Raw genomic sequence first — 57,671 nt, 5'->3', positions numbered from 1 at the left:
CAGAAATCCTAATTCTCTTTTTGCCAATCCATCTTGTTTTGTTACTTCTGAAATATCTTGATAAAGAATCGAACTAGCTTTACTTAGAAACTCGTTTGAATTTCTTAATAACTCATTTAAATTGTGGTAATTACTGATTAGCTTCTGTTTTCCATTCAATTTGTTTTCAGCATTTGTTATAGCTTTTGATAGTTCGTCATATTTGTTAGATTTCTCGTCTACTTCTTTTCGTTCTTTTATCCATTGATCTAGTTGTTCTTTAATCTTTTGATTATCTGATTGAGCTTCTTTTAACGCTTGACTTAATTGTTCGTTGTCAGATTTCAACCCGTCATAATCATGTGGTTTAACTTCTTTGACCACTTCTTTTTCAATTACTTTCGGAGGCTGACTAGCTTTAAATTCTAAGTCCTCATTTTGTTGTTTAAGCGTTTGGATTCTTTTTTCTTTAAGTGAAATCTGCGTTTCTTTTTGCTTTAATTCTTTTTTCAGTTCTTGTAATTCTCTTACAGTCATTTCATCAGGTGCTTTACTTTCTCCTTTAGAAGTGATGTGTTCTTTTTCTCTTTCTTCTTCTGGAATAGTGGATATAAGGTATAATGCTGTATTGCCTAAATTGGGCAACGCTGCACTATTTGAAAACTCAGCCGCCACTCTCATAGACCTTTTAGCGAAAGTATGTTCAATACCGATCGATTCAATCCATTTCATAAATTCTCCATGGACCAAATCATTTTCTTTAACATGATTCAGCCGCCTTCCGATTTCCCATATAGATTGCCCAGCGATTTGTTTATGATGATTAATTTCAAGTTCGATCTGTTTTAAATCACTTGATAAAGACAGTTCGTTCATTCATCTCCCTCCTTATACTTTTTCTTTCTGTACGGTTTTCCGAACTTTTACTTCAAAAAAATATTTTGCTATCTCGTTATCTGGAATTTCTAATACTTTAGCTAATTCTAAAATATCTTTCTGACCAAAAGATACTCTGTTATTCAATTTCATGCTTAATGAAGTTTTGCTAAAACTCAATTGGTCGGAAACGTTTTGTTGAGAATCGAACTTTTCTTTAATTCTGCCTTCTAACTTAGAATAATCAAAAGTTATATTATCTTTCATAAAACATCCTCCTTTCTTAATTCGGATAACCGAACTTGATTACAAAATCATCTTATCACTAGCAAATTAGCAAGTCAAGCGATTATTTCGGTTTTCTGAACTTTTTTTAAAATATACTTATAATTAATTTAAATATCTTGTTTTTATTCCTTGTTTTTTTATATAGAATAATGTATATTTAATTTAGAAAGGAGTTCGGTTTTATGAACAGTTTTTCAAATAGATTAAAAATAGCATTAAATGAAAATAATATTAAACCAATTGATTTATCTAAGAAAACAGGGATTGGAAAGTCTTCTATTAGTGATTGGTTGTCTGGAAGATATGAAGCTAAACAAGATAAAGTATTCATATTAGCTGAGGCTCTTAATGTAGATGAAGCTTGGTTGATGGGACTTGATGTTCCTATGAGAAAAAAAGATAATATTATAGATTTATACAATCAATTAGAAGTTCCAAGACAGAAAAAAGTATACAACTATGCAGAAGCTCAATTGGAAGAACAAAATAAAGTTGTTGAGTTACCAAATAGAAAAGCACCTCTATTAGGAGACGTTGCAGCTAATCCAACAGAATTGACTTATGGCGACCCAGTATATGATGAGGAAGTCACTAGCAATGTTCCTAGCGGTGCAGATGGTGCTTTGACAATTCAAGGAGATTCAATGGAAGATTTATTTAAAAATGGAGATATTTGCTTTTTCCATAGACAACCAGATGTTGAGAACGGCGAAATTGCTATCGTGGAAATTGATGGTACTGGCGTTACATGTAAGAAGGTTATTAAAGAGAATGGCTCTGTTATCCTTAGATCGTTAAACGATAAGTATAAAGATAGAAAAATCGAAAAAGAGAGTGTACGGATTATCGGTAAAGTGTTAGTATAAAAATAATACTAAAAACTTAGGAGTGATACTGTGGACGATATATTTTTAGCGATTCTTTTAGTTGCTTTGATCTATTCAATTTATAGTTTTATAAAGAGTAAAAATAAAAAGAACGGACTAATATCAGCTGTTATAGCCGTGGTTGCTTTCGCTGCTTTCGGTGTAACTTACGATAGCACAGAAGAAGAAGCAAGCGAGAATACGGAAGCTTCAGAAGAAAAACCAGTTGAAAAAGATGTTAAAGAGGAAATAGTGGAAGAACCAAAAGAAGACGTTGTTGAAGAGGAAAAGATTATAGAGAATGATGATACAAACGATGATGATTTAAGTAAAATAAATGAAGAGATTGCTATTTCTCTTGAACAAAACCAAGGTTGGGCTTTAGGAACTATAGATAGTGATGGAAACGAAATAGAAAATGGCGAACCTAATAATGAATATGGACCATGGTTATATGTTCAATCTATTACTTATACTGGTGACGATGTTGAAGTACAAGTAACTGCTGACTTTAAAACTTTAACTAAATCGGAAAAAGATATGATCGCTTCAAGCAGTCAAGGAATCGTTCAATCTTATGCTAACGTCGATAATCGACCTAGAATCTACGTATATAATGGAGAAATTCCTCTAGGCGGATCTAAGATGTTATCTGAAAACGAATATAAATGGGAATAAAAAAGACACACCGCATCATAGAGTTGGCGCTCTAGCGGTGTGTTCCAGAAAGTAGAATACGCACTGAACACAGCTAATTAAATCTGTGGTCTTTTGCGTACCTATAAGAGTATTTTATCATAATAAAGGAGAATTATCTATGTGGATTGAGCAATTACCGAATGGTAAATATAAATATGTAGAACGTTATGAAGACCCTTTGACGGGAAAAGTAAAAAAAGTGTCGCTTACGCATATTAAAAAGAATAATCGTGTGGAAAAAGAAATGTTTATGAAGCTCCAGGATAAGATTGAAAAAAAGTTAGACTTAAAAGATGTAGATAGCAAAATAACGCTAAGAGAGCTTTCTGATAAGTGGTTAAAAGTTTATAGCGAGAATGCAAAATTGTCCTCTGTGTCCCGTACTAAAGGAAGTCTTAACACGCTTAATGAAGTACTCGGGGATGTACAAGTAAGCAAAATAAAAGCAAGCCATATTAATAATTACTTTTTAAATAAAATGAACGCAAGGGAACTTGTTTATAGTAGCGCCAGTCAATTAAAATCAAACGTCTCACGAGTTTTAAAGCACGGACAAACTTATCATGGGTTATACACTGAAAACATCATCAAAGCCATAGAAATCCCTAAAATCAATATTACAGAAAAGGATGAGTATAATTATTTAGAACGGAATGAGTTGAATAAGATAGTTGAAACATTTACTCAATCGAATGACCTAGAATTAAAGCGCATGGTCGTATTTCAAGCTTCTACAGGAATGAGATACGGAGAAATGGCTTCTCTGGACTACAAGACGGATATTGACTTCTCAGATCAATCTATTTCGATTAATAAGACTTATGACTTTAGAAATAAAATCTTTACCAGTCCTAAATCTGGGGATGATCGGATAATTTATTTTAATAAAGATATTGCTAAGCTTTTGAGAGAACAGATTTATTATACTCAACTACTAACTATGAGCAGAGGATTACCCAAAGAAAACACACAACTTTTTAAGACTCCATTCGGTAATGTGATCCAACACAGAAAAGTAAATAGCAAACTCAAAAAGGTGGAATTAGACAAACGAGTGAGGACTCATACGCTGCGGCATACTTTTGTTAGTTTGGCAGTAGAAAAAGGCATCAGCAAAGATTTGATCGCTAAACAAGTAGGACATTCAGACACTAAAATGATCGAGGTAATTTACAGCCATTTTACAAAAGGCATGCAAAAACAACAAAAAGAGGCAATGCTAGATTTCAAAATCATCTAACTTTTGCCCCCTTTTTTGCCCCTTACGCTATTTTATCATCCTGTATTGAGTGACAAAATCACTTAGCATACTCTACACTACGCGTTTCTCGGATGACCGTTACTTTAATATGTCCAGGATAGTCCATATCTTCTTCAATTTGTTGACGTACACTGCGTGCCAGTTTTGCCGCCATACTGTCATCAAGTTGATCCGGTCTCACAATAATTCGAACCTCTCGACCTGCTTGAATTGCATAACTTTCTTTAACGCCTTCAAATCCATTAGAAATTCTTTCAAGATTTTCTAGTCGTTGTAAATAGTTTTCAAGTGATTCGCTTCTAGCGCCTGGTCTAGCTGCAGATATTGAATCTGCGGCCTCTACCAATACCGCAATAATCGAACTTGCTTCTACATCACCATGGTGTGAAGCAATAGCATTGATGACCGTCTCATTTTCTTGATACTTCATAGCAAGTTGAGCACCAATTTCAACATGAGATCCTTCGACTTCGCTATCTAATGCTTTTCCAATATCATGTAACAGTCCAGCTCTTTTAGCAAGCTGTATGTCTTCGCCTAACTCTGCTGCCATTACACCAGCAACTTTTGCGACTTCTATTGAATGGTTCAAGACATTTTGACCATAGCTTGTTCTGAAATATAAGCGTCCAACTATTTTAATCAAGTCAGGATGTATTGAGTGGATTCCTAAGTCAAATATAGCTTCTTCCCCAATTTCTCGGATTCGCTCATCCATTTCTTTACGAGACTTTTCAACAGCCTCTTCAATGCGTCCTGGATGAATACGTCCATCAGAAATCAGCTTCTCAAGTGCCATTTTTGCTATTTCTCGACGAATAGGATCAAATCCACTTAAAACGACTGCTTCAGGTGTATCGTCAATAATTAAATCCATTCCTGTTAAACTTTCTAGCGTGCGTATATTCCGACCCTCTCGACCAATAATGCGACCTTTCATGTCATCATTTGGTAGATTGATTACGCTAACAGTTGTTTCAGTTACTTTGTCAGCTGCAGAACGTTGGATGGCTTGAGTTATCAAGTTTTTTGCTCTACGATCCGCTTCTAATTTAGCTTTGTCTTCATATTGTTTTACCATAACAGCTAGCTCACGAGATAAGTCTTTTTCAGTTTGAGTTAATATGATTGATTTTGCTTCTTCCTGAGATAACGCTGCAATCGACTGTAATTTTTCTTGTTGTTTCACGATCAATTCTTCAGCTTCATTCTCTAGATCTTCTAGATTCTTTTGTCTAGTGCTCAATCGTTCTTCTCTGCTTTGTAAAGAACTTTCTCTTTTATCCATTGTGTTAGCTTTACGCTCCAGATTATCTTCTCTCTGGTCTAAACGATTTTCCTGACGTGCTACTTCAGAGCGTCTTTCTTTCAACTCCCATTCTATTTCCGTACGGTAAGAATGGATTTCCTCTTTTGCCTCCAACAACGCTTCTTTTTTCAAGGTTTCAGCTTCTTTATTTGCATCTTCTACAATGTTATCAGCTGTTTTTCTTGAATCAGCTAGTCTTTTTTCGAAGCTTCTTTTATTAAAATATGCTCCTGCAACTATTCCGATTATTAAAGTAACGATAGCGAAGGCTACTGAGTAAAATAGAGTAGTCATTTGGTCACCTCCGTATCATTATTTAGTTTTACATTTTATTCATGTATAAAAAAGTCAGGTACTATTTATGTTAAACGGGTTTTCGTTTAAAAAACAATCACCAATCTAAATTTTTATTTATTTTAACATAATTGTGTAACAGACATACTAATTTTAAAGGTCTTCGGTCAATGTGTCAATACAGTTTAAAAAAAGAGAAATAATTTAAAAGGTTTTTATTAAAAAAAGTTAAAATTGTCCTTGTTTAGTAAATTAAATAATTTGCTTATGAACTCTTCAAATTCATATTTTAGTTATTTTTTATCAGTATAGATAAAAAAAGCATGTTCTAAATAGCTGAACAGCCTTTAGAACATGCTTAAAATAGTTGATTAAATCAAATGTCCAATGCTTCTGGTTCAGAACTTTTAGCATCAGTTTTTTCATCAATAGAATCGTCTGCTTTTTTTGATTTGCCTTTTTCACTTGCTTTATTCAAATCGTTAACAAATTTAATATCTTCTTCGCTGCCAACTTCATAAGCAACTCGAACTTTTTTTTCGATCTCTTTTAATAGATCAGGATGCTCTACTAAATATTGTTTAGAATTTTCCCGTCCTTGACCAATACGCTCATCACCATAGGAGTACCAGGCACCCGCTTTATCAATAATTTCAACTTCGGCTCCCATATCTACAAGTTCTCCTACTTGAGAAATTCCTTCTCCATACATAATATCCACAAGTGCTACTTTAAATGGAGGAGCAACTTTATTTTTAACAACTTTTATCTTGGTTTTGTTCCCAGTCATATCTTTACCTGATTTGATAGATTCTCCACGACGAACTTCTAATCTCACAGTTGAATAAAATTTCAATGCACGCCCACCAGGAGTAGTCTCTGGACTACCAAACATAACACCTACTTTTTCACGAATCTGATTGATAAATAGAGCAATCGTTTTAGTCTTATTGATTGAACCCGATAGCTTACGAAGTGCTTGAGACATTAAGCGCGCTTGAAGTCCAACGTGAGATGCGCCCATTTCACCGTCAATCTCAGCACGTGGCACTAAAGCAGCAACAGAGTCAATGACTACCATATCTACTGCTCCACTTGAAACTAAAGCATCTGCAATCTCCAGAGCTTGTTCTCCAGTATCTGGCTGCGATAGTAGTAATTCATCAATATTTACACCTAAAGCACTAGCATATTTAGGATCTAGGGCATGTTCAGCATCAATAAAAGCAGCAATTCCGCCGTTAGCTTGCACTGACGCTATGGCATGTAAAGCTACTGTCGTTTTACCGGAACTTTCTGGTCCGTATACTTCAATTATACGTCCACGTGGATACCCACCAACACCTAAAGCAACATCAAGAGCTAACGATCCGCTTGAAATTGTTTTAACTTGAGTATCAACTTTTTCTCCCATTTTCATAATAGAGCCTTTACCAAAGTTCTTTTCAATTTTGCTGAGTGCCATTTCTAATGCTTTTTTACGATCATCTGTCATTAATTAGTTCTCCTCCTATTGATTCAGGACAAATTTTTATATTGGTTATTAACTACTTTATATAGCATTCTTTTAAAGTGAACTTGAGAGATATCTTGCAAATTAAATTAGTACGAAAAAAATAAAGAATCTGTAACTGTTTTAAATAATAATCCTGTATTCTCTCTGCTACTCTTATATTTTACTGTTTTTCCAAATAAAACGCAATAGTAAATCGAACATTTATTCGCAATATCGATTATCATTACTTATACTTGTTTTATTATTTATCTTCATCAGAATAAACTAATTTATCAACTGGAAGCTTCAATAAAACTCGTCTAACCAAATCTAATGCGTTTTGAACTGCCAATTTTCGATTTTTATTATGCTTATATGCAAAATGATAATATTTAGCGAAAGATTCATTGCCTTTTTGAGCAATTCCAATCCATACTGTACCGGGTATATTACCTTCTAAAGCACTAGGTCCAGCAGCTCCAGTTAATGAGACAGCTATATCTGCTTCAAACATATCTCTGACCTTCTCTGCCATTTCAATTGCGCATTCTGGACTCACTACTCCGTATCTATCAATAACTTTTTGAGACACGCCTAATGATTTATGCTTATGATCAGCACTATAAGTGACAATTCCACCATCGAAAATAGACCCGGCAGCTAAATCACTTGAAATGCTACTTAAGAATGCCCCCCCTGTTAAACTTTCAGCAGCCGTTATTGTTTTTTCTTGTTCAATTAATATATCTTTAATAACATCAGATAATCTTTTTTCTCCATGACCAAACACAAATTCTTCTACTTCTTTATTTATAGCTTTCTCTACTTTATCAATCATTTTTTCACACTCTTCTTCTGATTGACCTTTTGCCGTAATACGAATCGTCAGTTCCCCAGCTTCTGCATATATTGCAATTGTCGGATTTTTCTGATCTTTGATTATTTTTTCTATTTTTAACGCCAATTGAGCTTCAGTTAATCCAAAAAGACGGATAATTCTCGAAACTAATTTCTGTTCATCCAGCACATTGTCAACTATCACTTGAGTTAAATGATTTTCCACCATTGGCTCTAATTCATCTGGTGGTCCAGGAAGCAATATATATGAATGGTCTCCTTTTTTAAAGAACATACCAACAGCTAGTCCCGTATCGTTAGGTAAAGGTGTGGCTCCCATCAACATCAATGCTTGTAGCTGATTATTCTCTGGCATTTCAAAATCAGAATTTTTATGATACGTAATAATTTTATTTTGAGTTTCTTCATGTAAAACTAACTCTACATCAAGATGTTCTGACAATACTTTTTTTGTAATATCATCTTCGGTTGGACCTAACCCTCCCGAAAATATAATCATATCAGATCTTGACTCGGCTGTTTCTATCACCTCTATTAACCGTTCAGCATTATCCCCCACAGTTACATGATGATAAACATCTATACTGAGCAATGCTAGCTTTTTTGCTATATACGCTGCGTTTGTATTAATCACTTGTCCGAGTAACAATTCTGTTCCTATTGATATAATTTCAGCTCTCACTATTTAACCTCCTACTTTATATATACTTACAATCTATTGAACAATTCATTTTAAATTTACAGTATAATCATTTTAACATATGAATTTCTTTACTACTGTGATTTTGATTATAAAAAAACAGGTAGCTCAATTGAGTTACCTGCTTTGTATCATTATCAACTACTAAATGTTCCTTTGAAAAAATGCCTAGCGTTATAAAAATAGTCAACTCCAGAATAGATCGTAAAGATAAGACTAATATAAAGAAGAATCGTTGCAACGGGAACCCCAGTTAAATTGAAAGGGAAATTGTCGATCAGCAACAATATAATTGCAAACATTTGTGCATTGGTTTTGACTTTTCCGGGCCAAGATGCAGCCAGAACTGTTCCACCCTGTTCTACTAAAAGCAATCTTAAGCCTGTGACGGCCAATTCTCTACATACGATAACAGCAATGACCCAAGCTGGAGCAAGTTCTAACTGAATTAGTAAAATGAAAGCTGTCATTACTAGCATTTTGTCAGCAAGTGGATCTGCAAACTTACCGAAATTGGAAACGATATTCATTTTCCGGGCCAAGTATCCATCTAACCAGTCTGTAATACTTGCTAGTGAAAATATAATTGCAGCTAAGAATAAATGCATTTCAACAGTTGATCCAAGTAATTCAATAGTACCGAGATCATAAGGAAGCAACACCAGTATGATAAAAATCGGAATCATAACAATTCTTAATAAAGTTAATTTGTTAGGTAAATTCATTATTTCCTCCTACGCATTCAAATGAAAAACCAGAGATCTGTCATCACTACAACCTCTGGTCTTTAACATAGTAGAACAGCGATTTCTTTCAATTACTCAAATTCAAATATCAGTTCTTGTCTTACAGCATTTGCTGATTCTTCTGCGTAAGAAACACCTTGGTCATTTAATCGAACTGAAGTTACTGCTGCATTACCAATGACTACTGTAACATTAGAAATATCTTGACCAAATTCTGAAGAAAGTGAATTACCATCCGCTAGCAAGGACTCGTCGATAAGTGTACCATCTACTGTTACACTTACCCAGGATTCTCCGCCTTCAGCGGTTAATGTAAGTTGTTGTTCTGCAGGTTTAGTACCACTTACCGTAAAGTTCGTTGTTCCACCAGTGCTAGAACTTTGAGTAACATTAAATTCCTCTTCAGCAGGTTCTTCTTCTTGAGGTTCTTCCTCAGTTGACTCTTCTTCTTGGTTTTCTTCTTCAGTCGCCTGTTCTGAATCAGTACCCTCATCGGTTTCACTGTCTAGGTCCACATCATCGTTACTACCGACTTCTACATCTTGATCTTCAGTAATTCCATCCTGAATTACCGGTGTATCACTATTATCATCGGCTCCTTTGAAGACTGCCCAGTAAAAGACTACTGCAATGGCCAATACTAAAAGAATAATCAGAATGGTTGGTAAACTGTCTTGTATCGTATCAACAATACTACTGCTTTTGGGTTTAGTCCTCGTTTGAGTTGTCCTAACTTTTTCAGAATATTCTTCATTTTTAGCTTTCGGGATATCAGAATGATTTTTTAAAAGCTGTTCTCCATCCAAACCTACAGTATCAGCATACTGTTTAATAAATGCTCTTGCATAGAAATTTCCAGGTAGTACTTCAAGATTACCTTCCTCAACAGCGATTAAATATCTTTTCTGAATTTTTGTCATTTGTTGTAAATCATCAAGTGTATAACCTTTGGCTTTTCTAGCTTCTTTAAGCTTTTCGCCTACTTCATTCAATCTTTGTCACCTGCCCTAAAGTATTTCTTTATAACGGATACTCGATTAGTCTTGCTTGAATTTAATCTTTTATTGTTTTCATATATTTGCACTCTAGATATTGATTACATCGTTACCGAATTAATTAATACTAGTAGAAATAAAACATTGGGTAACGTATCATTTCTAAAAGTATACCATATGAAAAACTTTGAGTATAGGGTGATTATTCTTACAAAACATGATAAATCTTAAGATTTTATTAGGATAGAGAAGGAGTATATTTCATTAATCAGGATAGATTATTTAAGTTTTGGAGTCACTCGAAATTCTGACATGTTTTCACTATTGATATATTGCATTGCAACTTTTTTGATATCTTCTAATTCTATTGATTCCATAAGATGAATAATATCAAAAACTGTTACATCTTCAAATTGAACATCATTAAACTGGTGAGCAATAAATTCTAATGAATTAAAAGATTGAAGAGACTCTCCAATACTTCTTTTTTTTACGATCTCAAAATGTTTTTCATTTAAATCAGGACTTTCTGAAGCTTTTAAAAGTAAATTTTTTAAAATGCTAATCAATTGATCAGGCTCTTTGGTATCTCCACCTACACTTAAATGATCTATCTCTCTTTCAAACGTATACTCATAATTGAAGCTATCATCTATAAGCCCTTCATCATACAACTTCAGATAAGTCGAAGAGGTTTCTCCAAATAACAGTTTTAGTAAAAATTCTACGCTTATTAGTTGTCTTAATGCAGCAGCACCTTTCAATTTATTTTTTTTACCTTTTATTCCAACTAATACTTTTGGTTTATTTACAGGTAATTTAATTTCCCCTGATGGAATCACTTTAGTATTCTCTTCACTTGGGTACCTTCTTTTAATTTCTTTAGCTTCTTCAAACTGTTTTAGATTCTGATTTTTCCTGATCCATTCAATAGTTTGTTCTATTTCAAAATTACCCGTTACAAACAGCTGCATATTACTGGGATGATAAAAAGTATGATAATTTTCATATAGAAGTTCTGCAGTAATATCTTCTATACTTTCAATTGTTCCTGCAATGTCAATACTGGCTGGATGATTTGGATACAGATTTTCTAACAAGCCAAACAATACTCGCCATTCAGGAAGATCATCATACATTTGAATTTCCTGTCTAATAATACCTTTTTCTTTATTAACTGACTTATTAGTAAAATAAGGTTTCTGTACAAAATCAAGTAACGTTTCTAAGTTTTCTTTGAAATGACTTGTACTTGAAAATAAATAAGCAGTTTTTGTAAAACTAGTAAAAGCATTAGCAGAAGCACCTAATTTTGAAAAATCATCAAATACATCGCCATGTTTTTTTTCAAACATTTTGTGTTCAAGAAAGTGAGCAATTCCATCAGGCATTTTCTTGAAGTCAGTTTCTCCTATAGGAATAAATTGCTGATCGATAGATCCAAAGTTTGTACTGAAAAGTGCATAAGTTTTATAAAAATCAATTTTAGGTAGAAGAATAACAGTAAGTCCATTCGGCAAAATTTCTTTATAGATCGTTTCGTTCAGTTGTGCATACTCGATTTTTTCCAACTCAATCTTCCTTCCCAATTAATAAAAATTCAGCTCTTAACTGTACCCTTTTTGCCGTATCCATAATTTCTGCTTTTGTTACAGACTCGATTTTTTTTATCCATTCTTCAATTCTTATTTGCGGCTCTCTTGTTATCTTGCTAGCATAGGCTCTTTCAATCATACTATTTGCACTGTCTTCAGATTGATATAAAGAATTTTTCAGCAACTCTTTTGTTTGCTGCACAGATTCGTCATTAAAGTCTCCTTGCCTTAATGCATTTAATTCTTTTAAAATAATTTCCCCTACATGTGTTGCTTCTTTTTGATCAATTCCAGAATAAACAAACATAGATCCAGTAAATGTATCGATCCCACTTGAAATAGTATAAGCTAAACTTTCCTTCTCTCTTACATTCATAAAGAGTTTAGAATGAGGATAGCCTCCAAATAGCCCGTTAAATATCTGTCCAGCATAATAATTATTTTGATGATAAAAAATATTCGTATTGAACGCTAAATTATACCTAGCTTGTGTTAGGTCTTGTTTTTCTACCTTTCTTTTAACTTCAGTACTTTCTTTTAATTCATAAAAAGCTTTTTGTGGAAAAATCTCTCGATCATTAAATTTGAACAACTTAAACGTATCGATAATATTCTCTTCAACAATATCACCTAGCACAAAAATATCAATCTCATTTTCTGATAGCATCTTTTCATACGTCTTATAAAGACCTTCTGGAGTTATCGATTCCAGGTCTTTCTCTCTACCGAAAGACGGAATTCTTTGCTCTTCTGTATCAAAGTATAGCTCATTTAACGCAATAGTCGAGTAGTCTTGTTTATCATCATATATTGCTTCATATTCATCTCTTAAATTTTCTATTTCTCTCTTAAAAGTCTCATTATGAAAAGCTCCGTGATAAACGTTTGGATAGTAAAGTATATTTTCTAAAAAAGCAATTGCTTTTTTTAATATGCCTTCTTCCTTTAAATATTTATCATTTACAACAGTCAAACCTACTGAAACAATATGATACTGACCTTTTTTTGAAACGCTGGTAGACAAACGTGCCCCATATAGTTCAGAAAGTGTATTTCTAAAATCAGTCTGAGTAGGATAATGGCGACTGTTAGTATTGATCAGATTAGAAATCAATGTCCTTTTAGTAATTTGATCCGCTTTTAGCATTTCTTTAAATTTAATAGTTATAGTAACTGTCTTGAATTTTTCTGATGGCATTACATGCAATTGCACACCACTCGCTAAATCAGTTTGCATAATTTCACTCCTGCATATTTTCTAATATTTATTATAATTAACATTTTAAAGAATAAAATAAAGAGGCTAGAACTGCATCGCTCTAGCCTCTGATCATTTAAATATGATTTTCTAGAAAAGTAATCCTTTTAGTTGGTCTGCTTTATCTAAATGTTCCCATGGTAAATCAATGTCAGTACGTCCAAAGTGACCATAAGCAGCTGTTTGTCTATAGATTGGTCTTTGAAGATTCAGCATTTTGATAATACCAGCTGGTCTAAGATCAAAAACTTGACGAATAGCTTCTATAATTTTTTCATCAGCAATTTTACTAGTATTAAATGTGTCAACCGCAATTGAAACAGGTTGGGCCACACCAATAGCATATGCAAGCTGTACTTCTACTTTATCTGCAATACCAGCAGCAACAAGATTTTTAGCAATATAGCGTGCTGCATAACTTGCTGAACGATCCACTTTAGTAGCATCTTTTCCAGAAAATGCTCCACCACCATGTCTCGCATATCCACCATACGTATCTACAATAATCTTACGACCTGTTAGTCCAGCATCTCCTTGAGGTCCTCCAACCACAAATCTACCTGTTGGATTAATGTAATACTTAGTATCTGCATCTAACCATTTAGAAGGAATTACTTCTTCAATAACATGTTTAATCACATCATTTTTCAATGTATCATAATCGACTTTTGGAGAGTGTTGTGTACTGACTACAATAGTATCAATACGTTTAGGTTTATCTTGATCATCGTATTCAACAGTAACTTGAGCTTTTGCATCGGGTCTTAAATATTTTAAAATCTTTTCTTTTCTGACCTGTGCGATTCTTCTAGTCAATTTATGACTTAATGAAATAGGTAAAGGCATTAATTCCGGCGTTTCGTTTGAAGCGAATCCAAACATTAACCCTTGATCTCCAGCGCCAATTTTATCTAATTCATCACTTCCAACAGATGCTTTAGATTCAGCAGAATCATCTACACCTATTGAAATATCTGGTGACTGGTCATCAATAGATACTAGTACTGCACAAGTCTCAGCATCAAATCCATATTTAGCACGAGTATATCCAATCTCTTTAATTGTATCTCTAGCAATTTTTTGCATATCAACATAGGTATTTGTTCTGATCTCACCTGCTATCAAAACAAGTCCTGTGGTTACCATAGTCTCACACGCAACACGAGCATCAGGATCTTTTTCCAATATTGCATCTAAAACTGCATCACTTATTTGATCAGCAATTTTATCAGGATGTCCTTCAGAAACGGATTCCGAAGTAAATAATTTTCTTTCTACCATTTGTTGTATTCCCCCTGTTTCAGTATCGGTTACAAGGCTTCCGACCTGGTCTGTGGCCGTCCTATCGGGAATTCATTGTAAACCTATACTAGTTTACCACATAATTTTGAAACATTCATTCTCATTTTTAGAATGTTTCAAATAGTCTACTGGAATTATGGTATGATTAGGCAAAAGACCATAAAAGGATGAAAGAAATTGAAACTAAATTTATTAACTTTTACTAAAAACCCCATGTTTTTATACTTTATTTTTCCAAGTTTTTATTTATTATTTGGAACGATTTACGCAATTCCATTTTCAACTTTAAATATTATTTCTTTTTTTCTTCTCTACTTATTTGTTTTATTAAATCAAGTGGTTGAAACTAATTTCAGAAATTATTTTATATTAAAAAAGAAACTTTCAATAAGAAACGTTTGGATTTTAGAAGTATTTATTATATTGAGTCTGTTGTATTTCATAACAATACATTCTTTTGTATCAGGATTATTATTGCTTTGTTACGTTATTATGGTTCAAGGTAAATACTTATTCATTCATTATGACCTAGATTTATTAGCAATTTCTTTGATAACGCTATTTAAAAGCTTGTTATTAAATACTTTTGGATTTTATATTCATACAGGATTTATTTCTATTGCTATAATTCCCTACTTACTTCCACTAATCATACCGATATTTTTATACGAGTATTATACCTGGAATAAAGTAATTACTAATAATCTAAAATATCTTATAGCTTTTTTTGCATATTTAATAATAATTACTTTAACTTGGACTATTTTTTCGTGGTGGAGCTTACTTTTATTCCTATCTACATTTTTTCTTCCATTATTTATCTTAAATAACAGAAGACGTTCCACTTTATATTTCAGCACAATCTTTACAATGAACTACTTGACTCTATTCTTGATTTTCAACTTAATCAGCCTATAATTTTATTAATCGAAAAATACTACTATTTAGTGCTGGTAAGATTTTTCAGCACTATTTTCCGCTCTAACTTGTTGGATATCAACCTCAGTTTCTTGGTTCTATAATATATGACGTTGGTGAGAAATCACTGGCGTCTTTTTTTGTCTCAGAAAATAGAAAACAAGTGAGTTCTCCTGTAGAATAATAGTCGACGAAACCAAATATCCATAGGAGGAACTCACTTGCCTACATCAAATGATATGCAAAATGTACTAGATATTCAAGACAAAAATATGATTTTCGAAGATAATTGCGTGTCTTACGGCATACATAAACAAAAGAAATGTAAATTTATAGACTGCACTCTGACTTATATTCCTACGAAATGTAAAAAATGTCAGGAACCAAATAGAAACTTCTCCATCTATAAAAATGGGCCCCAGACTTCTAGAATCACTTTACCAATGTCTGACATTTATCCGACCTATCTCAGAGTGAAAAAGCAGCGGTTCAAGTGTACGTCTTGTGAAGCAACATTTACTGCGGAAACACCGATTGTAAAAGAGGCGTGTTTTATCTCTAATTTTATCAAAGCAGAAATACTGGCGAAGTCAGCTGATGCTCGTTCGATCAAGAGCTTGGCAGAAGAGACGAATGTCTCTTCCACAACGATTCAAAGAATCATCAATGAACAGGTGAAGTATTATCGACCTTACTATCATTCATTGCCGGAGAACTTGTCTTTTGATGAGTTTAAGTATGGAAATGGGCAAATGGCTTTTGAGTATATTGATGTCGTAACAGGAACGATACTAGATATTTTAGAAAGCAAAGATACTCGTACAATCAAAGATCACTTCTGTTCTCGATACAGCCAAAACCAGAGAAATCAGGTCAAAACGATTACGACAGACATGAATGCCAGTTACGTCAGCTTCATCCCTGAATTGTTTCCGAACGCTGATATCATTATTGATCGATTTCATATCGTTCAGCTCGTGAACCGAGCGATGAACAAAACACGCGTAAAAGTCATGAATCGACTTCGAACGTCCAATGGAGAAGACCAAAAGAAGTATAGACGACTAAAACGCTTCTGGAAGAAACTACTGAAGAAAGAGTCCGAGTTGTCTTATACTACGTATCAATACTTTCCCATGTTCGGACAGCGTCTGGAATCAGCAATCGTTTCTGAGATGTTGGCGTACGATCCAGAACTAAAAGCAACTTATACAATGTATCAAGCTATTCTTAAAGCCGTCGAACACAATGACTCAAAAGAGTTAAGAACTGTTTTAGATCAACCAGCTTCTCCTGAACTATCTGGATACATGAAAACTAGTTTAAAGACGTTGAGCGCTCATTTTCTTTATATCCAAAATACCTTCTATTATCCTTATAACAATGGAAAGATAGAGGGAATCAATAACAAAATCAAGGTATTAAACAGAGTAGCCTATGGCTATGGGAACTTTATTCACTATAAAAATCGCATTATCCTGCACTTCAATTTAAAACCAATCAGAAATAAAATCAAAATGATAGAAAAAGAAAGAGAACATACAGCAGCGTAAGCTCGTTGTACATCCTCTTCCAAAATCTATTATTGTTTGACTTTATTCTCTACCAACGTTGTTTCCTAGGTGCAGTCAAGTCATAACTCTTATTAATTTATATCTGTATCAAGTTGACACCTATTAAGTTACCTTTTTACATACTAAATAAACCTAGCGGTTATGCTTTTTTTTTACAAGCTAGGCATGTATACTATTAATATAAAGATTAGCTATGTGGGGACTTAGCATAATCATATAACTCATTTTTATTAACTAAATAATGAGTAACTTTTAACAGCTTGTTCATGCAAGCTATTACAGCAACTTTATCTCTTTTGGAGTAAGGTTGTTTTTTTAATTTATAATAGTAATCAACAATATGGTTGGGTGCAGTTTTTTGAGTTTTTAACATATTTCGAATAGTAAAAAATAATATCTTTCTAGCGCGGGCATTCCCACGTTTATTTATTCGGTCTTTCTTTCTCATCGTTCCAGATTGATGAGTGCGTATATCAATTCCAACATAAGCGTTCAACTGATTTGAAGTAGAAAATCGTCTGATATCCCCTAATTCAGAAATAATTAACGCGGCCGTTAGAGGGCCTATCCCAGGAATACTAACTAATACTGAAAATTCATTAAGCTTTTTTGACTGTTCAATCATTTTTTTAGATAATCGTTCTTTTGTATCAAATAACTGTTGTATCTGCTTAATTCTGTATTGAACTTTAGTTACTAAAAAATGATCTTTATCTACTGCTGGATAAGATACATCTGCTAAATGAATTAGTTGATCTGCTTTCAGTAGAGCTTCTTCTTTTGAGATATTTTTTTTAGTGCTTGCGAGAATTATATTTTTTATCCTTGTTTTACTTAACTCTTTAATATATGCAGGATGAGGAAAACGCTCAATAATATTTAATGCATATTTAGATAGGTTACTAGAATACAGCGTCTCTATCTCTGGAAAACACTGTTGGAGAACGGCGTGAAGTTGTACTCTTTGTTTTATTAGATTAGCGTGAACCTCATCATACAAAATAGATACTTCATGTATCTCTGAATAGATTGAGGTCTGATGATTCTTTTTTTCACGATCAAAACGATAATGTGACTGTGCTAATTTATGTGCATCTACTTTATCTGTTTTATTGCCACGCAAACCATCGGTTTGTTTTTTAGCTAATAATGGGTTTAGGATACAATACGAAATCCGCTCAGTCTTAAAAAAAGACTCAATCTGTTTAGAATAAACACCTGTAGCTTCAAAAACTACTTCAGTAGTTTCTTTACAAAGCTGGCTTTTAAGTTGGTTAAACCCTTCTTGATTGTGCTTAATTTCCCATTCTGCAACACACAATTCTTCTTCATAAATAACAACATAACTTTTTCCTTTACTTACATCTAAAGCCATGACTCTCATTTATTTTCGCTCCTTTCTATATTAAATTGAAGTACTCCACTATGCCTTAACGATTCCACTTTCCTATAGACGATCTCAAAGGACCAACATACTTCAAACTAATTCAATCAAGGATAGTGAAGGGGCCAGTTTGACATGCAGACTCATGGTCTTCTAACGTTGACGGCCTCATCTTCACCTCTACTATATAAAAAAATAGTAGTGCATATCCACCGTCGTGGATATTACACTACTAATCTTAGTATGTTTGACATAGAACCTAAAATTATTGAATTAAGTAAATAAAAAGAAGCTGATAACTTCAGCTTCTTTCTTTTCTATCTATGTTCTTAGAGGGAATCACTATTTAAAAACTACTTTATTTGTTCTTTCAAATGTCTAAATATGCACCCTGTTCTACTAATTTTTGTTGTACTTCTTTTATATCTATATCTCTAACGGATACATTATTAGCAGCTGATAATGCAGCTGCTATCCCTAATGCATGCCCTACAGCTCCTACAGTTGGTGTTGTACGAATAGCTGATTGAGCTTCAAAAGTAGCCGAAACTGCTCGACCAGATACAATTAAATTGTCTATTTCATTTGTCACTGAAATGCTATAAGGAATGTTATACGTGTCTCCCCATTGTGGTTTATTACTTTCAGTACCTTCGCCATCTGGACTATGAATATCTACAGGATATCCACAATGAGCAATCGTATCCTTAAATTTTTTCTTTTCTAGCAAATCTTTTAGTGTTAATGTGTAGACTCCTTTAATTTGTCTTGAGCTTCTAATTCCAACTGTTGGACCAGTTGAGATCGTCATGCTATTCTCAAATCCAGGAATATACTTTTTCAAGAACTGTTCTAATTCTCTACACTGTTTTCTTCCAATAAACTCTGCTTCACTATAGTCCCACGGATCAGTTGGATCTAAATCAATAATCCGTGTGGTATTCATTATCACTTCACCTTTATTGTTTGTCTCGAAAAATAAAATATCTTCTCTAGGAATCGAAATTTCTCCCCGTTTTTTTGCTTCATCAAACAATTTAGTAAATCCAGCAATGGAGAGTCTATCACCCTTGTCTAAAATAGACATATCTGTATATCTTGGAAATTCTTCAGGATGATTTCTTGCATATTCTTTAACTTTTTCAATATCCACATTAATGACACGCATCGTTAAGGTCATTGGTTGATTTTTAGAGTCACTATCTCTTCCTTTTTTCAAAGGTATGCCTGCTGAAGCTGCTACAATCGCATCTCCTGTAGCATCAACAAAAACTTTTGCATCTAACTCTAGTAGTTGTCCTTTACAATACACTTTTATAGATTGTATATTTTTATCTTTCTTCACTGCTTCTACAAACTGGGCGTGATAAAGAGGTTTTCCTCCACTTTCAACAAGCATAAGCTCTAATTCATGCTTCATAGCTTCCGCATCAAAAGGAGTTACTGTGTACGTAAATCCTGTTGTATCAAAGATATGACCAGGGGATTTCTTCTGTTCTTTTAACCTTGTGATTAATTCATCTGCGATACCTTGAACAACTTGTTTATCTCCCGCATGAAAAGTCATCATTGGTCCTACTCCATTAGAAGTTAATGATCCTCCAAAAAAAGCACCATTTTCAATAACTAACGTTTTTGCTCCAGAGCGTGCTGCTGCTATACCAGTAATACTTCCTGAAAATCCTCCACCTAATACAATTACATCAAACATTTTTACACGTCCTTTTTAAAAATTTATACTCTTAACTCAAATACTTCTTTAGCTATTTCAGCATCCAATTCTCCCTTTGATTCTAAGAAAACAAGGTCTAGTATAGTAGGAAAATACGGAAATTCTGTTAATTCCTTCGCAAAAGCATGACAAGCAATCTCTGAACACTGCTTAATATATTTCTTTTTTCTGTTTCCAAAAAGTGTAGGAATCTCAATAGGCTTCAACTGCTTTTCCACTGGAGAATGAATGTTATATTCTAAAAAATGGTGAAATTCATGTGCGAGATGAACATCTTCGATATCTGATTGCTCTACCTTATTTGAACATCTATTTGATTGATTCCAAGCTGCTGTTAATGCTTCCAAAGACTTTGTGTATAACACTACTTCATTTTTATTTTTCTTCTTAACAAACTCAGCTCTGAGTTGAAAGTTCATGATCATATTCGCTTTATCACTATACGATAGAGTAATGTCAAACTCTTTATATAAACTTTTTATTTTTTTATCTTTAAATGGCTTTGCAGCATTCTTCCCTATATTTATAGCATTTTCTATATAGTAGTCATATTGACTTCGTGGAATTTTTTCAAACAAGAGATCTCTTCTTAATTCTGCTAAAGCTAGAATTTGGTCTTCCATTTTTCCCCCATCTCTCCTCTTATTTGTAACATACTGCCAAAATAGGAATATCCTCATTTACCATATCTAATTCCAGATCTGCCAATGAAAGGATTTGTTCTTTCGATTGTAGCCCAGTTAAATCTAACATTTTCTCTTTAAAGAAAAGATAGACTTTAGGTGGGGTAGCATTTGCATCAGAATAAATCGTGTGCTCATCAATAAACTCTTCAAAAATCTCTAAAGATTGCTTATTGAACTCTTGAAAATATCCATTTTGTGCCTTTAATCTAACAATTCCTTCTCTATCTAGTACTGCAATAGCCGAATTTTTGCTTTTCATTAATCCGAATAATTTTTTCTTCTCTTGTTTGCTTTCAAAAACATGCCACCGATTAGCAGAAGCTAACTTCCTTACCACTCCATTCTCATGTCCTAATGAGTCAGTGACAACTTTCTCCATTGCCTCTACAGACATTTCCTTAGAAGTTAAATCCTTTGTTCGAAGCTCTGTTGAACCTGTAGCAATCGCACGTAAAATATTTTTCTGAGCATCTACTTCAATTGAAATATCCACTGTTTCTTCGTTTGCACCAGATTTGACAATTTTATCAAAGATATCTGCTCGAATTTGTTTGATATCTTGTTCTGTAGGGTTAATAACTGAACGCTCCATTTGTTCACGAACCATCGCTAGTGCTACACCAATTGTTGAAATATACGGCGCATTCTTAGCGATTTGGAATTTCATATCAAGAAACTCTGCTAACGCAGGAGTCACAACTGAGGCACTTCCACCACCCCCTACTAATACGGAGAAGTCTTTATTCAAATCATACTCTTGGATTAATGCGTCTACAATCCGTTGAACTTTTTTCAATGCAACATTCATTACTTCTCTTGCTGCGTCTTTTGCTGTCACTCCTAAATGGTTTCCTAAAGCCTCCCAAGCCTTCTTATTCGCTTGTTCATTTCCATGAGCATAATCTTCTTCCGGGACATAGCCTAAAAGATTTGCAGCACCTGCTAGTGTATAGGCATACTGTGTATGGCCAGCATTCTCCACTACCACATAATGATTTGAATCGTCTGATAGAGGAGAAATATATTCAATAGAAAGGTCTCCTTCCATTTCAGTATCAGATGCAAAACATTCATATGCTTTGTCCGCAATGTGGGCACTCCTTGGGCCAACATCGGTGATCTTTCCTTCTTCCACAATGACCATGCTTCCACCAGCAATACCTAGTGTACGAACATCCAATGAAGTCACATAGGTTTTATGTCCTCCGACTTCCGCATTTTTTAGCATGACACTTCCGTTTTTAATAACAGAAATATCTATACTGGTTCCTCCGACTTCAAAAAATATTCCATCTGAGATTTTCTCATACATTAAAGCACCAGCTACACCTGCGGCTAAGCCTGATAACATAGTCAATATTGGTCTTTTACGTACTTCATTTACATTCATTACTCCTCCATCGCAACGCATAATCATGAGCGAGGAATCAATTCCAGAGGATTTGACAGATTGATCAGTCATTTCAGCAGTTTCCAGCATCTTAGGAATTAAACTTGCATTTACTACCGCCGTTCTTGTTCGCATTTTCAGCCCATATAGCTCACTGATCTCATAGCCACCTGTAGCATATAACCCCCTCTCATGAGCTTTTTTTACAATTGATCTCTCTTTTGTTGGATCTTCTATGCTATAAGATTCAGTAGCAACAATTACTTCTGATTCTTTTTTTATTAACTCGTCCAATCCTTCTTCCATTCGTTTTTCTGACAACTCATTGGAATCACAAAAATAATGTTCTGTTCTTAAGTATCTATTATCTGCCAGCTCAATATTTCCAGGATTAGTATCTTTTATCGCTCCTCTTTTATCTATACCTGTTGATAAAGCAAAGACTCCAACTTTAGCAACATCTCCTTCTAGTAAAGCATTTGTTGCTTGTGTTGTCCCATGCGAAATGAAGGTAACGTCTTCTGGCTTAATGTTATTTTCTTTCATTAACTCTTTCAAAATAATAACAATCCCTTTAGATACACCTTCTTTTGCATTATGTGTAGTAGGAATCTTTAATTTACCTATAATCTCATACGAATCATTATCAATGGCTACAGCATCCGTATAAGTTCCTCCTACATCAATTCCAATTCTTACTTTTGACATCTTAAACATCCCTTTTTTAATCTAATATACTAGGAAAGCTCCAACAATCATTGATATAAAGACAGTGACAATCATCCATATAATCGTCTTTCTTAAAATAATATTTACATCAACCTTTGTAAAATCTGCTACCCAAACGTTATGAGAATTAGTCGGATCAGATACAGCTTGCAGGTTGGATAGATTTCGTAATGCTACCATTGCTCCTAATGGACTTAAGCCAGAGGAAACCAACAATGCAGCTATTCCGCTTCCAAGCCCAAAAACATTTAATGGACCACGATAGATAGCTAATGGAGAAAGAATAGTAAATAACAAAACATATCCCATTATCCCCGATGGAATAATCATTTCAATAAACGGTGAGAGAACAGCTGAAACTTCGGGAGACATGACAGCGTTTAATAACATTCCAATTCCAATCATTAAGGCCACTGCGCCAGCAACTTCTTGAATACCTTCCACAAATGAACTAGAAACGATTTGTAACGGTCTCTTAGGAGTAGTAAGCAGCAACGTAACAATTATCCCAATAATAATTGCTGCTACAACATCCATTGAAAAAATAAAGGCTAATAGAACTGGAAAAACAGGACTAATTAGGGCAATAGTACGAACGTTGTTATCATTTTTATTTGAGAAATCATTATTCATTGCCCATGTTTTTCTTACACTCCCTTGCCATCTGATAGATAGAACAATCATTACTATTCCAATAACAATAAGAGGAAATGCACTTACCCAAGTATATCTAGCAATCTCATTTATAGGTAAACCTAAGACATCTATATATACCGCCCAATTAGAAACATTAAACAAGACTCCAACTCCATTGGATAATAAGAGAACTAACGCCGCTGTATATGGTGCAACTCCAGTTGTTAACATGATTGGAATCATTATTGTACCAATCAAAATTACCATTCCTAATCCACTGGAAGCTGAAATAACAACAGATCCTACTGCAAAAAAGATTAGCGCAATAAGTATAGGTTTATCACCAGCTGTTTCTGCAGCTTTTCTAATAATTCCTTTTGTTACACCTACTTTATTTAATACCTGTCCAAAAATCGAACCAAAAATAACACCTGCAATTGCAGTAGATAACCTCATGGATCCTTCACCTAAGATTGTTCCCACAATAGAAACCTCTTCAAGATCATTACTCATGATAGGAACACCTGCTATTAATCCAAATAATATAGCCATAATTGGTAAAGCAATAATAGTTGGAAGTTTTCTTTGCATCATAAGTACAACAAAGAAAATAAATGTTGCTAATATCCCAATTGCTTGGAAAATAATAACTGTTGACATTCTTTTCACTCCTAATAAATTATTTAATTCACCTAGATTGTAGCACTAACAGAATACGCTTTCAACTATTTTTTTCATATTTATTGTAAATATTGAAATTTTTTTTCAAACAATAGTAAAATATCGCCCTGTGTTGGAAGTGAAAAAAAGAGGAATTTAGTGTATTATTAAAATAATAAGCCTTCACTGTGAAAGGAAGTTTCAAATGAATTTATATCAACAGAATATTTTTACAAGAATCACCTCTAACCGGCCAAACTTAACAGCAGCAGAAAATGAAATTGCAAATTATATACTTGAATATCCAAAAGATGCTTCGGAAAGTACAATTACTTCTTTATCAAAAAAAATCGGTGTTTCAGAAGCTAGTATTAATCGTTTTTGTAAAAAAATTGGATTTAACGGATTCAACGATTTTAAAATAGCAGTCGCTCAAGACAGTTATTACAGAAAGATGCAAGACAAAAAACGAGCAGCTTCTTCAATTAATTTTTCAGAAACTTTAAGCTTTGACTATACTGAATTAATTAATATTACGAGTGAAAACGTTGAAGAAAATTTACTAAAAGAATTAGCCAATGAAATGACTACAGCTACTAATATCTATTTAATTGCTTTTTCTGAAGCTCATACTGTAGCTATTCATATGCATTATCAATTATTAATGCTGAGTATTCCTTCTATGGTTATTAATGATATGAGCTTGTTAAAGCTTATCGTTAACAAAAGTAATAAAAATGATCTCTTCTTTATCATCGCTGAAACCGGAAATACAAAGGAACTAAACAAATTAATTGAACAAGCAAAACAAAACGAACCAAAAATTTATATATTGACTAGTTATGAAAATACTAATCTTACAAAACTAGCTACTGACTCAATTATCATTCCGAATCGTTTATCAATAAACCAATCCTCATTAATATCAAGTTATATCTCATATATATTTGTAGCTGATTTGATCATAGGAACGATTATTAAATCCGATGTAAAATACGTTAGAGAAAAACTTGAAAACGAAGGTATAATTACACGTTCAGACTACTATCCATATGAATATTAATGTATTAGCTTCATAAATATAAGTTCATAGAAAACTAGTTAAATGATTTCGTTTTTACAAGAGTTGATTTAACTAGTTTTATGAAATAACCTGTTTGCCAAAGTGAAGTGAATAAAATAATCAAGCAAATAAGCTTGTTACAACGATACAAGAACGCAACAGGTATTACTCTAGAACAGTATGGACTTTACCGTTTGCTTCTAAGATAAAAGAGGATATGTTTGATAAACTCGACACCATTTTAGAAGATCACCAGCACTTTAAAAAAGTTCGTCCAGTGTTATTTTAGGAATATGAAGAATATTTAGGGTTTTAAATAAGAAATAATGAGTCATCTTTTTGCAGTTATTTTTTAAACTTAATTCTAAAAATCTAACAGATTGTGAAGTGAACTATGACTAAAAGAAAAGTAACTTTCTTGTTACTTCTAGCTTATTCAGTTCCATTTGCATTTTTAGCAATGAATGGAGACTTAAGATCACATACAATGATGTATTATGGCTTCATGACTGTTTCTCTTATTCTTCTTAGTTTGATTACTGCTAAAAAAAGCAATGTACGAATCATTGTTTTTGGAAACATTTTAAGCTTTCTATCCTCTTATATTTTTATTCTCCTGACTGATATCTTACAAGATCAGTGGTATTTTGCACCTTTTTCAGCAGTAGGTTTACTAATCTTTTTAACGATACTGAGTCTTCTTTTACAGTTCATTATTGCACTATTGGCTCGAAATTTCATGAATGTTTGATAACCTACTCTTACTATCCCTTTGACTGATTGATTGCTAATCTGGTTTATGAACGATATTACAAATGAAAGGACATTAAAATCAATGGAATATCCGTTACATCTGATGGCTGAAGTAAAGGAAAAGAATAAATTTCATCAGTTAGAAGGATTTTTGTCTGGAAAGGGGCCGACGAATGCACCTTTGATGCTGGTTGGAGAAGCACCAGGCAAAACAGAAATCATTACGAAAGTACCTTTCAGTGGACAAGCTGGTAAGGAATTAGACAATGAACTTGCGAAAGTAAGTCTTTCACGAGAAGATCTCTACATCACAAGCGTTGTGAGAAGTAGACCATATCGCATTAAAAAGCGAATAAATAAGAAGACCGGATATATTGAAGAAAGTCGACCGAATCGAACTCCTACTAAAGCTGAAGTAAAAGCATTTGCTCCTTTAATTGATTTTGAAATCCAGACAATTCAACCAAATATTATTGCTCCTATGGGAAATGTAGCTTTAAAACGTTTGTTGGGTAATCAATATACTGTTTCAAACTATCATGGGCAAATTCTTACACAGCCAATTTATCAAATTTCAGAAGATCGATCTATATACGAAAAAACAGACGAGAGTTATACGATTTTCCCAATTTATCATCCTGCAGCTATTCTTTATAACCGCTCTTTAAAAGAGGTAATTACAGAAGACTGGTATGCTTTGTTTCAACTTGTTAAAGAATACAATTAGGTAACGTTTCATTTTTCAAGTTGCATGAATGATAACAAGTTGATTAATGAATGGGATATATAAAATCAGATTCTAAAATGTAGTTTATCAATTATTTAAAAATAGGACTTACAAAAATATCATACATATATGAATGGAGGAATTTGGATGGGTGTTAAAATTAGGCGTAAAACTGGATTCATAGGAACAGCAACTAAGCTATCGATTAAAGTAGATGGAGAAAAAGTAGATAAAATTATTCCAAATGAATCGAAAGAAATTAAGTTACCAAAAAATAGGGCCACGATTCAAATTAAACATTTTGGAATGAAAAGCAATAAATTAGAAGTCAAAGATGGGCAACAGTTGGAAATCACAATAAAAGAATGGGCAAAATATGCTATGTTTCTACCGGTTATTTTGTCACCGCTAGTTGAGTCATTTATTGATTCATCATACAGATTACTTCCTACTATTCTTACATTTTCAATTTTTATAGCTATATTGAATATTGCGGACGAATAGAGCCACGTATGTGGAAAAAAGAGCCAACGAATGCATAACATAGAGCCACCTGTTGCGGGCGAAAAAGCCACTCCAATACTATAGCTAAATAAAAGAAACCTTCTGTATAATAATATTGCATGCCTAAGGGCATGACACTATATACAGGAGGTTTTTTAATGATTCAATACCGAAAGATTCTTGAATTATATTTCACTGATGTCTCCCAAAGGACCATTAGTACCAGTGTAGGAAGTTCGAGAAATACAATTTCAGATATCGTTAAACGGGCTGAGAAGCTCGGGTTAGAACGGTTAACTGATAATATGAACAATCACTGGCTTGAAGAATTTCTTTTTCCTGAGAAACAAGCGATTGAGAAAGGGTTCTTTCCACCTGACTGGGAAAAGATTCATAAGGAATTACAAAAGAAAAACGTAACATTAAAATTACTCCATATGGAGTATGACCAGCAGGCACGTGACGGCGGTAAAATTCCTTATGCTTACCGAACTTTTGCAGAAAATTATGGTAAGTATGCAAAGAAATACAAAGCAACAATGCCTATTCGAAGGAAACCAGGTGAAATTTTAGAGATCGATTGGGCTGGGTCAACGCTCTCTATTAATGATCGTTCAAACGGCGGAAATTTAACGGTCTATGTATTTGTGGCGACCTTTCCTTACAGTCAGTATAGTTATGTCGAAGGATTTTTGGATATGAAATCGGCCAACTGGTTAACAGGTCATATTCATGCGTTTGAATATTTTGGAGGGGTTCCTGACTCACTAGTTCCTGATAATTTAAAAACAGGGGTCTCTAAAGCTTTGCGTGGAGAACCAATTCTCAACGAAGCTTACCGTGAACTAGCAGATTACTATCAAACTGTTATCGTTCCCGGAAGAGTTCGGAGTCCAAAAGACAAAGCTAGTGTTGAAGGAACTGTTGGGTTCATTTCCAGACAAATCATAGCTGCTTTACGTCACTATCAATGTTTTGATCTTCGTGACTTGAATCAGCAAATCTTGAGTAAACTAAATGAACTCAATCAAGAAGCATTCCAAAAACGGCCGGGTTCAAGAAAAAAAGCGTTTGACGAAGAAGAGAAGTCCTACCTTCACCCCTTACGTCAAACACGCTTTAAGTTGTCGGAATGGAGAAGCGCAAAAGTTCAACCTAATTACCACATTCAAATCGAACGCATGTATTACTCCGTCCCCTACGAGTATATCCAGAGTGACGTTGATATTCGTCTCTCAAAGGATTTAATTGAAGTATACTTCAAAGACACTCGAATTGCATCCCACATGAGATTGTATGGAGAAATCGGTCAGTTTTCAACATTAACAGACCACATGCCAGATAATCATCGTCTTTATTTGGAACATACACCTGCAAATAGTCGAGAATGGGCAAAAACCATCGGCTCAAATATGGAAGAGTTTGTGGCCATTTTACTTAAGAATGGCTCTGAAAAAAAGGCATTGAATCAGTTAATGAGTTTACGTAGTCTGGAAAAAAGACATTCAAAAGAAAATATGGATCTCGCTGCTCAAAACCTACTGATCGCTTCTTCTAACCCTACGGTTAGTGTCTATAAAACAATACTTGCAAGAAATAAAAAACGTGAACACGCAAAAGATGATGGCTCACTATCGAAAATGGTTACGAATGAAAACTTTGGATTTGTACGTGGTGCAAATTACTTTGGAGGGAACCCCAAATGACAAATGAAGAAACGTTACGTAAGTTAACAGACATGAAAATGAGTGCAATGGCCGATTCGTATAAAGAGCAGATGAACAATCACGATTATCAGGATATGACGTTCGAAGAACGCTTTAATCTACTTGTAGATCATGAGTATTCTCGTCGTCAGACAAGCAAACTACAGCGATTGATTAATCAAGCCCAGTTCAATGAACCGTCCGCAGCAATTGAAGATATTGAATATCATCCTGACCGGCATTTGGATAAACACCTTATTCTCGAATTGGCCGCAGGGAACTATATTCAAAAACATTTAAATATCATATTAATGGGAGCATCTGGAAACGGTAAGACTTGGCTATCAAATGCCTTCGGCGTTCAAGCCTGTAGACAACAGTATAAAGTGAAATATGTTCGCCTACCAGAATTATTAGATGAGTTCATTTCAGCAAGAAATGAAGCAGACGGTAGCTTTCGCCGGTTGATAAAGAAGTATAAAAAAGTTGACTTACTCATCATTGATGAATGGCTACTAACCACCTTACCCGAGGAACATACCCTAACATTATTTGAGATTATCGAATCTCGGCTGAAGACATCTTCAACCATCTTCTGTTCACAGACAGCACCTGAAGGATGGTATGAGAAACTTGGGGAAGCGCTAGTAGCTGACGCAATTCTTGACCGTATCGTACATGATTCTTACACTGTTTTGATTGATGGTGAAGTTTCTATGCGTGAAAGACATGGACTGAAGGGTGTAAGATAATAGAGCAAGTCAGTAACCATAATTGAAAAACTCTAGATAAATGGAATCCGGCCACTGACAATTACATGTCAGTGGCCTTTTCTCCTCCGCATTAAGTGGATTTATTTCCCGCACTGACTGGCTCTAAACTCCGCATACGCGGCTCAATCTGTCCGCAATATTCATATATACTGTACACTAGATATTTATCACCTTAAACTATTACCAGCCTTACCAGACGAAATGTTGGTTGAAAATTAAAGATGCAAGCAACTGTATTCGTTTAAAAAAGTTTGAGTGAGATATTTAAACCTTTTATGGTGTAAAAATAGACTTCTATTAAAAAATCAACATGAAAGAATAAAACCTAATTTTTAAAAAGAGACTGGAAAATCTCCCAGCCTCTTTTTTGTCTTTCAAGTTATCTACTGTTCTTTTTTTACAATTTTTTCTTTATCAAAGATGTATAAAATTCAAGCCAAGTATTCCCTAAGCTTTCTTCCGAATACTTTGCTGCCGCTTGATTTGCTTTTTTTACATACTTTTTTAGTAATAACGGATTATCAGTACAATTATTTAATTTTTTATTCAAGCTGGATTTTATAATGAAGTTAGTCACCTGAGCTAACATACAAAAAACGCCATGTGAATTTCATGTTATATTGAAGTTACCACTAACTCTCAATAGACAGGATGAATTCACATGACGCACTCTAACGATAACACATTAGCACGTAAAGGAAAACACTTATCATACGCAGAGAGGGTTCAAATAGCTGTGTTGAAGCAGGAAGACTACTCCAATCGTCGCATTGCTGATGTCATCGGGCGAGTTCCTCAGACCATCAATAATGAAATCCAGCGCGGAACCGTTACTCAACTAAGACGTCAAAAGCAAAACGGTAAGATCTACGATTATTATGACGATGTATATGATGCTGATGCTGCTCAAGCTGACTATGATAAACAGCGATTGAACTGTGGCCGGCGGCCAAAATGGGCCGATACAGATGCGTTCATTGAATGGGCTGATGAGAAAATGCTGGATGATAAATGGTCCCCTGATACTGTGGTTGGTTTTGCTAAAAGACATGAATTGTTCGATGCTTCAATTATCCCTTGTACAACCACGCTTTATGGCTGGATAGATAGAGGAATTATGAGAACGAAAAACATTGATTTGCTGGAAAAGTTATCTCGGAAACCAAAGGTTTCTGCTCAAAAGAAACGGCCAAATAAACGCGTTCTCGGCCCATCGATTGATCGTCGACCAAAAGAAATCGATACCCGTGAATCGTTTGGTCACTGGGAAATTGATACAGTAGTAGGTAATAAAGAAAAGACCGATGCTGTACTGCTCACTTTGGCTGAACGACAGACCCGATTTGAAGTCATCTTAAAAGTAAATGGAAAAGATCAGGAATCGGTTAATCAGGCGATTCGTGACCTTCAAAAACGATCAGGTCATACATTCTCTACATTATTTAAAACGATAACATCTGATAACGGTTCTGAGTTTGCAGGACTTTATGAGGCCTTAAAGGATACTTTAGACATCTATTTTAGTCATCCCTATGCATCGTTTGAACGGGGAACAAGTGAGAACCAGCATAAATTCATTCGTCGTTTCATTCCCAAAGGGAAGCCGATTGGTCGAGTCTCAGAAGCACAATGCTTGCGTATACAACAATGGATGAACGATTATCCCAGAAAAATATTGGATTATAAAACACCTCATGAGTGTTTCGTCAATGCCTTACGATTAGAAAAGCAAGTGGCTTAACCCGTGAGGGCTTGACAACGAGCCTCCTTCGACATGATTTTAAAGCTGTAGAGCTGGCTGAAGCCAGCTTGTCAAAAGACTATCATGTCTCAGCTCATTATCAAGCCCTCACTACACAGATAGTAACCGTCAAATATCGCATGAAATTTAGTTTTACTAAGTGGCTAACTTAAACTTGAAATTTTGGATTTTTTATTCAAATCATCTAAATCGGTAAAAGACATATAATAGCCGTTAATAATATCTTGATATAGATTTAAATCTCTAACCATTACTGGCAAACCACAACTGAAAGCTTCCAATATACTCATTGGAAATAATTCATTATAAGAAGGAAGTAAAAATAAGTTAGCTACATTATAGTATTCAGCTAATTCTTTTCGTACAATAATCCCTGTGAAAATAACATTCTCCGGTGGATTCTCATAAATAGATTTATATTTTTCGTACCCATCAGTGATTCTTCCAAACGAAAAACCACCTAACCAAATAAACTTGATTTGAGGATTTTGTTTCGCTAAAGCAATAAAATCGTCGATTCCTTTTCGTTTTTGGATCTGACCTACTCCAACTACAATAAAATCGTTTTGACTGATACCTAACTTTTCCCGCAATTTCTCCTTTTCACGGTTCTATAATATATGACGTTGGTGAGAAATCACTGGCGTCTTTTTTTGTCTCAGAAAATAGAAAACAAGTGAGTTCTCCTGTAGAATAATAGTCGACAAAAACCAAATATCCATAGGAGGAACTCACTTGCCTACATCAAATGATATGCAAAATGTACTAGATATTCAAGACAAAAACATGATTTTCGAAGATAACTGCGTGTCTTATGGGATACACAAACAAAAGAAATGTAAATTTATAGACTGTACATTGACTTATATTCCTACGGAATGTAAGAAATGTCAGGAACCAAACAAGGACTTCTCTATCTATAAAAATGGGACTCAGACTTCTAGAATCACTTTTCCAATATCTGGCATTTACCCGACCTATCTCAGAGTGAAAAAGCAGCGGTTCAAGTGTACATCTTGTGAAGCAACATTTACTGCGGAAACACCGATTGTAAAAGAGGCGTGTTTTATCTCTAATTTTATCAAAGCAGAAATACTGGCGAAGTCAGCTGATGCTCGTTCGATCAAGAGCTTGGCAGAAGAGACGAATGTCTCTTCCACAACGATTCAAAGAATCATCAATGAACAGGTGAAGTATTATCGACCTTACTATCATTCATTGCCGGAGAACTTGTCTTTTGATGAGTTTAAGTATGGAAATGGGCAAATGGCTTTTGAGTATATTGATGTCGTAACAGGAACGATACTAGATATTTTAGAAAGCAAAGATACTCGTACAATCAAAGATCACTTCTGTTCTCGATACAGCCAAAACCAGAGAAATCAGGTCAAAACGATTACGACAGACATGAATGCCAGTTACGTCAGCTTCATCCCTGAACTGTTTCCAAACGCTGATATCATTATTGATCGATTTCATATCGTTCAGCTCGTGAACCGAGCGATGAACAAAACACGCGTAAAAGTCATGAATCGACTTCGAACGTCCAATGGAGAAGACCAAAAGAAGTACAGACGACTCAAACGCTTCTGGAAGAAACTACTGAAGAAAGAGTCCGAGTTGTCTTATACTAGCTATCAATACTTTCCCATGTTCGGACAGCGTCTGGAATCAGCAATCGTTTCTGAGATGTTGGCGTACGATCCAGAACTAAAAGCAACTTATACAATGTATCAAGCTATTCTTAAAGCCGTCGAACACAATGACTCAAAACAGTTAAGAACTGTTTTAGATCAACCAGCTTCTCCTGAACTATCTGGATACATGAAAACTAGTTTAAAGACGTTGAGCGCTCATTTCCCTTATATCCAAAATACCTTCTATTATCCTTATAACAATGGAAAGATAGAGGGAATCAATAACAAGATCAAAGTATTGAACCGGGTAGCCTATGGTTACGGTAACTTTATTCATTATAAAAATCGCATTATCCTGCACTTCAATTTAAAACCAATCAGAAATAAAATCAAAATGATAGAAAAAGAAAGAGAACATACAGCAGCGTAAGCTCGTTGTACATCCTCTTCCAAAATCTATTATTATTTGACTTTATTCTTTACCAACGTTGTTCCTAGGTGCAGTCAAGTCATAACTCTTATTAATTTATATCTGTATCAAGTTGACACCTATTAAGTTACCTTTTTACATACTAAATAAACCTAGCGGTTATGCTTTTTTTTACAAGCTAGGCATGTATACTATTAATATAAAGATTAGCTATGTGGGGACTTAGCATAATCATATAACTCATTTTTATTAACTAAATAATGAGTAACTTTTAACAGCTTGTTCATGCAAGCTATTACAGCAACTTTATCTCTTTTGGAGTAAGGTTGTTTTTTTAATTTATAATAGTAATCAACAATATGGTTGGGTGCAGTTTTTTGAGTTTTTAACATATTTCGAATCACTAGTGTTGCATAAAACTTAGAATAAATGATTTTTATATATTGTTACTTTAATCACAAGTAGTTTTCATTAAAATTTCCAAAAAAGTCAATTGCTGGCGCAAGGGATGACTTTTTCCAGAAATTTTTAGGGTTATTCAGTTGTCGCTTAGTCTATTTGCACTTTCTTTCACTTAACCAGGTGCGAACGATGCTTTGAAACACTCAAACGGTTCATACTGTAACGCTCTGATTTGTCTCAAAATTGTGAAGAGGCTTGATTTCAACCTTAATTCAAGTTTCATCAGTAACGTCAATAAGTAGACTATCATCGCAAGAATCACCTGATTCTCTACACCTTGTTCAGACTGTGAATAGTACGTTTTAATGGTCAAATGTTGTTTGATATGCTTGAAAAACAACTCGATCTGCCATCTTGATTGATACATTTTTCCGATGTCCTCTGCTGAAAGATCCATTCGGTTCGTCAGGATACGCAGATTCGATCGATGCTTACGTTCAATCGTTATTAAACGAAACAACCCCGTCAGGTAGGTCGATTTGCCCAGCTGAACCAATTGGTCACTGATAATCCCTGATTCATGAGACACTTCCAAGTGCGCTTGAACATGAACGGCTGTATTCTTTTTAATGCGGGAGACGAAAAAGTAGCCCTCCCAGTTCATTTGATCAAACTGAGTGAAATCCAGATACCCGCGATCAAAAACATAGGTCGCCCGTTTCTCATTAATAAAGACGTTCAAGTGATCATGGTCGTGTTCAGAGGCATTGGACAGTTCGAATTGTTCAGGGTGCACCCATCCTTCTTTCATATGACAGACTTTTAAGTGCAGTTTGATTCCCGACTTAGTCGGGCGAAACGTGCCCCAGGGATACCGCGTTTTATTCAGTGAAAAAGTGGACGAATCAATTAAGAACACTCTTTCTTTTGATTGCACCGCTGTTTTTTCATGAACCAGTGAAAGTAATTGCGTGAAAATATCCATCAATACGGAGGGTTCCATCTTTCGCAGGGCACGTGACAATTGAGAATAGCTAATAGACTCAATACCCATCACTTTTTTTAATTTTGGGTTGACCAACTGTTGATCCAAATGCCGTAGGCTATCGGTTTCATCATTAATCGCATAGAGAAAGAGTTTCAGTACTTTCTTAAACGTTAACTTTTTTGAATAGCGATTAAACTGACCGATAACCTGTCGAGACGTTTCACTTAATTTTTCTAAAGAAATGTACGAAAACCATTTATTTATCGTCATTTTTGTTTTATACTTATCCATGCTATAAGTCCTTTGTTTTGGTCTTGGATAAGTCATCCAACCCCATTATAAAGGACTTTTTTATGTGTTGAAACAGTTAAATTATTTAATGCAACACTAGTGATTTCGAATAGTAAAAAATAATATCTTTCTAGCGCGGGCATTCCCACGTTTATTTATTCGGTCTTTCTTTCTCATCGTTCCAGATTGATGAGTGCGTATATCAATTCCAACATAAGCGTTCAACTGATTTGAAGTAGAAAATCGTCTGATATCCCCTAATTCAGAAATAATTAACGCGGCCGTTAGAGGGCCTATCCCAGGAATACTAACTAATACTGAAAATTCATTAAGCTTTTTTGACTGTTCAATCATTTTTTTAGATAATCGTTCTTTTGTATCAAATAACTGTTGTATCTGCTTAATTCTGTATTGAACTTTAGTTACTAAAAAATGATCTTTATCTACTGCTGGATAAGATACATCTGCTAAATGAATTAGTTGATCTGCTTTCAGTAGAGCTTCTTCTTTTGAGATATTTTTTTTAGTGCTTGCGAGAATTATATTTTTTATCCTTGTTTTACTTAACTCTTTAATATATGCAGGATGAGGAAAACGCTCAATAATATTTAATGCATATTTAGATAGGTTACTAGAATACAGCGTCTCTATCTCTGGAAAACACTGTTGGAGAACGGCGTGAAGTTGTACTCTTTGTTTTATTAGATTAGCGTGAACCTCATCATACAAAATAGATACTTCATGTATCTCTGAATAGATTGAGGTCTGATGATTCTTTTTTTCACGATCAAAACGATAATGTGACTGTGCTAATTTATGTGCATCTACTTTATCTGTTTTATTGCCACGCAAACCATCGGTTTGTTTTTTAGCTAATAATGGGTTTAGGATACAATACGAAATCCGCTCAGTCTTAAAAAAAGACTCAATCTGTTTAGAATAAACACCTGTAGCTTCAAAAACTACTTCAGTAGTTTCTTTACAAAGCTGGCTTTTAAGTTGGTTAAACCCTTCTTGATTGTGCTTAATTTCCCATTCTGCAACACACAATTCTTCTTCATAAATAACAACATAACTTTTTCCTTTACTTACATCTAAAGCCATGACTCTCATTTATTTTCGCTCCTTTCTATATTAAATTGAAGTACTCCACTATGCCTTAACGATTCCACTTTCCTATAGACGATCTCAAAGGACCAACATACTTCAAACTGATTCAATCAAGGATAGTGAAGGGGCCAGTTTGACATGCAGACTCATGGTCTTCTAACGTTGACGGCCTCATCTTCACCTCTACTATATAAAAAAATAGTAGTGCATATCCACCGTCGTGGATATTACACTACTAATCTTAGTATGTTTGACAGAGAACCAGTTTCTTTCTTAATTATAAAATAAAAAAAGTATAATCCGATTTCTATCGGATTATACTTTTAATCTTATTTTATAAACAGGTCTTTCTTATAAAGCGAGTGACGAGAATCGAACTCGCGACAACAGCTTGGAAGGCTGTAGTTTTACCACTAAACTACACTCGCAAAGCGAAAAAATGGCGCAGGACAGAGTCGAACTGCCGACACACGGAGCTTCAATCCGTTGCTCTACCAACTGAGCTACTGCGCCAAAAACGGTCCCGACGGGATTCGAACCCGCGATCTCCTGCGTGACAGGCAGGCGTGATAACCGCTACACTACGGGACCTTGATTTCTAACTATTCATTTTATATAAGAAGGAGGATGTGGGATTCGAACCCACGCGCGTTTTTACACACCTGACGGTTTTCAAGACCGTTCCCTTAAGCCGGACTTGGGTAATCCTCCAGCAAAAACTATATAGTGACTATTCACTAATGACCCCTACGGGATTCGAACCCGTGTTACCGCCGTGAAAGGGCGGTGTCTTAACCGCTTGACCAAGGGGCCTTAAAGATAAAAAACGGAGAAGGAGGGATTTGAACCCTCGCGCCGGGAAAACCGACCTACACCCTTAGCAGGGGCGCCTCTTCAGCCACTTGAGTACTTCCCCATACCAATATAATATTGATACGAAATGGGCCTAAGTGGACTCGAACCACCGACCTCACGCTTATCAGGCGTGCGCTCTAACCAGCTGAGCTATAGGCCCCAAACAAAAAGCGGGTGACGAGAATCGAACTCGCGACAACAGCTTGGAAGGCTGTGGTTTTACCACTAAACTACACCCGCATTATGTTAGACGGTCCCGACGGGATTCGAACCCGCGATCTCCTGCGTGACAGGCAGGCGTGATAACCGCTACACTACGGGACCTTGATTTCAAAATATATATCATGCTGTAAATTACTAAAGCAACAACAATCATGAAAATTGCGGGGACAGGATTCGAACCTGCGACCTCCGGGTTATGAGCCCGACGAGCTGCCAGCTGCTCTACCCCGCGATAATATAAAAGTTAAAATGGACCTTGCAGGACTCGAACCTGCGACCGGACGGTTATGAGCCGTCTGCTCTAACCAACTGAGCTAAAGGTCCGCTTACTACATAAATATAGCGGCGGAGGGAATCGAACCCACGACCTCACGGGTATGAACCGTACGCTCTAGCCAGCTGAGCTACACCGCCATTATCCTATGTAAGAAAAGTATTGACCGGTGCTTTCTTCATAAGAAATCGGGAAGACAGGATTCGAACCTGCGACCCCTTGGTCCCAAACCAAGTGCTCTACCAAGCTGAGCTACTTCCCGTATGTCCATTTTTCTACTTTCCATTTGGAAAGAGATGCACCCTAGAGGAGTCGAACCTCTAACCGCCTGATTCGTAGTCAGGTACTCTATCCAATTGAGCTAAGGGTGCGTATTAAGTTAAGTGCCGAGGGCCGGAGTCGAACCGGCACGGTGAAAACTCACCGCAGGATTTTAAGTCCTGTGCGTCTACCAATTCCGCCACCCCGGCTTATAAGTAAGGGCATAAAACATTGTAGATCATATATTTTTATTTAAGTAGCTGGCCTTTAAAATCAAAACCAATCAAGCGAAAGACGGGATTCGAACCCGCGACCCCCACCTTGGCAAGGTGATGTTCTACCACTGAACTACTTTCGCTAAATGATGCCGGCTAAAGGAGTCGAACCCTCGACCTACTGATTACAAATCAGTTGCTCTACCAACTGAGCTAAGCCGGCATATTAGAAAATTTTTAAAGCTATGCGGATGGAGGGACTTGAACCCCCACGCCGTGAAGCGCTAGATCCTAAATCTAGTGCGTCTGCCAATTCCGCCACATCCGCTATATCTTCTTAGAATTCAAATTTCACACTTTTTGTGCTATGAGCCATGCAGGGTTCGAACCTGCGACCCTCTGATTAAAAGTCAGATGCTCTACCGACTGAGCTAATGGCTCAAAAAAATGGAGGCTAACGGGCTCGAACCGCTGACCCTCTGCTTGTAAGGCAGATGCTCTCCCAACTGAGCTAAGCCTCCATAAATCAAAATATTAAAAGAGCTGCACGGCAACGTCCTGCTTTCACAAGGGGAAACCCCTCACTATCCTCGGCGCTGGGAAGCTTAACGGCTGTGTTCGGAATGGGAACAGGTGGATCCTTCCCGCCATCATCACCGCACAATGACTCTTTTTATATCTTTTAGAGAACGTTGTTCTCTGAAAACTAGATAGTTGAACTTTCCAAACAAGTTTGTCTACAACACCATCATACGCTTTTCCCACTTTATTCCAGTTTCACTCGCCAGGCTTCTCAGAAATACTTCGACTCTCTTCAGCTGTCTAGGGACCGCTAAAGAACGTCTTTTGTATTTCGAGCAAGCCTGAACGTCTCGTTCCACTTTATATATTGTGGTTAAGTCCTCGATCGATTAGTACTGGTCCGCTCCATACATCACTGTACTTCCACTTCCAGCCTATCTACCTGATCATCTCTCAGGGATCTTACTTCCTTAAAGGAATGGGAGATCTCATCTTGAAGGGGGCTTCACGCTTAGATGCTTTCAGCGTTTATCCCGTCCACACATAGCTACCCAGCGATGCCTTTGGCAAGACAACTGGTACACCAGCGGTATGTCCATCCCGGTCCTCTCGTACTAAGGATAGCTCTTCTCAAATCTCCAACGCCCGCGACGGATAGGGACCGAACTGTCTCACGACGTTCTGAACCCAGCTCGCGTGCCGCTTTAATGGGCGAACAGCCCAACCCTTGGGACCGACTACAGCCCCAGGATGCGACGAGCCGACATCGAGGTGCCAAACCTCCCCGTCGATGTGAACTCTTGGGGGAGATAAGCCTGTTATCCCCAGGGTAGCTTTTATCCGTTGAGCGATGGCCCTTCCATACGGAACCACCGGATCACTAAGCCCGACTTTCGTCCCTGCTCGACTTGTAAGTCTCGCAGTCAAGCTCCCTTCTGCCTTTACACTCTTCGAATGATTTCCAACCATTCTGAGGGAACCTTTGGGCGCCTCCGTTACTCTTTAGGAGGCGACCGCCCCAGTCAAACTGCCCATCTGACACTGTCTCCCAACCGGTTGACGGTTGCGGGTTAGAGTGGCCATACAGCGAGGGTAGTATCCCACCATTGCCTCCACCAAGACTGGCGTCCTGGTTTCATTGGCTCCTACCTATCCTGTACAAGCTGTACAGACACTCAATATCAAACTACAGTAAAGCTCCATGGGGTCTTTCCGTCCTGTCGCGGGTAACCTGCATCTTCACAGGTACTATAATTTCACCGAGTCTCTCGTTGAGACAGTGCCCAAATCGTTACACCTTTCGTGCGGGTCGGAACTTACCCGACAAGGAATTTCGCTACCTTAGGACCGTTATAGTTACGGCCGCCGTTTACTGGGGCTTCAATTCAAAGCTTCGCCGAAGCTAACCTTTCCTCTTAACCTTCCAGCACCGGGCAGGTGTCAGCCCCTATACATCTTCTTTCGAATTAGCAGAGACCTGTGTTTTTGGTAAACAGTCGCTTGGGCCTATTCACTGCGGCTGACCAGTTGGTCAGCACCCCTTTTCCCGAAGTTACGGGGTCATTTTGCCGAGTTCCTTAACGAGAGTTCTCTCGATCACCTTAGGATTCTCTCCTCGACTACCTGTGTCGGTTTGCGGTACGGGCAGCCTACTTCTAACTAGAAGCTTTTCTTGACAGTGTGACATCAGATACTTCGGTACTATAAGTTCCCTCCCCATCACAACTTGTCCGTGTGAGCAGAAGCATTTGACTCCTACTCAGACTTGTTGCTTGGGCACGCATATCCAACAGCGTGCTTATCTTAGCCTCCTGCGTCCCTCCATTGTTCAAACAAAGCAGACTGGTACAGGAATCTCTACCTGTTGTCCATCGCCTACGCCTATCGGCCTCAGCTTAGGTCCCGACTAACCCTGGGAGGACGAGCCTTCCCCAGGAAACCTTAGTCATTCGGTGCACGGGATTCTCACCCGTGTTTCGCTACTCATACCGGCATTCTCACTTCTAAGCGCTCCACAAGTCCTCACGATCTTGCTTCAATGCCCTTAGAACGCTCTCCTACCATAGAACCATTGGTTCTATCCGTGGTTTCGGTACCTTGTTTAGCCCCGGTAAATTTTCGGCGCAGGGCCACTCGACTAGTGAGCTATTACGCACTCTTTAAATGATGGCTGCTTCTGAGCCAACATCCTAGTTGTCTGAGCAGCCCCACATCCTTTTCCACTTAACAAGGATTTTGGGACCTTAACCGACGGTCTGGGCTGTTTCCCTTTCCACTACGGATCTTATCACTCGCAGTGTGACTCCCGGATCTACATCAGTGGCATTCGGAGTTTATCAGGATTCGGTAACCCGATAAGGGCCCCTAGTCCAAACAGTCGCTCTACCTCCACGATGCACTATCCGAGGCTAGCCCTAAAGCTATTTCGGAGAGAACCAGCTATCTCCAAGTTCGATTGGAATTTCTCCGCTACCCACACCTCATCCCCGCACTTTTCAACGTACGTGGGTTCGGGCCTCCAGTGCATTTCACTGCACCTTCACCCTGGACATGGGTAGGTCACTTGGTTTCGGGTCGACGACGGCATACTAAACGCCCTATTCAGACTCGCTTTCGCTGCGGCTCCACCTCTTCGGCTTAACCTTGCATGACATCGTCACTCGCCGGTCCATTCTACAAAAGGTACGCCATCACCCGTAAAAGGGCTTTGACTACTTGTAAGCACACGGTTTCAGGTGCTGTTTCACTCCCCTTCCGGGGTTCTTTTCACCTTTCCCTCACGGTACTGGTTCACTATCGGTCACTAGGGAGTATTTAGGCTTGGGAGATGGTCCTCCCGGATTCCGACGGAATTTCTCGTGTTCCGCCGTACTCAGGATACCAGCTAGGTAAGATCAGATGTCGTATACGGGGCTTTCACCCTGTTTCGCACAGCATTCCAACTGTTTCTACTATCTTCACTCGTCCATATCGCCGGTCCTACAACCCCAGAGAGCAAGCTCTCTGGTTTGGCCTCTTCCCGTTTCGCTCGCCGCTACTCAGGGAATCGCATTTGCTTTCTCTTCCTGCAGGTACTGAGATGTTTCAGTTCCCCACGTCTACCTTCTCTCCAGCTATGTATTCACTGAAAAGATATCACCCTATGATTGGTGATGGGTTCCCCCATTCGGAAATCTTTGGATCAAAGCTCACTTACAGCTCCCCAAAGCATATCGGTGTTCGTCCCGTCCTTCGTCGGCTCCTAGTGCCAAGGCATCCACCGTGCGCCCTTATTCACTTAACCTGGTGGTTAAGCGTATGATTATTAGCGATGAGAGTTTCATTCAAGGAACAAAACTGTTCTCAATTGTTAATCTCGGTGTTGTTACTTAACATGTTTGTATTAATTCAACTATCCAGTTTTCAAAGAACAAATATATAGAAGGAATAAATCCTTCAAAACTAAACAAAGTAAAATACCTGTGCAAGGTTCCGTTTGCCCTTAAGGCAATATCCTTAGAAAGGAGGTGATCCAGCCGCACCTTCCGATACGGCTACCTTGTTACGACTTCACCCCAATCATCCATCCCACCTTCGGCGGCTGGCTCCCAAAAGGGTTACCCTACCGACTTCGGGTGTTACAGACTCTCGTGGTGTGACGGGCGGTGTGTACAAGACCCGGGAACGTATTCACCGCGGCGTTCTGATCCGCGATTACTAGCGATTCCAGCTTCATGCAGGCGAGTTGCAGCCTGCAATCCGAACTGAGAATGGCTTTAGGAGATTAGCTAAACCTCGCGGTCTCGCAACTCGTTGTACCATCCATTGTAGCACGTGTGTAGCCCAGGTCATAAGGGGCATGATGATTTGACGTCATCCCCGCCTTCCTCCGGTTTATCACCGGCAGTCTCGCTAGAGTGCCCAACTGAATGCTGGCAACTAACAATAGGGGTTGCGCTCGTTACGGGACTTAACCCAACATCTCACGACACGAGCTGACGACAACCATGCACCACCTGTCACTCTGTCCCCGAAGGGAAAGCTCTATCTCTAGAGTGTTCAGAGGATGTCAAGACCTGGTAAGGTTCTTCGCGTTGCTTCGAATTAAACCACATGCTCCACCGCTTGTGCGGGTCCCCGTCAATTCCTTTGAGTTTCAGCCTTGCGGCCGTACTCCCCAGGCGGAGTGCTTAATGCGTTAGCTCCAGCACTGAAGGGCGGAAACCCTCCAACACTTAGCACTCATCGTTTACGGCGTGGACTACCAGGGTATCTAATCCTGTTCGCTCCCCACGCTTTCGAGCCTCAGCGTCAATTACAGACCAGAAAGTCGCCTTCGCCACTGGTGTTCCTCCATATATCTACGCATTTCACCGCTACACATGGAATTCCACTTTCCTCTTCTGCATTCAAGTCTTCCAGTTTCCAATGACCCTCCACGGTTGAGCCGTGGGCTTTCACATCAGACTTAAAAGACCGCCTGCGCTCGCTTTACGCCCAATAAATCCGGACAACGCTTGTCACCTACGTATTACCGCGGCTGCTGGCACGTAGTTAGCCGTGACTTTCTGGTTAGATACCGTCAAGGCCGGGGCAGTTACTACCCGACTTGTTCTTCTCTAACAACAGAGCTTTACGATCCGAAGACCTTCTTCACTCACGCGGTATTGCTCCATCAGGTTTTCACCCATTGTGGAAGATTCCCTACTGCTGCCTCCCGTAGGAGTCTGGGCCGTGTCTCAGTCCCAGTGTGGCCGATCACCCTCTCAGGTCGGCTACGTATCACAGCCTTGGTGAGCCATTACCTCACCAACTAGCTAATACGCCGCGGGTCCATCCATAAGCGGCAGCCGAAGCCACCTTTCATCTAAGAGACAGGCGTCTCAAAGACCTATGCGGTATTAGCATCCGTTTCCGAATGTTATCCCCCTCTTATGGGCAGGTTACCCACGTGTTACTCACCCGTTCGCCACTAATCCATTCTCTGCAAGCAGAGAATTTCATCGTTCGACTTGCATGTATTAGGCATACCGCCAGCGTTCGTCCTGAGCCAGGATCAAACTCTCGTTTTAAGTTTGAAAAGCTCATTGTATTAATTGTGGATGAACCTTGTTCATCCGATAGTTGTCTTGATCCAATAAAGAATCGAAGACCCCTGCACATTTGGTTGTTTTTACTTTGTTCAGTTTTCAAAGATCTACTACTTTATAAGTCGTTGCTTTATTTGTAAGCAACTTTTATATCATACCATGTTGTCGATTTGATGTCAACTGCTTTTTAAAAACTTTTTCGTAACAATATCCATCCAGCTCAATGTTGGAAGCGTTAACTTACTCGACTTGTAATAGTATATCATCTTGTGTGTAATTGTGTCAAGCACATTTTTTCATACTGCTTTTGACATCTATTCGTTACTCACAAGCGACAAGATATACTTTATCATGTTATCGAGGTCTGGTCAATAGAAATATTCTAAAAAATGATTGGTTTTTTCTTTTTAATCATGAAATCTCTATTTAAGTAGTTATTTTAAAGAGATTTTTCATATAAATTATAAAGGTTACTATTAAACTCGTTTGCCGTCTTTCCAGCTGCCTTTAACTGAAATCCGGCATTTTTGTATAGTTGATTCAAATATTGATTATCAGCTAAACAATCTAATCTCACTTTATTTTTATTGTTTTGCTTTGCAGTACTAAGAGCTGCATTAATCAATTGAATACCAACCTTTCTTCCATGCGCCCCTTTTGTCAATGCTACTCTATGTAAATAGCAGATATCATTGACTGGTTCTGTCCCCCATAAAATCTGATCCCATTGACTCTGATTTTCCCAAAGCACAAACATCCCAATTATTAGATCTTGTTGACTAACTAAGTAAACTTCTTCTTTTTCGATCACCTTTTTAGTATTGTGAACATCTTCTCCGGATAACAAGTCATTCCATTGTGTAGAACCTTTTTCATTCAACCATTTCGCTGTATCCGTTAAAATCTCCATCACTTTTTGATACTCTTCTATCTGAGCTGTATTCACCACTATCTGTTTAGACATTTTGATTTCTCACCTTTCCAATATAAATATATATAGTAGAAAACCTCCGCAAGAAGTATTTTCCTGCTAGAGGTTTTTTACTATATAGTTAGTTAATTAATTCTAAAGACGATCATTTAATTCTTTAGCTAATTCCTCAAATCCTGGTTTTCCTAAAAGCGCGAACATGTTTTTCTTATACGCTTCAACGCCTGGTTGATCAAAAGGATTGACACTATTCAGATAACCTGAAATCGCTACAGATATTTCAAAGAAATAAAATAGATACCCAAGAGTATAAGCACTTGTATCAGGAATTGTTAAGACAAAATTTGGAACATCCCCATCAGTGTGTGCCAATAACGTACCTTGAGAAGCTTTAGTATTAACAAAATCAATTTCTTTCCCTTCTAAATAGCCTAGTCCATCTAAATCTTCTGAATCTGAAGGGATTTTTACTGTTTTAGTAGGATTATCAATTTTGATAACTGTTTCAAATAAATTACGTCTACCTTCTTGGATATATTGACCTAATGAGTGCAAATCAGTTGAAAAGTTTGCACTTGAAGGATAAATTCCACGTTGGTCTTTTCCTTCTGATTCGCCAAATAATTGTTTCCACCATTCAGAGAAGTATTGTAAATTTGGTTCATAGTTAATCAACAATTCTGTAGAGTAGCCTTTGCGGTATAAAACATTTCTTAATGCAGCATATTGGTAAGCTTCGTTTTCAGATAAATCAGCTTTAGTATAAAAACTTGCTGCGTCTGCTGCACCTTTCATTAACTCGTCTAAGTTTCCGCCACTAACTGCAATTGGCAGTAACCCTACAGCTGTAAGTACAGAAAAACGTCCTCCAACGTCATCAGGGATAACAAAGGTTTCATATCCTTCTGCATCAGCAAGTGATTTTAATGCCCCTTTTTCTTTATCTGTTGTAGCAAAAATACGAGTTTTTGCTTCTTCTTCTCCATATTTTTCATTAAGTAGATTTTTAAATACACGAAAAGCAATTGCCGGTTCGGTAGTTGTTCCTGATTTAGAAATGACGTTTACAGAGAAATCTTTATCTCCTATCAATTCAATTAAATCAGCCAAATAAGTTGAACTGATACTATTTCCTGCAAAGAAAATTTGCGGAGTATCTCTTTTATCTGAACTTAATTCATTGTAGAACGAGTGATTAAGGAAATCGATTGCTGCCTTAGCACCCAAATATGATCCACCTATTCCAATAACAATTAGGATTTCTGAATCAGATTTAATCTTTTGAGCTGCTTTTTTTATGCGGGCAAATTCATCTTTGTTATAAGCAGTAGGTAAATCAACCCATCCAAGAAAATCACTGCCTACTCCAGTACCATTTCTAAGCGTGTCGTCAGCTGTTGTAACTTGAGCTTGCATATTTCCCAGTTCTTCTTTTCCGATAAAACGATTTAGTACTTTTGAATAATCAAATGAAATGTGAGCCATTTGTGTTCTAACCTCCATGTTTTTGGTATCTTTCATTACTTATTTTAAATGATTTGTCCTACAAAAAACAAGAGGCAGGTAAAAAGATCTCCCTTGTTTTCATTTTTTAAATCAATAAAAACTGTGGAACTCCAGATATTTCCCAATCTTTTAAGGTTTTAGTAATTTTCTCTGAATGTTCCCAAGTAAGTTCACTATCTTCTGGTAACAACTCCATTGGACTTTTAATTTGTTCATCTTCATAGTTGAACACAAATAGCGGAACGCGGTGATTTGCTACTACTGCGTTCGTGAGCTCATTTAACTCAAGTTTTTCAACATCTAACAAGAGTACTTCTTTCATTCGATCAATAATACAAGCCAACCCGGTTTTCCTTGGCAAAACTTCTGTAGCAGGAAAAGAAAATCCTTCTGCTTCTTTTTTTACTAAAAATACAAATCTATCATCTTCATCTTTTACTAAAACTGTACATGCTACATAACGATTTTTTGCTATCAAATTTTACACCTCTCGTAGTCTTACCAGTCATTCATCAATCTGGATATTAAGAAGCTTCTACTATGAAAAGAGAATATCCAGCTATCTAAACAGTATACAGTTTTTAAAGTATTGGAACTTTTAAACTGCTATCAACTATGTTGTTCATTTTTTTCGATTTCTCGAAGTGCTTCGTCAATCCACACAGGAAGCTGCTTTCTGATTGATTCAAATTCAGTTCCAGTTCGACGTCCATACCTGGGATTCTTTTTTTTATTTGAAAATGGATGATATTTTGGACTGTGCAGACCCCTCATTGAAAGACTAATTTTTTTACTGTATTCATCAATGTCCATGATGATGACATCCACTTCATCACCTATATTGACTATATCTTCTATTTCTTTTATAAATCCATGCTTTAATTCAGAAATATGGACAAGACCTTGTGTTTCATCATCTAATGCAACAAATACTCCATACGGTTGTATGCCTGTAACAGTACCGCGCACACGATTTCCAATTTTATAATCCATGAAATCACCTCTCTGTCTGTCATGGAGTATTTTTTATTAATATCTAATTAATTATAGCATGAAACATAGATGTAGGGAAATTAGGGTACTTTTTTAAATGATAGTGATAGCTTTAAATCCTCTGTAGAAATTACTATTAAACAAGGATATAATGAAAAAAAGTAAAGGATGATGATATGTATGAGTCAAAATTTTGACGAAATAATCGACAGAAGTGAAACAAACAGTGTCAAATGGGATACTAGAGAACAACTATTTGGATCTGCTACTGCTTTGCCAATGTGGATAGCTGATATGGACTTTAAAATTTCTGATCAAATAAGGAAAGCGTTGCATGAATTAATTGATGATCAAATTCTAGGTTATGCTTTACCGTCTGATTCTTTATTCAAATCTATAATTCTCTGGCAAAAAGAAAGACATCAGATGAATATCAACAAGGAAAATATTTTATTCTCACCAGGAGTTGTAGGCGCAATCGCCGTTTGTGTTCAAGCTCTCACTTCTCCACATGATGGCGTTCTGATTCATGACCCTGTTTATACTCCTTTTTCTTCAGTTGTTCAATCAAATAATCGCAGAATATACCGTACACCCTTGATAATTGAAAATGGGCAATACAAAATGGATTATAACCATATTGAGAAGTCTTTCAAAGAACACTCTATCAAAATGTTTATTTTAAGTAATCCGCACAATCCCGGAGGACGTGTCTGGACTAAGAAAGAACTAATCCAATTAATCGATCTTTGTATCCAATACGAAGTTATTTTAATCAGTGATGAAATCCACAGTGATCTAACTTACACTGACTCTACCATTTATTCTCCAATATCCTTAAAAGAAGAATATAAAAACTGGGTAGTAACTTTACACTCTGCCAGCAAAACATTTAACTTAGCAGGAGTTAAACTTGCTTTTTATATCGTCTGCAATGATGAATTGAAAGGAAAAATAGAAACCGTACAACACGAAACTGAACAAAACAGTATATCTACGTTTGGAATGGTTGCTACTGAAGCAGCATTTTCAAAAAGTATAGAATGGCATAAAGAACTTATGGAGTATTTGGAAGAAAATCGCAATTTAGTTATTGAGTTTTTTGACAAAGAGTTACCCGAAGTATTTTATATGAAACCAGAATCTACTTACCTTTTCTGGTTTGATGCTTCTAGTCTGCATATTGAAGGTGACAAACTGACAGAAACATTTATACAAAAAGGCGATATTGCTTTAAATGCAGGGATAGCTTATGGTAACTCTAGCCAGCAATTTATGCGCTTAAATTTCGCTTGTCCAAGATCTGTACTCGAAGAGGGACTACTAAGAGTCAAAAAAGTATTTGATTCAGTAAAAAATTAGTTAAAAAGTCACTTCCAAAAACTGGAAGTGACTTTGTTTTAATCTAATTCATTTAACGCTAATATAAGACTGCCTGTAATTCCGGCATCGTCTCCTAAACCTGGAGAAACAATATATTCATCTAAATCAGGTGTATTAACGTAACCCTTCATTAAACTGTTAAACTCTTTCCTAATTAGCGGGAATAAATGCTGTTGTTTCATAACTCCTCCACCAAGAATAATTCGCTCAGGGCTTAAAATCAAAGTATAATTCATTAAAGCTTGGGCCAAATAATAAGCTTGTATTTCCCAAACATTTTGTTTGTCAGTTAAGTTTTGAGCTTTTTCACCATATCTTTTTTCAATAGCGGGGCCAGAAGCTAACCCTTCTAAACAATTTTTGTGAAAAGGACAAATACCTTCGAAGTCATCATCCGGATGCATCCTAACTAACACATGTCCCATTTCTGGATGTCCAAATCCTTCAAGCGGCTCGCCATTCACTACAGCCCCTCCACCTATTCCAGTTCCAACTGTTAGATAAACACAGGATGATTTACCTTTTGCAGCACCTTTTTCTAGTTCTCCAAAAGCAGCTGCATTAACATCAGTTGTCCATCCTATTGGTATATTATATCTATTTTTCATTTGTCCTAAAAAATCAGTGTTCTGCCATGCTGTTTTAGGAGTGGTAGTGATGTATCCATAAGTACTTGAGGCTTTGTTTACATCAATCGGTCCAAAAGAACCAATACCCATTGCTTCTAATTCATACTGATCAAAAAAAGAAAACACTTTCTCTAAAGTTTCTTCTGGCGTTGTTGTTGGAATTGAAACACGATCCTGAATTTCTAATGAACGATTGCTAACAGCGCATACAAATTTTGTACCTCCAGCTTCGATTGCTCCTAACATTTAACCACTCCTTATATAAATTTTATGTAGAGAAATAAGGTAGAGCCAACTTATGCTCTACCTATTCTGTTAATCTGATTATCTGTGAACTTCAATTGTTTCAATCACTACATCTTCGTTTGGTTTATCCATAGCATTACGCTCGACATTTTGAATCGATTCAGCTACTTCATAACCATCTATAACATGACCAAAAACCGTATGTTTCTGATCTAGCCAAGGAGTACCTCCATTTTGCTTATACGCATCAATGATTTCTTCAGGAAATCCTGCTTGTTCAAGTTGTGAAACCATTTGTTCAGGAAGTTCTGACATTGTGACGATGAAAAATTGACTAGAGTTGGTTCCTGGTCCAGCATTGGCCATAGATAAAGCTCCATTTAAATTGAATAATTCTGGTGAAAATTCATCTTCAAAATTTCCTCCCCAAAGGCTCTCTCCGCCCATTCCACTTCCCGTAGGATCTCCTCCTTGGATCATGAAATTCGGAATTACCCGGTGAAAAATAACCCCATCATAATAACCTTTTTCAGCTAGACCAGTAAAATTTTCTACTGTTTTGGGTGCGTGCTCTGGAAAAAGCTGCACTGTAATATCTCCCTTGTTGGTTTTAATCGTTGCTGTTAGGGTATCTTTATTCTTTTCTGCTAGTTGTGGAAACTGACTCATTTTATAAATTCCTCCTTTTGATATCATAAACATTTTACCTTAGATCGATCACGTTTCCAACCTCTTTCTACATAAACAAGTTCGATCAATCATTTTCCGATTTTAAAATCCAACTCTTTTTGTCTCCATATAATTCAACAGGATTTATCTTCCAGAGATATTCAATTCCTGTTAAAAGTTTTCCATTAATAATTTTATTTTTCGTGTTATGATTAGTATTAGAACCGCATCACTTAAAAAGGAAGATTGTTTATGCCATTTTTCAGTAATTACCCTTTAATCGCTGCTCTCTGTGCAATTATCATTACTCAATTTATTAAAGTTCCTGTCGCATTTATATTAGGTCGCCCTACTTCATTAGCATTGATTACTTCTACTGGTGGTATGCCCAGTTCCCATTCAGCTGGTGTTACTGCCTTAATTACTGCTTTGACCATTGAAGAGGGAGTTGCTTCCCCTTTAGTTGCTATTGCCGCAACATTTGGAGTAATTGTTATTTTCGATTCAATGGGTGTCAGAAGACAAAGTGGTGAACATGGTATTTTAATTAATGAGCTGATTGCCGATTTAGAAAATATTCGAAAAACAATTGTTACTATCGGACAAGAAGGAACCAAAAACGTTAAAGAATTAATCGAAGACGATAGACATTCAAAAGAATTTCTTGGTCATAAACCAATTGAAGTATTTTTTGGTATTTTATCTGGAATTCTGATTTCTTTCCTAATTCATATTGCCTACTAGTAAATTTATTAAATGTATTTAGTTTAATGGAGGATTTAAATTGGTTAACGAAAATGAAATATATGACATCACTATAATTGGTGGTGGTCCTGTGGGAATGTTCTCAGCATTCTACTCAGGTATGAGAAATGCTAAAACAAAATTGATTGAAACTTTACCCGTCTTAGGTGGACAAGTCGCTCTGTTGTATCCAGATAAAAAAATTTATGATATTGGTGGACATGCGGCAGTTACAGGAAAAGAATTGATCAAAGAACTAACAGCTCAAATGGATCTCTTTGATCAGCAGATTTGTCTTGAAGAACAAGTAGAAGAAATCATCAAACGGGATGACGATATTTTTGAACTAAGAACGGCTAAAGGTAAACACTATTCTAAGACAGTTATTGTAACCACAGGACAAGGTGCATTCAAACCTAGAAAATTAACTGTGGAAAATGCTGAATTATATGAGGAACAATCCTTACAGTATATTGTAAATAACCTTGAACAATATAAAGACAAAACTGTTGCAGTTTGTGGCGGAGGTGATTCTGCCGTTGATTGGGCATTAACACTAGAACCAATCGCTAATAAAGTTTATCTGATTCACCGTAGAGATAAATTCAGAGCACATGAAGCTTCAGTAGAACAAGTTAAAAATTCATCGATTGAACTAATGACACCTTATATTCCTTATAAGTTGAATGGAACAAACGAAGAGCTTCAGTCTGTTACTTTCAAGAAATCAAAGGGAGATGAAACAAAAACAATTGATCTTGATTTCTTTGTTGTCAACTACGGCTTCAGTTCCTCGATAGGCCCGCTTAGGAATTGGAATATTGAATTAGATAGAAATGAAATTATAGTCAATCACAAAATGGAAACTTCTGTTGAAGGAATTTATGCTGCTGGCGATGTTAGTACTTATGATGGTAAAATTAAATTGATTGCTACAGGTTTTGGAGAAGCTCCTACAGCAGTCAATCATGCCATTCATTACATTCGTCCAAAAGAACATGCTCAACCTTATCAAAGTACTAAATTATCGTTTGACAAGTAATTCTGAAACAGAAAAAAATATCAAGGAGGACTTAAACATGGTACAATCTAGCTCAAAATTGCATAAAGTAGCACTGGAACGCTTAAAAGAACGAGGCGTGTCTCTAGAAGAAATAGCAGAATTAGTTTATGACCTTCAAAAACCATATATAACAGATATTTCTATGGAAATCTGCTTGGAAAATGTTCGGTCAGTGATCAAGAAAAGAGAAGTTCAAAATACGATTCTTACAGGGATTGAGTTGGACGTCTTGTGCGAACAAGGTAAACTCTCCAGCCCACTTCAGGAAATCATTCAAGAAGATGAGGGATTATATGGAATAGATGAGATTTTAGCCTTATCGATCGTCAATGTATATGGATCTATCGGATTCACTAATTATGGCTTCTTAGACAAAACTAAACCCAAATTAATTGCAAAACTTGACGATCACCAAAATAAAGACCAGACACACACTTTCTTGGATGATATCGTTGGAGCAATTGCTGCAGCAGCTGCCAGTCGTTTAGCACATGATGATCCAGGCATATCAGATATAATGAAATAAGTAAAACTCAAATGATATAATGAATCATTTAAGAAGAAAGAGAATGGATTAATCGTAAGCGATGAATAGCTGAGTACCTACAAATAAAAATCGGACACCTCTATAATAAGAAATGTCCGAAGAGTATAATATACTGAATGTCTAGCGACATTCCATCTGCACCTTTGGATTCCATGGCAAATAAGCCTCCAAAGGTGTATTTTGTCGATTTGGAAGATAAGTTAAGAGGTAGTCCAGATATTTTCGTGGATGTAATCCGTTGGATTTGGCCGTCTCGACGAGACTCAAAATAGTCGCAACGGCATGAGCACCCTCAAAAGATTTTGAAAACAGCCAGTTCTTTCTGCCCATAACGAGTGACTTGATGCCACGTTCGGCTAGATTGTTGGATAGCACGAGACGGCCGTCCTTCAGAACGTTCATCATTCGCTCTTTCTGATTCAGCGCATAGTTGATCGCTGTGCCAAGTTTGCCATGCGCAGTTAGGGATTCACACCAGTCAAAAAACGCCTCAAGCTTTGGCTTCACTAGTTCTAAGCGCTGATCATACCGTTCGCTAACAGATAAGTCCTTGAGGGACTTATCCAACGCAAATAACTCGTTACACAGCGTGACTCCCTTATGAGCGACACTCTTACTGGAATAGTTCTTTGGACGGGCGTCATAGAACTTCCGTCTGATATGCGCCAGACAGGCAATCATCGTCATCCCTGGAAGATTGTTGTACCCGGAGAATCCATCACTATGTAGATAGCCAGTGTACTCCTCTAAGAAATCTCTAGGGACAGAGCCACTGCGTGATGGACCAAGCTTGTAGATATGTATGGCACGTTCGCTGTATTTGCCGGTACTGAATAACCACATATAGGACTTTTGTCGGTCTTTGTCATTCAGTACTTTGAATGTCGTTTCGTCGGCGTGTAGAACCTTCTGGTTCAACAGTTCTTGTCGCATTACAGCCACCAGTGCTTCGAAATAATACTGGGACGTTTTAATGTGCCAATTCGCAATGGTATGCCGAGGAATCGGATAGCCAAGTAGATTCCAATAAGCCTCTTGTCGGTAGGCTGGGACTTTTTGCTCGAACTTCTGATACATCGTTTCTGCTATCAGCGACGCAGAGGCGGCTGTATTATTTAAAGGAAGTCTTGGGATTTCAGATTTTGCAAACGGCGTCCGTGTCCCGCTTTTTTCGCAGTTCGCGCAGGCATATGTTTTTTGGAAATGTCTGTGGTTTTCAACTCTTGCCGGGATAAATTTCACTTCCTGACGGATGAGTTGTGTACTGATTTCTTTCATTGCTTCCTTACATGTTGGACACGTGCAAGATTCGATTTCATGAATGTGATCAACAGTAGGAAGAGAAGACAACTGCTTGTCTTTTAAACCTTTACGTTTTTTGCGACGGCTAACGGTTGTGACTATAACTTCTTCTTCGTCGCTTTGGTCACCAGTCTGCTCTGGTTCGCTAAAAAGGCGCTCATTGAAGAGATTGCCTTGATTGGGATCATCTTTCAACGTTTCCTTCTTTGGGCCGTACAATTTCTGAGTTAAGAATTCGATTTGTTCTTTCTGTAAGGAAAGCTCATCATCTTTTTGAGCGATAATGGTCTTCAGTTGTTTGTTTTCTTCTAACAGCTGATCTAACTTTTCAATAATCACTTCAAACTGTTTTTCGCTCTTGATAGACATGTCTGCTTCTCCTCACATAAATAGTACTTAAATTTTACACTAGTCAGAAAAAGAAAACGAGAGAGCCATTGATTTTTTCATCAATTTCTCTCTCATTTCTTAGGCTATACTTCCTTTAACCGCAGGTTTTATGGAGACTTTTTGATTAACAGATAATCCTTCAAGCAGCCAACGCAGCTGTTGCGCACTTAACTTTTGAATCTCGTTCTGGTTACGCGGCCAATTCAATTTCCCATTCTCTAAACGCTTGTATAAGAGAAGGAAGCCGTCGCCTTCCCAGTAAAGAGCTTTGAACCGATCCTTCTTTCCACCACAGAAGAGAAAGAGGGCCTCATGATAAACATCCATATCATATTCTTCTGTGATCGTCGCAGCTAATCCATCAATTTGACGGCGCATATCCGTCTTTCCACACACGATAAAAATATTCTCTACTTGAGTAAAATCAACGAGTTTCATTGAATGACATCTCCGCGAGGAGAACTCTCAATGTCGAGGGTTTGATCCCCTCGTAAATAAGTAGCTCTGTCTGACTATTTTTTAAATGTGCCACCATTTTCTGTGAATGGAACTTCGAAATGTGTCGGCGATCAGTTTTATCGTCATGTAGGGTTATCGGTATGATAGACTGTTTATTCTTTTCCAAATTAAAAACCTCCTGTGTACTTAAGATATCTCAAGTTTAACAGGAGGCCGCTAGGACTCACAGGTACCTAGCTATTCATCGCTTACGATTAATCGCTCCATTCTCTTTCTTTATATATGCTTCTTTTACGCAATTCGATATAGACCAAGAGAGCACACTAAAAATAAATGTAAGATAGTTCGTCCTATTTACTTTCAAAACGCCTTTCCCCATAAACCGATAAATATTATTTCTTTTTATTTGCTTTTCCATAAAAAAAACAATCTTCAATAATATCTCATTTTCTTTGAGATATTAAGTAGATTGTTTTTTTGACTAAAATTTTATTCTATTTAAACTTTTACTTACCCTTTATGAAATGCACTTTTTTTGCTTCTCTGGTACCCGAGTACGAAAGAAGTTTCAATTAATACGAAAAATAAAATAAAACAGTACATAAAAAAGTCCTGTGGTAACGCATTAATGATCGGGTCTGTTGCAGGGTTAAACAGCCAAGCCTCATTATTGAAAAAGATTTGATGAAACGAGACAAACATTCTATCAAAATTAACCGCTAAAAACAGCAATAATACTGGCGGCATTAAAGAAGCAATAAAAAATGGCTTAATCAGCACCCAGACTCTTCTGGCTCTTTTTACAAATTTTAAATAAAACAGTGTAGAGATAAGACTGATGAATAACACACTATAATTGAGATAAAAAAGTAACTTCACTTCATAAAAATGTAGCAATCCACTTTCAGAACTTGTAAAATCAGGCAGCTTCAATTCCTGAATCCACGGAAAATGCAAGTACTGTAAAAGCACATAGTAATTATCCATTAACTTATCATAAGTCAATCCAAGTACTTCTGGGATGTTCTGGGTTTGTATAGTAAATTGGTATAAAGGTACAAACCAGATTGTAACAGCAATCGACAGTGTTATAATCAACAAAAAGATGCTGACAATTCCTAAGACATCTTTCACTCTAGTCATAGATCAATTCTCCAGTCAGCCAACGTTTGAATTGCATAAGTGGGTTGCTCAATAACTGTTTTCATATCTTCTTCCTTTGTAAAACCAGTATATACAAGTAATGTATCCACTTCATTATTGATTCCAGCAAGAATATCCGTCTCGTAGTTATCCCCCACCATCAATACTTCATTTTTTTTGAATCCAATCCGCTTTATAGCTTCATCCATAATGATAGCTTCGGGTTTCCCCACAAAGGTCGGTACAATTCTAGTGGCCTTTTCTATTAAAGCCACTACGGATCCTGCTCCAGGGACCATTCCGCGTTCTGTTGGTAAATTTGTATCTTTATTCGTTGCTATAAAATTTGCCCCTTTTTGAATAGCTAAGGTTGCTTTTTCGCATTTTTCATAAGTGAGTGCTCGATCCAATCCTACTACTACATGATCAGGGTTTTCTTCATCTATTTTAAATCCAGCATTTAAGACTGCTTCTATCAATCCTTTTTCACCTACAACATAGACCGTCTTACCACCTAATGACTTAAGGTAATCTGCGGTTGCTAGAGAACTCGTATAGACTTCACTTTCATAAGCTTCAACCTTAAATTGCTCATTCAACTTTTTTGAAACTTCTTTAGGGCTACTTGTAGAGTTATTTGTAACAAATAAAAATGGTTTCTTTGCTTTTCTTAGCTGATTAATAAACCCAGGGGCTTCTGATATCGGTTCACTCCCCTTATACATAGTTCCATCTAAATCAATCAAATAACCTTTATAATCTTTCATTTTATCTACCATACACTAGCCTTCCTAACCTATCTCATTGGTTTCTTTTATTTTTATTCATTCTGGTTTATTTTTTTGGCGTATTTTAAATTTTGTTTCGCCTTTTTGATTTTTAATAGTTTTCACTTTGTTGTCCTTAGACTCGGAAGCTGGCTGCTTATCTGCATACTCCTCGGATATTTTACCTTTTTTTGTAAAAGATTTCTTATTTCCAATATTATCTATTTTTTTATCTTGATTTTTATTTTCTGGCTTAGTCTTTTTTTCTCGTTTTTTTGCTTGATCAAATTTACGTAAGTTTTTCTGCTTTTTATTTTGTGTATTCTTTTTGTTCTGGTTTGGTTTGCTCTTACGTTTAGAAGAACCAGTATGTTTCCTCTTCGGTTCTAATCGTTCCAATACAAAATAAGCACATCCAAAGCTGCAATATTCAGTCAAATAGTCTTTTAAACTAGAAATTCTCATGTCGATCGGTACTTTTTTGTTTTTTGAGTAATAAAATCCTCTCAATCTAAGCTTATCGTATGAAATATCTCCAACAATATAGTCATATTTTTCCAGGAAATCACTGTATCTTGCTTCTATCATTTCCAGATCGATTGCTTCTCTATAATCCTCAACAATTTTGTAAGCAGCACCATTCAAGGAAAGTGTATCATGATCTAATTTTTTGACTAACTTATTTTCTTCTGAAATATCTAGATCTATTATGTCTTGGGTAATATCAGATTTATTTTGTACTTCTTTATTTTCTTCTTTTAACGTGTCGCTCATAAGACCCCTTCTTCTTGTCTTTCTATTTTATCGGATATTGTTTTTGCAGATAATTTCCTATGACCACCCTTAAGAAGTGTGGAAACAGAACTTGATAATCAGATTTCTCCCCAATTATTGGGAAAAAAGGAACAAATAAATAATGATCTATTGAAGCAATTGTGTAGTCAGCTTCTTCTCTAATCGATTTTCCGTTAAACTTGATTTCTTGGTTTTCAGTTACTTGAATACCCTTGTAACAAATTTTACCAAATATTTTACCTCTAAACCCTAATCCTTTTATGGGTAATGGTTCTAATCTGGCTCTTTGAGTTTCCATAGAGTAGATTAA

At 36.6% G+C, this 57,671-nt stretch carries 46 protein-coding genes, 20 tRNA genes, 3 rRNA genes, 1 pseudogene and 1 riboswitch (2 of these 71 cut by a window edge); of the genes and pseudogenes, 16 read left to right on the top strand and 54 right to left on the bottom strand.

Annotation, left to right across the window (positions count from 1 at the left end):
* Positions 1–855, bottom strand: the 5' portion of a protein-coding gene (locus BKP56_RS07025; protein WP_072694403.1) for a DUF3102 domain-containing protein. Its footprint begins 87 nt before the window's first position; only the first 855 of its 942 coding nucleotides appear in the window; its start codon is at positions 853–855; the stop codon falls past the left edge of the window.
* 12 nt (positions 856–867) lie between these two features.
* The gene (locus BKP56_RS07020; protein WP_072694402.1) at positions 868–1,122 is read right to left on the bottom strand and encodes a DUF739 family protein; all 255 of its coding nucleotides are present in this window, start codon (positions 1,120–1,122) and stop codon (positions 868–870) included.
* Positions 1,123–1,325: 203 nt separating this feature from the next.
* On the opposite strand from BKP56_RS07020, the gene BKP56_RS07015 reads away from it, so the two are divergent.
* From BKP56_RS07015 to BKP56_RS07005, 3 genes are all read left to right on the top strand, one after another.
* Positions 1,326–2,009, top strand: a complete 684-nt coding sequence (locus tag BKP56_RS07015) for a S24 family peptidase (protein WP_072694401.1) — start codon at positions 1,326–1,328, stop codon at positions 2,007–2,009.
* 30 nt (positions 2,010–2,039) lie between these two features.
* Positions 2,040–2,687 (top strand): hypothetical protein, encoded by a 648-nt coding sequence (locus BKP56_RS07010; RefSeq protein WP_072694400.1) that lies wholly within the window; start codon positions 2,040–2,042, stop codon positions 2,685–2,687.
* 139 nt (positions 2,688–2,826) lie between these two features.
* Positions 2,827–3,948 carry a tyrosine-type recombinase/integrase gene (locus tag BKP56_RS07005; protein WP_072694399.1) on the top strand — a complete coding sequence of 374 codons (1,122 nt, stop codon included), beginning with the start codon at positions 2,827–2,829 and terminating at the stop codon, positions 3,946–3,948.
* A gap of 58 nt (positions 3,949–4,006) precedes the next feature.
* On the opposite strand, the gene rny is transcribed toward BKP56_RS07005, so the two are convergent.
* From rny to metK, 8 genes are all read right to left on the bottom strand, one after another.
* Positions 4,007–5,572 (bottom strand): ribonuclease Y, encoded by a 1,566-nt coding sequence (gene rny / locus BKP56_RS07000; RefSeq protein WP_072694398.1) that lies wholly within the window; start codon positions 5,570–5,572, stop codon positions 4,007–4,009.
* A gap of 376 nt (positions 5,573–5,948) precedes the next feature.
* Positions 5,949–7,067 (bottom strand): recombinase RecA, encoded by a 1,119-nt coding sequence (gene recA, locus BKP56_RS06995; protein ID WP_072694397.1) that lies wholly within the window; start codon positions 7,065–7,067, stop codon positions 5,949–5,951.
* Positions 7,068–7,329: 262 nt separating this feature from the next.
* Positions 7,330–8,607 (bottom strand): competence/damage-inducible protein A, encoded by a 1,278-nt coding sequence (locus BKP56_RS06990; RefSeq protein ID WP_083540504.1) that lies wholly within the window; start codon positions 8,605–8,607, stop codon positions 7,330–7,332.
* A gap of 155 nt (positions 8,608–8,762) precedes the next feature.
* Positions 8,763–9,350, bottom strand: a complete 588-nt coding sequence (gene pgsA, locus BKP56_RS06985; protein WP_072694395.1) for a CDP-diacylglycerol--glycerol-3-phosphate 3-phosphatidyltransferase — start codon at positions 9,348–9,350, stop codon at positions 8,763–8,765.
* Positions 9,351–9,442: 92 nt separating this feature from the next.
* Positions 9,443–10,363: a helix-turn-helix domain-containing protein gene (locus tag BKP56_RS06980; RefSeq protein ID WP_072694394.1), complete on the bottom strand. Its 921-nt coding sequence runs from the start codon at positions 10,361–10,363 to the stop codon at positions 9,443–9,445.
* Positions 10,364–10,644: 281 nt separating this feature from the next.
* Positions 10,645–11,937: an EF-P 5-aminopentanol modification-associated protein YfmH gene (yfmH, locus tag BKP56_RS06975; protein WP_072694393.1), complete on the bottom strand. Its 1,293-nt coding sequence runs from the start codon at positions 11,935–11,937 to the stop codon at positions 10,645–10,647.
* A gap of 1 nt (position 11,938) precedes the next feature.
* Positions 11,939–13,198 (bottom strand): EF-P 5-aminopentanol modification-associated protein YfmF, encoded by a 1,260-nt coding sequence (gene yfmF, locus BKP56_RS06970; protein WP_072694392.1) that lies wholly within the window; start codon positions 13,196–13,198, stop codon positions 11,939–11,941.
* A gap of 111 nt (positions 13,199–13,309) precedes the next feature.
* The gene (metK, locus tag BKP56_RS06965) at positions 13,310–14,500 is read right to left on the bottom strand and encodes a methionine adenosyltransferase (RefSeq protein WP_072694391.1); all 1,191 of its coding nucleotides are present in this window, start codon (positions 14,498–14,500) and stop codon (positions 13,310–13,312) included.
* A riboswitch (SMK box riboswitch) is annotated at positions 14,498–14,586 on the bottom strand. Its footprint overlaps the gene before it by 3 nt.
* Before the next feature lie 1,074 nt (positions 14,587–15,660).
* On the opposite strand from metK, the gene BKP56_RS06960 reads away from it, so the two are divergent.
* Entirely contained in the window at positions 15,661–16,992 is a 1,332-nt protein-coding gene (locus BKP56_RS06960; protein ID WP_083540503.1) for an ISL3 family transposase, read from the top strand.
* A gap of 208 nt (positions 16,993–17,200) precedes the next feature.
* On the opposite strand, the gene BKP56_RS06955 is transcribed toward BKP56_RS06960, so the two are convergent.
* The 5 genes from BKP56_RS06955 to BKP56_RS06935 form a co-directional block, all read right to left on the bottom strand.
* Positions 17,201–18,397 carry an IS110 family transposase gene (locus tag BKP56_RS06955; RefSeq protein WP_072693656.1) on the bottom strand — a complete coding sequence of 399 codons (1,197 nt, stop codon included), beginning with the start codon at positions 18,395–18,397 and terminating at the stop codon, positions 17,201–17,203.
* Between the two features lie 370 nt (positions 18,398–18,767).
* Positions 18,768–20,108, bottom strand: coding sequence for an FAD-dependent oxidoreductase (locus BKP56_RS06950; RefSeq protein WP_072694390.1), 1,341 nt, complete (start codon positions 20,106–20,108; stop codon positions 18,768–18,770).
* Between the two features lie 23 nt (positions 20,109–20,131).
* Positions 20,132–20,752 carry a hypothetical protein gene (locus BKP56_RS06945; protein ID WP_072694389.1) on the bottom strand — a complete coding sequence of 207 codons (621 nt, stop codon included), beginning with the start codon at positions 20,750–20,752 and terminating at the stop codon, positions 20,132–20,134.
* A 19-nt stretch (positions 20,753–20,771) separates the two neighbouring features.
* A complete protein-coding gene (locus BKP56_RS06940) occupies positions 20,772–22,913 on the bottom strand; it encodes a hydantoinase/oxoprolinase family protein (protein ID WP_072694388.1) in 2,142 nt (713 codons plus the stop codon).
* Between the two features lie 21 nt (positions 22,914–22,934).
* Complete coding sequence (locus BKP56_RS06935; RefSeq protein WP_198033931.1) at positions 22,935–24,230, bottom strand: citrate transporter; 1,296 nt, start codon at positions 24,228–24,230, stop codon at positions 22,935–22,937.
* Between the two features lie 205 nt (positions 24,231–24,435).
* Between BKP56_RS06935 and BKP56_RS06930 the strand changes: the two genes are divergently transcribed.
* The 7 genes from BKP56_RS06930 (at position 24,436) to BKP56_RS06895 (ending at position 31,497) form a co-directional block, all read left to right on the top strand.
* Positions 24,436–25,293, top strand: a complete 858-nt coding sequence (locus tag BKP56_RS06930; protein WP_072694387.1) for a MurR/RpiR family transcriptional regulator — start codon at positions 24,436–24,438, stop codon at positions 25,291–25,293.
* Positions 25,294–25,687: 394 nt separating this feature from the next.
* Positions 25,688–26,044 carry a hypothetical protein gene (locus tag BKP56_RS06925; RefSeq protein ID WP_072694386.1) on the top strand — a complete coding sequence of 119 codons (357 nt, stop codon included), beginning with the start codon at positions 25,688–25,690 and terminating at the stop codon, positions 26,042–26,044.
* A gap of 84 nt (positions 26,045–26,128) precedes the next feature.
* Complete coding sequence (locus BKP56_RS06920; RefSeq protein ID WP_072694385.1) at positions 26,129–26,773, top strand: uracil-DNA glycosylase; 645 nt, start codon at positions 26,129–26,131, stop codon at positions 26,771–26,773.
* A gap of 147 nt (positions 26,774–26,920) precedes the next feature.
* Positions 26,921–27,277, top strand: a complete 357-nt coding sequence (locus BKP56_RS06915; RefSeq protein WP_072694384.1) for a hypothetical protein — start codon at positions 26,921–26,923, stop codon at positions 27,275–27,277.
* Between the two features lie 158 nt (positions 27,278–27,435).
* On the top strand, positions 27,436–28,983 hold the full coding sequence (gene istA / locus BKP56_RS06910; RefSeq protein ID WP_072694383.1) for an IS21 family transposase: 1,548 nt from the start codon (positions 27,436–27,438) through the stop codon (positions 28,981–28,983).
* The gene (gene istB, locus BKP56_RS06905; protein WP_072694382.1) at positions 28,980–29,735 is read left to right on the top strand and encodes an IS21-like element helper ATPase IstB; all 756 of its coding nucleotides are present in this window, start codon (positions 28,980–28,982) and stop codon (positions 29,733–29,735) included. The genes istA and istB overlap by 4 nt, the downstream gene beginning before the upstream one ends.
* 682 nt (positions 29,736–30,417) lie before the next feature.
* Positions 30,418–31,497, top strand: a complete 1,080-nt coding sequence (locus tag BKP56_RS06895; protein WP_072694380.1) for an IS30 family transposase — start codon at positions 30,418–30,420, stop codon at positions 31,495–31,497.
* Between the two features lie 188 nt (positions 31,498–31,685).
* On the opposite strand, the pseudogene BKP56_RS06890 reads toward BKP56_RS06895, so the two are convergent.
* Positions 31,686–32,123: pseudogene (locus tag BKP56_RS06890) on the bottom strand (glycosyltransferase family 4 protein); the annotation flags it as partial.
* 130 nt (positions 32,124–32,253) lie between these two features.
* On the opposite strand from BKP56_RS06890, the gene BKP56_RS06885 reads away from it, so the two are divergent.
* Positions 32,254–33,585 (top strand): ISL3 family transposase, encoded by a 1,332-nt coding sequence (locus tag BKP56_RS06885; protein WP_083540502.1) that lies wholly within the window; start codon positions 32,254–32,256, stop codon positions 33,583–33,585.
* Between the two features lie 206 nt (positions 33,586–33,791).
* Here the strand turns inward: BKP56_RS06885 and BKP56_RS13790 are convergent, their stop codons facing one another.
* The 30 genes from BKP56_RS13790 to BKP56_RS06740 form a co-directional block, all read right to left on the bottom strand.
* Positions 33,792–33,977 carry a hypothetical protein gene (locus BKP56_RS13790; RefSeq protein ID WP_232226855.1) on the bottom strand — a complete coding sequence of 62 codons (186 nt, stop codon included), beginning with the start codon at positions 33,975–33,977 and terminating at the stop codon, positions 33,792–33,794.
* A 182-nt stretch (positions 33,978–34,159) separates the two neighbouring features.
* On the bottom strand, positions 34,160–35,266 hold the full coding sequence (locus BKP56_RS06880) for an IS4 family transposase (RefSeq protein ID WP_072693882.1): 1,107 nt from the start codon (positions 35,264–35,266) through the stop codon (positions 34,160–34,162).
* Positions 35,267–35,362: 96 nt separating this feature from the next.
* Entirely contained in the window at positions 35,363–36,379 is a 1,017-nt protein-coding gene (locus BKP56_RS06875; protein WP_072694378.1) for an IS110 family transposase, read from the bottom strand.
* A 354-nt stretch (positions 36,380–36,733) separates the two neighbouring features.
* Positions 36,734–36,804, bottom strand: a tRNA-Gly gene (locus BKP56_RS06870).
* Positions 36,805–36,816: 12 nt separating this feature from the next.
* Positions 36,817–36,889 (bottom strand) — tRNA-Phe (locus BKP56_RS06865).
* Between the two features lie 5 nt (positions 36,890–36,894).
* A tRNA-Asp gene (locus BKP56_RS06860) sits at positions 36,895–36,967 on the bottom strand.
* Between the two features lie 30 nt (positions 36,968–36,997).
* Positions 36,998–37,087, bottom strand: a tRNA-Ser gene (locus BKP56_RS06855).
* Positions 37,088–37,117: 30 nt separating this feature from the next.
* Positions 37,118–37,189, bottom strand: a tRNA-Glu gene (locus tag BKP56_RS06850).
* 14 nt (positions 37,190–37,203) lie between these two features.
* Positions 37,204–37,292 (bottom strand) — tRNA-Ser (locus tag BKP56_RS06845).
* A 25-nt stretch (positions 37,293–37,317) separates the two neighbouring features.
* Positions 37,318–37,391, bottom strand: a tRNA-Ile gene (locus tag BKP56_RS06840).
* A 9-nt stretch (positions 37,392–37,400) separates the two neighbouring features.
* A tRNA-Gly gene (locus BKP56_RS06835) sits at positions 37,401–37,471 on the bottom strand.
* Positions 37,472–37,482: 11 nt separating this feature from the next.
* A tRNA-Asp gene (locus tag BKP56_RS06830) sits at positions 37,483–37,555 on the bottom strand.
* A 57-nt stretch (positions 37,556–37,612) separates the two neighbouring features.
* Positions 37,613–37,685, bottom strand: a tRNA-Met gene (locus BKP56_RS06825).
* Positions 37,686–37,703: 18 nt separating this feature from the next.
* Positions 37,704–37,777: transfer RNA gene (locus BKP56_RS06820), tRNA-Ile, on the bottom strand.
* Between the two features lie 16 nt (positions 37,778–37,793).
* Positions 37,794–37,867, bottom strand: a tRNA-Met gene (locus BKP56_RS06815).
* A 48-nt stretch (positions 37,868–37,915) separates the two neighbouring features.
* Positions 37,916–37,989 (bottom strand) — tRNA-Pro (locus BKP56_RS06810).
* Positions 37,990–38,024: 35 nt separating this feature from the next.
* A tRNA-Arg gene (locus BKP56_RS06805) sits at positions 38,025–38,098 on the bottom strand.
* Positions 38,099–38,111: 13 nt separating this feature from the next.
* Positions 38,112–38,197: transfer RNA gene (locus BKP56_RS06800), tRNA-Leu, on the bottom strand.
* A 77-nt stretch (positions 38,198–38,274) separates the two neighbouring features.
* Positions 38,275–38,346 (bottom strand) — tRNA-Gly (locus BKP56_RS06795).
* A gap of 7 nt (positions 38,347–38,353) precedes the next feature.
* Positions 38,354–38,426, bottom strand: a tRNA-Thr gene (locus BKP56_RS06790).
* A 23-nt stretch (positions 38,427–38,449) separates the two neighbouring features.
* Positions 38,450–38,531: transfer RNA gene (locus tag BKP56_RS06785), tRNA-Leu, on the bottom strand.
* A gap of 40 nt (positions 38,532–38,571) precedes the next feature.
* Positions 38,572–38,644 (bottom strand) — tRNA-Lys (locus tag BKP56_RS06780).
* 7 nt (positions 38,645–38,651) lie between these two features.
* Positions 38,652–38,724, bottom strand: a tRNA-Val gene (locus BKP56_RS06775).
* A gap of 24 nt (positions 38,725–38,748) precedes the next feature.
* Positions 38,749–38,864 (bottom strand): 5S ribosomal RNA (gene rrf, locus BKP56_RS06770).
* 230 nt (positions 38,865–39,094) lie between these two features.
* Positions 39,095–42,008 (bottom strand): 23S ribosomal RNA (locus BKP56_RS06765).
* 216 nt (positions 42,009–42,224) lie between these two features.
* A 16S ribosomal RNA gene (locus BKP56_RS06760) occupies positions 42,225–43,776 on the bottom strand.
* The 16S, 23S and 5S rRNA genes sit together here with 20 tRNA genes alongside, the layout of an rRNA operon.
* Positions 43,777–44,233: 457 nt before the next feature.
* Positions 44,234–44,758: a GNAT family N-acetyltransferase gene (locus BKP56_RS06755; protein WP_072694377.1), complete on the bottom strand. Its 525-nt coding sequence runs from the start codon at positions 44,756–44,758 to the stop codon at positions 44,234–44,236.
* A gap of 102 nt (positions 44,759–44,860) precedes the next feature.
* A complete protein-coding gene (locus BKP56_RS06750; protein WP_072694376.1) occupies positions 44,861–46,210 on the bottom strand; it encodes a glucose-6-phosphate isomerase in 1,350 nt (449 codons plus the stop codon).
* Positions 46,211–46,316: 106 nt separating this feature from the next.
* On the bottom strand, positions 46,317–46,709 hold the full coding sequence (locus BKP56_RS06745) for a hypothetical protein (protein ID WP_232226854.1): 393 nt from the start codon (positions 46,707–46,709) through the stop codon (positions 46,317–46,319).
* A 131-nt stretch (positions 46,710–46,840) separates the two neighbouring features.
* Positions 46,841–47,224, bottom strand: coding sequence for a CvfD/Ygs/GSP13 family RNA-binding post-transcriptional regulator (locus BKP56_RS06740; protein WP_072694375.1), 384 nt, complete (start codon positions 47,222–47,224; stop codon positions 46,841–46,843).
* A 180-nt stretch (positions 47,225–47,404) separates the two neighbouring features.
* On the opposite strand from BKP56_RS06740, the gene BKP56_RS06735 reads away from it, so the two are divergent.
* Positions 47,405–48,586: a MalY/PatB family protein gene (locus BKP56_RS06735; RefSeq protein WP_072694374.1), complete on the top strand. Its 1,182-nt coding sequence runs from the start codon at positions 47,405–47,407 to the stop codon at positions 48,584–48,586.
* 38 nt (positions 48,587–48,624) lie between these two features.
* On the opposite strand, the gene BKP56_RS06730 is transcribed toward BKP56_RS06735, so the two are convergent.
* Together BKP56_RS06730 and BKP56_RS06725 are read right to left on the bottom strand one after the other, a co-directional pair.
* On the bottom strand, positions 48,625–49,482 hold the full coding sequence (locus tag BKP56_RS06730) for an ROK family protein (protein WP_072694373.1): 858 nt from the start codon (positions 49,480–49,482) through the stop codon (positions 48,625–48,627).
* Between the two features lie 78 nt (positions 49,483–49,560).
* A complete protein-coding gene (locus BKP56_RS06725) occupies positions 49,561–50,151 on the bottom strand; it encodes a peptidylprolyl isomerase (protein ID WP_072694372.1) in 591 nt (196 codons plus the stop codon).
* A gap of 252 nt (positions 50,152–50,403) precedes the next feature.
* Between BKP56_RS06725 and BKP56_RS06720 the strand changes: the two genes are divergently transcribed.
* The 3 genes from BKP56_RS06720 to BKP56_RS06710 are packed head-to-tail and all read left to right on the top strand — an operon-like array spanning position 50,404 to position 52,484.
* On the top strand, positions 50,404–50,895 hold the full coding sequence (locus BKP56_RS06720; RefSeq protein WP_072694371.1) for a divergent PAP2 family protein: 492 nt from the start codon (positions 50,404–50,406) through the stop codon (positions 50,893–50,895).
* A 40-nt stretch (positions 50,896–50,935) separates the two neighbouring features.
* Complete coding sequence (locus BKP56_RS06715; protein WP_072694370.1) at positions 50,936–51,937, top strand: NAD(P)/FAD-dependent oxidoreductase; 1,002 nt, start codon at positions 50,936–50,938, stop codon at positions 51,935–51,937.
* 37 nt (positions 51,938–51,974) lie between these two features.
* On the top strand, positions 51,975–52,484 hold the full coding sequence (locus tag BKP56_RS06710; RefSeq protein WP_072694369.1) for a phosphatidylglycerophosphatase A family protein: 510 nt from the start codon (positions 51,975–51,977) through the stop codon (positions 52,482–52,484).
* A gap of 141 nt (positions 52,485–52,625) precedes the next feature.
* On the opposite strand, the gene tnpC is transcribed toward BKP56_RS06710, so the two are convergent.
* The 6 genes from tnpC to BKP56_RS06675 form a co-directional block, all read right to left on the bottom strand.
* Positions 52,626–54,176 (bottom strand): IS66 family transposase, encoded by a 1,551-nt coding sequence (gene tnpC / locus BKP56_RS06705; RefSeq protein WP_083540463.1) that lies wholly within the window; start codon positions 54,174–54,176, stop codon positions 52,626–52,628.
* Positions 54,177–54,275: 99 nt separating this feature from the next.
* On the bottom strand, positions 54,276–54,635 hold the full coding sequence (gene tnpB / locus BKP56_RS06700; protein WP_072693819.1) for an IS66 family insertion sequence element accessory protein TnpB: 360 nt from the start codon (positions 54,633–54,635) through the stop codon (positions 54,276–54,278).
* A 531-nt stretch (positions 54,636–55,166) separates the two neighbouring features.
* A complete protein-coding gene (locus BKP56_RS06690) occupies positions 55,167–55,799 on the bottom strand; it encodes a TIGR01906 family membrane protein (protein WP_072694368.1) in 633 nt (210 codons plus the stop codon).
* Positions 55,796–56,578, bottom strand: coding sequence for a TIGR01457 family HAD-type hydrolase (locus BKP56_RS06685; protein ID WP_442914818.1), 783 nt, complete (start codon positions 56,576–56,578; stop codon positions 55,796–55,798). The genes BKP56_RS06690 and BKP56_RS06685 overlap by 4 nt, the downstream gene beginning before the upstream one ends.
* Before the next feature lie 45 nt (positions 56,579–56,623).
* Positions 56,624–57,340 (bottom strand): YutD family protein, encoded by a 717-nt coding sequence (locus BKP56_RS06680; protein ID WP_072694367.1) that lies wholly within the window; start codon positions 57,338–57,340, stop codon positions 56,624–56,626.
* Positions 57,341–57,362: 22 nt separating this feature from the next.
* Positions 57,363–57,671, bottom strand: partial view of a bifunctional metallophosphatase/5'-nucleotidase gene (locus BKP56_RS06675; RefSeq protein WP_072694366.1) — the final stretch only. The gene runs 1,071 nt beyond the window's last position; only the last 309 of its 1,380 coding nucleotides appear in the window; its start codon lies beyond the right edge, outside the window; the stop codon is at positions 57,363–57,365.

The organism is Marinilactibacillus sp. 15R, from assembly GCF_001895285.1.
Lineage (GTDB): Bacteria > Bacillota > Bacilli > Lactobacillales > Carnobacteriaceae_A > Marinilactibacillus > Marinilactibacillus piezotolerans.
This window is presented reverse-complemented; position numbering and strand designations above follow the sequence as displayed.

Bases quoted from the DNA above. Each gene is read 5' to 3' on its own strand.
- BKP56_RS07015 (WP_072694401.1), top strand. From the start codon at position 1,326: ATGAACAGTTTTTCAAATAGATTAAAAATAGCATTAAATGAAAATAAT.
- tnpB (WP_072693819.1), bottom strand. From the start codon at position 54,635: ATGAAACTCGTTGATTTTACTCAAGTAGAGAATATTTTTATCGTGTGT.
- recA (WP_072694397.1), bottom strand. From the start codon at position 7,067: ATGACAGATGATCGTAAAAAAGCATTAGAAATGGCACTCAGCAAAATT.
- BKP56_RS06725 (WP_072694372.1), bottom strand. From the start codon at position 50,151: ATGAGTCAGTTTCCACAACTAGCAGAAAAGAATAAAGATACCCTAACA.
- BKP56_RS06925 (WP_072694386.1), top strand. From the start codon at position 25,688: ATGACTAAAAGAAAAGTAACTTTCTTGTTACTTCTAGCTTATTCAGTT.
- BKP56_RS06935 (WP_198033931.1), bottom strand. From the start codon at position 24,230: ATGTCAACAGTTATTATTTTCCAAGCAATTGGGATATTAGCAACATTT.
- BKP56_RS06930 (WP_072694387.1), top strand. From the start codon at position 24,436: ATGAATTTATATCAACAGAATATTTTTACAAGAATCACCTCTAACCGG.
- BKP56_RS06685 (WP_442914818.1), bottom strand. From the start codon at position 56,578: ATGGTAGATAAAATGAAAGATTATAAAGGTTATTTGATTGATTTAGAT.
- BKP56_RS06955 (WP_072693656.1), bottom strand. From the start codon at position 18,397: ATGAGAGTCATGGCTTTAGATGTAAGTAAAGGAAAAAGTTATGTTGTT.
- pgsA (WP_072694395.1), bottom strand. From the start codon at position 9,350: ATGAATTTACCTAACAAATTAACTTTATTAAGAATTGTTATGATTCCG.
- BKP56_RS06915 (WP_072694384.1), top strand. From the start codon at position 26,921: ATGGGTGTTAAAATTAGGCGTAAAACTGGATTCATAGGAACAGCAACT.
- BKP56_RS06740 (WP_072694375.1), bottom strand. From the start codon at position 47,224: ATGGATTATAAAATTGGAAATCGTGTGCGCGGTACTGTTACAGGCATA.
- BKP56_RS06680 (WP_072694367.1), bottom strand. From the start codon at position 57,340: ATGAGCGACACGTTAAAAGAAGAAAATAAAGAAGTACAAAATAAATCT.
- BKP56_RS06750 (WP_072694376.1), bottom strand. From the start codon at position 46,210: ATGGCTCACATTTCATTTGATTATTCAAAAGTACTAAATCGTTTTATC.
- BKP56_RS06710 (WP_072694369.1), top strand. From the start codon at position 51,975: ATGGTACAATCTAGCTCAAAATTGCATAAAGTAGCACTGGAACGCTTA.
- BKP56_RS06880 (WP_072693882.1), bottom strand. From the start codon at position 35,266: ATGGATAAGTATAAAACAAAAATGACGATAAATAAATGGTTTTCGTAC.
- BKP56_RS06735 (WP_072694374.1), top strand. From the start codon at position 47,405: ATGAGTCAAAATTTTGACGAAATAATCGACAGAAGTGAAACAAACAGT.
- rny (WP_072694398.1), bottom strand. From the start codon at position 5,572: ATGACTACTCTATTTTACTCAGTAGCCTTCGCTATCGTTACTTTAATA.
- BKP56_RS06755 (WP_072694377.1), bottom strand. From the start codon at position 44,758: ATGTCTAAACAGATAGTGGTGAATACAGCTCAGATAGAAGAGTATCAA.
- BKP56_RS06875 (WP_072694378.1), bottom strand. From the start codon at position 36,379: ATGAGAGTCATGGCTTTAGATGTAAGTAAAGGAAAAAGTTATGTTGTT.
- BKP56_RS13790 (WP_232226855.1), bottom strand. From the start codon at position 33,977: ATGTTAAAAACTCAAAAAACTGCACCCAACCATATTGTTGATTACTAT.
- BKP56_RS07005 (WP_072694399.1), top strand. From the start codon at position 2,827: ATGTGGATTGAGCAATTACCGAATGGTAAATATAAATATGTAGAACGT.
- BKP56_RS06920 (WP_072694385.1), top strand. From the start codon at position 26,129: ATGGAATATCCGTTACATCTGATGGCTGAAGTAAAGGAAAAGAATAAA.
- BKP56_RS06690 (WP_072694368.1), bottom strand. From the start codon at position 55,799: ATGACTAGAGTGAAAGATGTCTTAGGAATTGTCAGCATCTTTTTGTTG.
- BKP56_RS06720 (WP_072694371.1), top strand. From the start codon at position 50,404: ATGCCATTTTTCAGTAATTACCCTTTAATCGCTGCTCTCTGTGCAATT.
- BKP56_RS06895 (WP_072694380.1), top strand. From the start codon at position 30,418: ATGACGCACTCTAACGATAACACATTAGCACGTAAAGGAAAACACTTA.
- istB (WP_072694382.1), top strand. From the start codon at position 28,980: ATGACAAATGAAGAAACGTTACGTAAGTTAACAGACATGAAAATGAGT.
- tnpC (WP_083540463.1), bottom strand. From the start codon at position 54,176: ATGTCTATCAAGAGCGAAAAACAGTTTGAAGTGATTATTGAAAAGTTA.
- metK (WP_072694391.1), bottom strand. From the start codon at position 14,500: ATGGTAGAAAGAAAATTATTTACTTCGGAATCCGTTTCTGAAGGACAT.
- yfmF (WP_072694392.1), bottom strand. From the start codon at position 13,198: ATGCAAACTGATTTAGCGAGTGGTGTGCAATTGCATGTAATGCCATCA.
- istA (WP_072694383.1), top strand. From the start codon at position 27,436: ATGATTCAATACCGAAAGATTCTTGAATTATATTTCACTGATGTCTCC.
- BKP56_RS06945 (WP_072694389.1), bottom strand. From the start codon at position 20,752: ATGGAAGACCAAATTCTAGCTTTAGCAGAATTAAGAAGAGATCTCTTG.
- BKP56_RS06950 (WP_072694390.1), bottom strand. From the start codon at position 20,108: ATGTTTGATGTAATTGTATTAGGTGGAGGATTTTCAGGAAGTATTACT.
- BKP56_RS07020 (WP_072694402.1), bottom strand. From the start codon at position 1,122: ATGAAAGATAATATAACTTTTGATTATTCTAAGTTAGAAGGCAGAATT.
- BKP56_RS06940 (WP_072694388.1), bottom strand. From the start codon at position 22,913: ATGTCAAAAGTAAGAATTGGAATTGATGTAGGAGGAACTTATACGGAT.
- BKP56_RS06730 (WP_072694373.1), bottom strand. From the start codon at position 49,482: ATGTTAGGAGCAATCGAAGCTGGAGGTACAAAATTTGTATGCGCTGTT.